This is a genomic window from Nitrospirillum amazonense, assembly GCF_029594735.1.
Lineage (GTDB): Bacteria > Pseudomonadota > Alphaproteobacteria > Azospirillales > Azospirillaceae > Nitrospirillum > Nitrospirillum amazonense.
This window is the reverse complement of sequence record NZ_JARPAF010000002.1, coordinates 2,103,586-2,161,256: the sequence shown is the minus strand read 5'-3', so window position 1 is coordinate 2,161,256 and position 57,671 is coordinate 2,103,586. Positions and strand designations below refer to the sequence as shown.

Annotated in this window: 46 protein-coding genes and 1 tRNA gene (1 of these 47 running past the window's edge); 33 read left to right on the top strand and 14 right to left on the bottom strand. The window is 66.9% G+C overall.

Annotated features, from left to right (window positions below; genetic code table 11):
- The 5 genes from tilS to thiD all read left to right on the top strand — a co-directional run.
- On the top strand, positions 1–4 hold the 3' end of the coding sequence (gene tilS / locus P5F91_RS15895) for a tRNA lysidine(34) synthetase TilS (protein ID WP_277907590.1). 1,442 nt of this gene lie to the left of the window's left edge; 4 of the gene's 1,446 nt are visible here — the last part of the coding sequence; its start codon lies beyond the left edge, outside the window; the stop codon is at positions 2–4.
- 130 nt (positions 5–134) lie between these two features.
- Positions 135–2,075 carry an ATP-dependent zinc metalloprotease FtsH gene (ftsH, locus tag P5F91_RS15890; RefSeq protein WP_088871791.1) on the top strand — a complete coding sequence of 647 codons (1,941 nt, stop codon included), beginning with the start codon at positions 135–137 and terminating at the stop codon, positions 2,073–2,075.
- A 155-nt stretch (positions 2,076–2,230) separates the two neighbouring features.
- Positions 2,231–3,346 (top strand): dihydropteroate synthase, encoded by a 1,116-nt coding sequence (gene folP, locus P5F91_RS15885; RefSeq protein WP_277907589.1) that lies wholly within the window; start codon positions 2,231–2,233, stop codon positions 3,344–3,346.
- A 22-nt stretch (positions 3,347–3,368) separates the two neighbouring features.
- A complete protein-coding gene (gene glmM / locus P5F91_RS15880; protein ID WP_145611643.1) occupies positions 3,369–4,748 on the top strand; it encodes a phosphoglucosamine mutase in 1,380 nt (459 codons plus the stop codon).
- Positions 4,749–4,752: 4 nt separating this feature from the next.
- Entirely contained in the window at positions 4,753–5,565 is an 813-nt protein-coding gene (gene thiD, locus P5F91_RS15875; protein WP_277907588.1) for a bifunctional hydroxymethylpyrimidine kinase/phosphomethylpyrimidine kinase, read from the top strand.
- Here thiD and P5F91_RS15870 read toward each other — a convergent pair.
- Positions 5,562–6,947 carry an aminotransferase-like domain-containing protein gene (locus P5F91_RS15870; protein WP_277907587.1) on the bottom strand — a complete coding sequence of 462 codons (1,386 nt, stop codon included), beginning with the start codon at positions 6,945–6,947 and terminating at the stop codon, positions 5,562–5,564. The genes thiD and P5F91_RS15870 overlap by 4 nt on opposite strands.
- Before the next feature lie 124 nt (positions 6,948–7,071).
- Here P5F91_RS15870 and P5F91_RS15865 point away from each other — a divergent pair, with 124 nt between their 5' ends.
- The 6 genes from P5F91_RS15865 to P5F91_RS15840 all read left to right on the top strand — a co-directional run bounded on the left by P5F91_RS15865 (position 7,072) and on the right by P5F91_RS15840 (position 15,033).
- Positions 7,072–7,878, top strand: a complete 807-nt coding sequence (locus tag P5F91_RS15865) for a PhzF family phenazine biosynthesis protein (RefSeq protein WP_145611649.1) — start codon at positions 7,072–7,074, stop codon at positions 7,876–7,878.
- A 408-nt stretch (positions 7,879–8,286) separates the two neighbouring features.
- A complete protein-coding gene (locus tag P5F91_RS15860) occupies positions 8,287–9,993 on the top strand; it encodes a hypothetical protein (protein WP_277907586.1) in 1,707 nt (568 codons plus the stop codon).
- A gap of 170 nt (positions 9,994–10,163) precedes the next feature.
- Entirely contained in the window at positions 10,164–11,333 is a 1,170-nt protein-coding gene (locus P5F91_RS15855; RefSeq protein WP_145611653.1) for a phosphoserine transaminase, read from the top strand.
- A 112-nt stretch (positions 11,334–11,445) separates the two neighbouring features.
- Positions 11,446–13,029: a phosphoglycerate dehydrogenase gene (serA, locus tag P5F91_RS15850; protein WP_145611655.1), complete on the top strand. Its 1,584-nt coding sequence runs from the start codon at positions 11,446–11,448 to the stop codon at positions 13,027–13,029.
- A gap of 265 nt (positions 13,030–13,294) precedes the next feature.
- A complete protein-coding gene (locus P5F91_RS15845; protein WP_004273812.1) occupies positions 13,295–13,642 on the top strand; it encodes a methyl-accepting chemotaxis protein in 348 nt (115 codons plus the stop codon).
- A 344-nt stretch (positions 13,643–13,986) separates the two neighbouring features.
- Positions 13,987–15,033 carry a GGDEF domain-containing protein gene (locus P5F91_RS15840; protein ID WP_145611656.1) on the top strand — a complete coding sequence of 349 codons (1,047 nt, stop codon included), beginning with the start codon at positions 13,987–13,989 and terminating at the stop codon, positions 15,031–15,033.
- A gap of 183 nt (positions 15,034–15,216) precedes the next feature.
- On the opposite strand, the gene P5F91_RS15835 is transcribed toward P5F91_RS15840, so the two are convergent.
- Positions 15,217–15,573, bottom strand: a complete 357-nt coding sequence (locus P5F91_RS15835) for a hypothetical protein (protein ID WP_050898563.1) — start codon at positions 15,571–15,573, stop codon at positions 15,217–15,219.
- A gap of 221 nt (positions 15,574–15,794) precedes the next feature.
- Here P5F91_RS15835 and P5F91_RS15830 point away from each other — a divergent pair, with 221 nt between their 5' ends.
- Positions 15,795–18,209 carry an ATP-dependent helicase gene (locus P5F91_RS15830; RefSeq protein ID WP_422394468.1) on the top strand — a complete coding sequence of 805 codons (2,415 nt, stop codon included), beginning with the start codon at positions 15,795–15,797 and terminating at the stop codon, positions 18,207–18,209.
- A gap of 1 nt (position 18,210) precedes the next feature.
- Positions 18,211–19,491, top strand: a complete 1,281-nt coding sequence (locus tag P5F91_RS15825; RefSeq protein ID WP_277907585.1) for a hypothetical protein — start codon at positions 18,211–18,213, stop codon at positions 19,489–19,491.
- Positions 19,492–19,493: 2 nt separating this feature from the next.
- Here the strand turns inward: P5F91_RS15825 and P5F91_RS15820 are convergent, their stop codons facing one another.
- Positions 19,494–20,135 (bottom strand): YbhB/YbcL family Raf kinase inhibitor-like protein, encoded by a 642-nt coding sequence (locus tag P5F91_RS15820; protein WP_277907584.1) that lies wholly within the window; start codon positions 20,133–20,135, stop codon positions 19,494–19,496.
- A gap of 106 nt (positions 20,136–20,241) precedes the next feature.
- On the opposite strand from P5F91_RS15820, the gene P5F91_RS15815 reads away from it, so the two are divergent.
- The gene (locus P5F91_RS15815; RefSeq protein ID WP_277907583.1) at positions 20,242–20,886 is read left to right on the top strand and encodes a TetR/AcrR family transcriptional regulator; all 645 of its coding nucleotides are present in this window, start codon (positions 20,242–20,244) and stop codon (positions 20,884–20,886) included.
- Between the two features lie 144 nt (positions 20,887–21,030).
- Positions 21,031–22,131: a 2OG-Fe(II) oxygenase family protein gene (locus P5F91_RS15810; protein ID WP_277907582.1), complete on the top strand. Its 1,101-nt coding sequence runs from the start codon at positions 21,031–21,033 to the stop codon at positions 22,129–22,131.
- On the opposite strand, the gene P5F91_RS15805 is transcribed toward P5F91_RS15810, so the two are convergent.
- Positions 22,128–23,723: a tetratricopeptide repeat-containing glycosyltransferase family protein gene (locus P5F91_RS15805; protein WP_277907581.1), complete on the bottom strand. Its 1,596-nt coding sequence runs from the start codon at positions 23,721–23,723 to the stop codon at positions 22,128–22,130. The genes P5F91_RS15810 and P5F91_RS15805 overlap by 4 nt on opposite strands.
- Positions 23,724–23,934: 211 nt before the next feature.
- Here P5F91_RS15805 and pepF point away from each other — a divergent pair, with 211 nt between their 5' ends.
- From pepF to P5F91_RS15785, 4 genes are all read left to right on the top strand, one after another.
- Positions 23,935–25,824: an oligoendopeptidase F gene (pepF, locus tag P5F91_RS15800; protein ID WP_277907580.1), complete on the top strand. Its 1,890-nt coding sequence runs from the start codon at positions 23,935–23,937 to the stop codon at positions 25,822–25,824.
- Positions 25,825–26,047: 223 nt separating this feature from the next.
- On the top strand, positions 26,048–26,917 hold the full coding sequence (locus P5F91_RS15795) for a 50S ribosomal protein L11 methyltransferase (protein WP_244909247.1): 870 nt from the start codon (positions 26,048–26,050) through the stop codon (positions 26,915–26,917).
- A 507-nt stretch (positions 26,918–27,424) separates the two neighbouring features.
- Positions 27,425–29,470: an aminopeptidase P family protein gene (locus P5F91_RS15790; protein WP_277907579.1), complete on the top strand. Its 2,046-nt coding sequence runs from the start codon at positions 27,425–27,427 to the stop codon at positions 29,468–29,470.
- A gap of 70 nt (positions 29,471–29,540) precedes the next feature.
- Complete coding sequence (locus P5F91_RS15785) at positions 29,541–30,593, top strand: S66 peptidase family protein (RefSeq protein ID WP_277907578.1); 1,053 nt, start codon at positions 29,541–29,543, stop codon at positions 30,591–30,593.
- 65 nt (positions 30,594–30,658) lie between these two features.
- Here the strand turns inward: P5F91_RS15785 and P5F91_RS15780 are convergent, their stop codons facing one another.
- From P5F91_RS15780 to P5F91_RS15770, 3 genes are read right to left on the bottom strand one after another with little or no spacing between them, the layout of a single operon-like run.
- Positions 30,659–32,068, bottom strand: a complete 1,410-nt coding sequence (locus P5F91_RS15780; RefSeq protein WP_088871775.1) for an NAD(P)(+) transhydrogenase (Re/Si-specific) subunit beta — start codon at positions 32,066–32,068, stop codon at positions 30,659–30,661.
- A 15-nt stretch (positions 32,069–32,083) separates the two neighbouring features.
- Positions 32,084–32,512, bottom strand: coding sequence for an NAD(P) transhydrogenase subunit alpha part 2 (locus P5F91_RS15775; RefSeq protein WP_040848625.1), 429 nt, complete (start codon positions 32,510–32,512; stop codon positions 32,084–32,086).
- Between the two features lie 5 nt (positions 32,513–32,517).
- Complete coding sequence (locus tag P5F91_RS15770; RefSeq protein ID WP_277907576.1) at positions 32,518–33,738, bottom strand: Re/Si-specific NAD(P)(+) transhydrogenase subunit alpha; 1,221 nt, start codon at positions 33,736–33,738, stop codon at positions 32,518–32,520.
- A 522-nt stretch (positions 33,739–34,260) separates the two neighbouring features.
- Here P5F91_RS15770 and P5F91_RS15765 point away from each other — a divergent pair.
- From P5F91_RS15765 to P5F91_RS15755, 3 genes are all read left to right on the top strand, one after another.
- Positions 34,261–34,461 (top strand): hypothetical protein, encoded by a 201-nt coding sequence (locus P5F91_RS15765; RefSeq protein WP_244909245.1) that lies wholly within the window; start codon positions 34,261–34,263, stop codon positions 34,459–34,461.
- A 73-nt stretch (positions 34,462–34,534) separates the two neighbouring features.
- Entirely contained in the window at positions 34,535–34,849 is a 315-nt protein-coding gene (locus tag P5F91_RS15760; protein ID WP_246134452.1) for an HNH endonuclease signature motif containing protein, read from the top strand.
- A 252-nt stretch (positions 34,850–35,101) separates the two neighbouring features.
- Positions 35,102–36,766: a methyl-accepting chemotaxis protein gene (locus P5F91_RS15755; RefSeq protein WP_277907575.1), complete on the top strand. Its 1,665-nt coding sequence runs from the start codon at positions 35,102–35,104 to the stop codon at positions 36,764–36,766.
- A gap of 184 nt (positions 36,767–36,950) precedes the next feature.
- Here the strand turns inward: P5F91_RS15755 and rpsU are convergent, their stop codons facing one another.
- On the bottom strand, positions 36,951–37,154 hold the full coding sequence (rpsU, locus tag P5F91_RS15750; protein ID WP_012567245.1) for a 30S ribosomal protein S21: 204 nt from the start codon (positions 37,152–37,154) through the stop codon (positions 36,951–36,953).
- A 355-nt stretch (positions 37,155–37,509) separates the two neighbouring features.
- Here rpsU and def point away from each other — a divergent pair, with 355 nt between their 5' ends.
- On the top strand, positions 37,510–38,049 hold the full coding sequence (gene def / locus P5F91_RS15745) for a peptide deformylase (RefSeq protein ID WP_145611674.1): 540 nt from the start codon (positions 37,510–37,512) through the stop codon (positions 38,047–38,049).
- Positions 38,050–38,158: 109 nt separating this feature from the next.
- Complete coding sequence (locus P5F91_RS15740) at positions 38,159–38,878, top strand: COQ9 family protein (RefSeq protein WP_145611676.1); 720 nt, start codon at positions 38,159–38,161, stop codon at positions 38,876–38,878.
- A 117-nt stretch (positions 38,879–38,995) separates the two neighbouring features.
- On the opposite strand, the gene P5F91_RS15735 is transcribed toward P5F91_RS15740, so the two are convergent.
- A complete protein-coding gene (locus P5F91_RS15735; RefSeq protein WP_145611678.1) occupies positions 38,996–40,666 on the bottom strand; it encodes an MFS transporter in 1,671 nt (556 codons plus the stop codon).
- 544 nt (positions 40,667–41,210) lie between these two features.
- On the opposite strand from P5F91_RS15735, the gene P5F91_RS15730 reads away from it, so the two are divergent.
- A tRNA-Ile gene (locus P5F91_RS15730) sits at positions 41,211–41,286 on the top strand.
- A 9-nt stretch (positions 41,287–41,295) separates the two neighbouring features.
- Here P5F91_RS15730 and P5F91_RS15725 read toward each other — a convergent pair.
- A complete protein-coding gene (locus tag P5F91_RS15725; protein WP_145611680.1) occupies positions 41,296–41,985 on the bottom strand; it encodes a hypothetical protein in 690 nt (229 codons plus the stop codon).
- Positions 41,986–42,263: 278 nt separating this feature from the next.
- On the opposite strand from P5F91_RS15725, the gene P5F91_RS15720 reads away from it, so the two are divergent.
- Positions 42,264–43,490: an FAD-dependent oxidoreductase gene (locus tag P5F91_RS15720; protein WP_277907574.1), complete on the top strand. Its 1,227-nt coding sequence runs from the start codon at positions 42,264–42,266 to the stop codon at positions 43,488–43,490.
- 3 nt (positions 43,491–43,493) lie between these two features.
- On the opposite strand, the gene P5F91_RS15715 is transcribed toward P5F91_RS15720, so the two are convergent.
- Positions 43,494–44,417 (bottom strand): LysR family transcriptional regulator, encoded by a 924-nt coding sequence (locus tag P5F91_RS15715; RefSeq protein ID WP_277907573.1) that lies wholly within the window; start codon positions 44,415–44,417, stop codon positions 43,494–43,496.
- Positions 44,418–44,509: 92 nt separating this feature from the next.
- Between P5F91_RS15715 and P5F91_RS15710 the strand changes: the two genes are divergently transcribed.
- The 4 genes from P5F91_RS15710 to P5F91_RS15695 all read left to right on the top strand — a co-directional run bounded on the left by P5F91_RS15710 (position 44,510) and on the right by P5F91_RS15695 (position 48,834).
- Entirely contained in the window at positions 44,510–45,742 is a 1,233-nt protein-coding gene (locus P5F91_RS15710; RefSeq protein ID WP_277907572.1) for an MFS transporter, read from the top strand.
- Positions 45,743–45,905: 163 nt separating this feature from the next.
- The gene (locus tag P5F91_RS15705; RefSeq protein WP_145611686.1) at positions 45,906–46,670 is read left to right on the top strand and encodes a class I SAM-dependent methyltransferase; all 765 of its coding nucleotides are present in this window, start codon (positions 45,906–45,908) and stop codon (positions 46,668–46,670) included.
- A gap of 105 nt (positions 46,671–46,775) precedes the next feature.
- Positions 46,776–47,708 carry a phosphorylase family protein gene (locus tag P5F91_RS15700; RefSeq protein ID WP_277907571.1) on the top strand — a complete coding sequence of 311 codons (933 nt, stop codon included), beginning with the start codon at positions 46,776–46,778 and terminating at the stop codon, positions 47,706–47,708.
- A 121-nt stretch (positions 47,709–47,829) separates the two neighbouring features.
- Positions 47,830–48,834 carry an LLM class flavin-dependent oxidoreductase gene (locus tag P5F91_RS15695; RefSeq protein WP_277907570.1) on the top strand — a complete coding sequence of 335 codons (1,005 nt, stop codon included), beginning with the start codon at positions 47,830–47,832 and terminating at the stop codon, positions 48,832–48,834.
- An 81-nt stretch (positions 48,835–48,915) separates the two neighbouring features.
- Here the strand turns inward: P5F91_RS15695 and P5F91_RS15690 are convergent, their stop codons facing one another.
- The 3 genes from P5F91_RS15690 to rimO form a co-directional block, all read right to left on the bottom strand.
- Positions 48,916–50,604 (bottom strand): M28 family metallopeptidase, encoded by a 1,689-nt coding sequence (locus tag P5F91_RS15690; protein WP_246134454.1) that lies wholly within the window; start codon positions 50,602–50,604, stop codon positions 48,916–48,918.
- 196 nt (positions 50,605–50,800) lie between these two features.
- Positions 50,801–52,477, bottom strand: coding sequence for a M28 family peptidase (locus P5F91_RS15685; RefSeq protein WP_277907569.1), 1,677 nt, complete (start codon positions 52,475–52,477; stop codon positions 50,801–50,803).
- A gap of 248 nt (positions 52,478–52,725) precedes the next feature.
- Positions 52,726–54,081 carry a 30S ribosomal protein S12 methylthiotransferase RimO gene (gene rimO / locus P5F91_RS15680; protein WP_277907568.1) on the bottom strand — a complete coding sequence of 452 codons (1,356 nt, stop codon included), beginning with the start codon at positions 54,079–54,081 and terminating at the stop codon, positions 52,726–52,728.
- A gap of 541 nt (positions 54,082–54,622) precedes the next feature.
- Between rimO and rpsL the strand changes: the two genes are divergently transcribed.
- From rpsL to fusA, 3 genes are read left to right on the top strand one after another with little or no spacing between them, the layout of a single operon-like run.
- Complete coding sequence (rpsL, locus tag P5F91_RS15675; protein WP_004274236.1) at positions 54,623–54,994, top strand: 30S ribosomal protein S12; 372 nt, start codon at positions 54,623–54,625, stop codon at positions 54,992–54,994.
- An 11-nt stretch (positions 54,995–55,005) separates the two neighbouring features.
- The gene (rpsG, locus tag P5F91_RS15670) at positions 55,006–55,476 is read left to right on the top strand and encodes a 30S ribosomal protein S7 (protein WP_088871760.1); all 471 of its coding nucleotides are present in this window, start codon (positions 55,006–55,008) and stop codon (positions 55,474–55,476) included.
- Positions 55,477–55,506: 30 nt separating this feature from the next.
- Positions 55,507–57,576, top strand: coding sequence for an elongation factor G (fusA, locus tag P5F91_RS15665; RefSeq protein WP_277907567.1), 2,070 nt, complete (start codon positions 55,507–55,509; stop codon positions 57,574–57,576).
- Positions 57,577–57,671: the final 95 nt, after the last annotated feature.

Genomic DNA, 57,671 nt, shown 5'->3' with positions numbered 1-57,671 from the left:
CTAATGGAAACGGTCCCGGTGGATATCCGCATGAAATGCGCGAAATCGGCCGGGCGGGCTGCGACCCCCGCCATTGAAACCGGCCATGCGGGCCGGGTGGCAGGGCGCGGTTGGTCGAGGAAAGGCTGAGAGACGTGAACAACTTCGGTAAAAATTTGGCGCTGTGGGCTTTTATCGGCGTCTTGCTGTTCGTTCTGTTCAACCTTTTCCAGACTTCCACCAATCGGACGACGCAAGCCAGCATCCCCTTCAGCGAACTGCTGGAAGAGGTTGATCGCGGCACCGTCGCCGACGTGACGATCAAGGGCCCGCAGGTCACCGGCCATTACCGCGACAACCGCACCTTCTCGACCTACGTGCCGCCGGAAAGCAATCTGGTGACCCGCCTGGCCGACAAGAACGTGAAGATCACCGCGGTGCCGGACGACAGCGGCAACCCGACCCTGTTCAGCATCATCATCTCGTGGCTGCCCATGCTGGTCCTGATCGGCGTGTGGATCTTCTTCATGCGCCAGATGCAGTCCGGCGGCGGCAAGGCCATGGGCTTCGGCAAGAGCCGGGCCCGCCTGCTGACCGAGAAGGTCGGGCGCGTCACCTTCGACGACGTCGCCGGCATCGACGAGGCCAAGCAGGAACTGGAAGAGATCGTGGAGTTCCTGAAGGACCCGCAGAAGTTCCAGCGCCTGGGCGGCAAGATCCCGAAGGGCGTGCTGCTGGTGGGCCCGCCGGGTACGGGTAAGACGCTGACGGCCCGCGCCGTCGCGGGTGAGGCCAACGTGCCGTTCTTCACCATCTCCGGCTCCGACTTCGTGGAAATGTTCGTTGGCGTGGGCGCGTCCCGTGTGCGCGACATGTTCGAGCAGGGCAAGAAGAACGCCCCCTGCATCATCTTCATCGACGAGATCGACGCCGTCGGCCGCCATCGTGGCGCCGGCTTGGGCGGCGGCAACGACGAGCGAGAGCAGACCCTGAACCAGCTGCTGGTCGAGATGGACGGGTTCGAGGCGAACGAGGGCGTCATCCTCATCGCCGCCACCAACCGCCCCGACGTGCTGGACCCGGCCCTGCTGCGCCCCGGCCGCTTCGACCGTCAGGTGGTGGTGCCCAACCCCGACGTGCAGGGCCGCGAGAAGATCCTGAAGGTCCATATGCGCAAGGTGCCGCTGGCCCCTGACGTGGACGCCCGCACCATCGCCCGCGGCACCCCCGGCTTCTCCGGCGCCGACCTGTCCAACCTGGTGAACGAGGCGGCACTGCTGGCCGCGCGCGCCGGCCGCCGCGTGGTGGGCATGGGTGAATTCGAGGCCGCCAAGGACAAGGTCATGATGGGCGCCGAGCGCCGGTCCATGGTCATGACCGACCGGGAAAAGAAGCTGACCGCCTATCACGAGGCCGGTCACGCCTTGGTCGGCCTGTTCATGCCGGAGAGCGACCCCTTGCATAAGGTCACCATCGTGCCGCGCGGCCGCGCCCTGGGCGTGACCATGAGCCTGCCGGAGCGTGACAAGTACGCCTATTCCAAGATCGAGCTGGAATCCAAGCTGGCCATGATGTTCGGCGGCCGCGTGGCGGAAGAGCTGATCTTCGGGGCGGAGCAGGTGACCACCGGCGCCGGCAACGACATCCAGCAGGCCACCAACATGGCCCGCCGCATGGTGACGGAGTTCGGCATGAGCGCGCGGCTGGGCCGGGTGCGCTACAACGCCAACGAGCAGGAAGTGTTTCTGGGCCATTCCGTGACCCAGCAGCAGAACATCTCCGAGGCCACCTCTCAGCTGATCGATGAGGAAATCCGCCGCATCATTGAGGAGGCCGAGGGCCATGCCCGCCGCATCCTGACGGAGCACATGGACGACCTGCACAACGTCTCCAACGCCCTGCTGGAATACGAGACGCTGTCGGGCGACGAGGTCCGCGCCCTGCTGCGGGGCGAGAGCATCGTGCGTCCGGAATCGACGGAGCCGCCCAAGGTACCGCCGCGCGGCGTCGGCCGACGCACCTCGGTGCCCACCACCAGCGGCACCACCAGTGCCGAACCCGGCCCCTTCACGCCGGAGCCACAGCCCGGGACCTGACCGGCCGCACCCCCTTCCCAGAACCCCCGGTCGCCCTCGCGCCCGGGGGTTTTGTTTTTTCGGTGGCGCTCCGCCGTGGGGCAGGGCTGTCGCCAGGGCGGGTGACGCCGACGCGGGCGGGGGACTAGGATCGCGGCAACGCGTGAGAGGGTTTCATGCCATCCGACCTGCCTTCCGTTTCGTTGGACCCGTGGGCTTCCGGCGCACCCGTTGCCGCCGAAGGCGTGTACCTGACCCCTGTGGGGCTGTTGTCCGGCTTGCATGCCCCCGATGGCCATCCGCTGGCGGGTACGGCCTTGTCCTTCACGCAGGTGGAGGTGGCAGTGCGGCGCCCTGATGCGGTTGCCCGCAAGGTGATGGAGCCGCGCGATTTGGTTGCCTGGGCCGCTACAGCCGGGGTGGGCGAGGCTGTCGGCCGGCGCCTGGCCGCCTTGTCAGCGCCGCGCCCGGCCTTTGCCGGCCTGGACCTTTCCCGGCCCTTGGTGATGGGCATCGTCAACGTCACGCCCGACAGCTTCTCCGATGGAGGGGACTTCGCCGCCGCCGATGCCGCCATCGCGCACGGTCAGGCCTTGATGGCGGCCGGCGCCGACATCCTGGACATTGGCGGTGAAAGCACGCGACCGGGCGCCGCCCCGGTGTCGCCGGAGGAGGAGGCCGCGCGGGTGGTGCCCGTCATCCGCGCGCTGGCGGCGGCGGGGGCGGTCATCTCCGTCGACACCCGCCACGCCCCGGTCATGGCGGCGGCACTGGATGCCGGCGCCCGCATCATCAATGACATCAGCGCGCTGGAGGGTGATCCCGACAGCCTGGCCCTGGTGGCGGCGCGCGGCTGCCCGGTCGTGCTCATGCACATGCAGGGCGACCCCCGCACCATGCAGCTGGAACCGCGCTACGCCGACGCCGCCCTGGATGTCATGGACTATCTGCTGGCGCGGGTGGAGGCGTGCGTGGCCGCCGGTATCCCCCGTGCACGCATCGCCGTCGATCCCGGCATCGGCTTCGGCAAGACGGTGGAGCATAATCTGGACATTCTGCGCCACACGGCGCTCTATCATGGCACCGGCTGCGCCCTGCTGGTGGGCCTGTCGCGCAAGCGATTCCTGGCGGCCCTGTCGCGGGGGGAGGCGCCGAAGGACCGGGTGGCCGGATCGCTGGCCGCCGGCCTTGCCTGCCTGGACCGGGGCGCGCATGTCCTGCGGGTGCATGATGTAGCCGAAACGGTGCAGGCGCGGGCCCTGTGGCAGGCGCTGAACGGCTTCGATATTTAGACTTCTGATGGCGTGAAAGACGATGGCGCGTAAACTCTTTGGTACCGACGGCATCCGGGGCACGGCCAATACCGAGCCCATGACGGCGGAGACGGCCCTGAAGGTGGCCATGGCGGCCGCCCTGCAGTTCCGCCGCGGCAACCACCGCCACCTGGTGGTCATCGGCAAGGACACCCGCCTGTCGGGCTATATGCTGGAACCGGCGCTGGTGGCCGGCTTCGTCTCCATGGGCATGGACGTGACCCTGGTGGGCCCCATGCCCACGCCCGCGGTGGCCATGCTGACGCGGTCGTTGCGCGCCGACATGGGCGTCATGATCTCCGCCTCGCACAATCCCTATTACGATAACGGCATCAAGCTGTTCGGGCCGGATGGCTACAAGCTGTCCGACGAGGTCGAGGCCGCCATCGAGGCGCGCATGGTGGAGGGCTTCGCCGGTGATCTGGCCGGCGCCAAGGATTTGGGCCGCGCCCAGCGCCTGGACGACGCCATCGGCCGCTATATCGAGCAGGCGAAGGCCACTTTCCCGCGCGGCCTTCGCCTGGATGGGCTGAAGATCGTGGTCGATTGCGCCAACGGCGCCGCCTACAAGGTGGCGCCCAAGGTGCTGTGGGAACTGGGGGCCGAGGTCATCCCGGTGGCGGTGGCGCCCGACGGCTTCAACATCAACAAGGAGTGCGGCGCCACGGCGCCCAAGGCCATGCGTGACGCTGTGGTGGCCCATGGCGCCCACTTGGGCATCGCCCTGGACGGCGACGCCGACCGGCTGATCCTGGCGGATGAGACCGGCACCCAGATCGACGGCGACCAGGTCATGGCCTTGATCGGCTGCGCCTGCGCCGATGCCGGCACCCTGCGCGGTGGCGGCGTGGTGGCCACGGTCATGTCCAACCTAGGCCTGGAATTGCACCTGAAGGGCCGGGGCCTGAGCCTGGCCCGCACGCCGGTGGGCGACCGCTATGTCGTGGAGCATATGCGTGAGCATGGCTACAACGTTGGCGGTGAGCAGTCCGGCCACATCGTCCTGTCCGACCACGGCACCACGGGCGACGGCTTGGTGGCGGCCCTGCAGGTGCTGGCCGTCATCCAGCAGTCGGGCAAGCCGGCGTCGGAGGTCTTGCGTGTCTTCCAGGCCCTGCCCCAGGTGCTGAAGAACGTGCGGTTCGAGCCGACGGGCGGCACCACGCCCCTGGCCGCCAGCGCCGTTCAGGACGCCATACGCGCCGGTGAAGCCCGGCTGGGCGGCACCGGTCGCGTCCTGATCCGCAAGTCGGGCACCGAGCCGCTGATCCGGGTCATGGCGGAGGGCGACGACCAGGGCCTGGTGACGGCGGTGGTGGACGACATCGTCGCCGCCATCAAGGACGCCGCCCCGGCGCCCGCCTCCAAGGTCGCGGAATAAGGCCGTGCGCGGCCGTGTCCTGATCGTCGCCGGGTCCGACAGTGGCGGCGGCGCCGGCATCCAGGCGGACATCAAGGCGGTGACGGCGCTGGGCGGCTACGCCATGACGGCGGTGACGGCCCTGACGGCGCAGGACACCCATGGCGTGCAGGCAGTGATGCCCGTTCCGCCGGAGTTCATCGCCCTGCAGATGCGGCTGTGCCTGGCCGATATCGGTGCCGACGCGGTCAAGACCGGCATGCTGGCCTCCGCCGAGGTCATCGAGACGGTAGCCGAGGTGCTGAGCGAGGTGGGCGTGCCCGCCCTGGTGGTCGATCCGGTCATGGCGGCCAAGGGCGGCCAGCGCCTGCTGGAGGACCGCGCCCTGTCGGTGGCGATCACGCGGCTGCTGCCCATCGCCACGCTGCTGACCCCCAACACGGTGGAGGCGGCGGCCCTGACCGGCCTTCCTCTCGAAAGTTTCGAGGGGGACAGCCTGGATGGCATGCGCCGCGCCGCCGACCGACTGCTGGACTTCGGCACCCAGGCCGTGCTGATCAAGGGCGGCCACCGCGCTGGCCCGGTGGTCACCGATCTGCTGGTCACCCGGGGTGGGGAACACAGCTACAGCGCCCCCCGATTCGACAGTGTGCACACCCACGGGACCGGCTGCACCTTGGCGTCGGCCATCGCCTGCGGTTTGGCCCAGGGGCTGGCCGCGCCCCAGGCGGTGGAACGGGCGCACGCCTACGTGCAGGCGGCCATCCGCACCGCGCCCGGCTTCGGCGGCGGCCATGGCCCGCTGAACCACACGCACACGGTCAGACCGTTTCCCTAAACAAAACTATCGCCCATGGCGGCGGGCTCTGAGAGCAGATTGGCCACGGTGCGCAGGCCCTGGTCCAGCACGTCCACCCGCTCCACCCCACCGATGCAGATGCGCACGGCGTGGGGCGTGTCGCCGCGGGCCACGGCGAAGGCGTCGGCCGGCGTGACGCGCACGCCCCGGCTCAGCAGCGCGCGGGCGAAATCCTCGCGCCGCCAGGGCTCGGGCAGGGTCAGCCACAGGTGCGGGCAGGCGGGATCGGAGGGGACGCCAGGCAACAGGCGGCGGGCCTGGGCTTGCCGGTCCGCTACCAGGGCGCGGCGCTGGGTGGCGCTCTCCAGTGCTGCGCCGGACAGGATGAACTCCGCCGACAGCTCCGCCCCCAGCGGGTTGACGCCCAGCAGGGTGGCGCGCAGCAGGGTGCGCACGCGGTCCATCAGGGGCGGCGGGCACAGCAGAAAGCCGGTGCGCAAGCCGGGCATCAGGTTCTTGGACAGGCTGGTCAGGAACAGCACCCGCTCCGGATCCAGCGTCGCCAGGGGCGGCGGGCCTGGGTCGTCGGCCAGGAAGCCGTAGACATCGTCCTCCACCACCCGGATGCCGGCCTGCCGGCAGACGGCCATCACCGCCTGGCGGCGGTCGGCCCCTTGCGTCACCGTGGTGGGGTTGTGCAGGCGCGGCATGCAGTAGAGCGCGTGGGCACCATGGGCGCGGGCCGCCTGCTCCAATGCGTCGGGCAGCAGGCCCCCGTCATCCATGGCCACCGGTACCAACCGCAGGTCCAGCAGTCCGGCCAGGGGCTTCACCGCCGGATAGGACAGCTGCTCCACCAGCAGGCTGTCGCCGGGCCGGGTGATGGCGGCCAGGGCTAGGTGCATGGCGTTCTGCCCCCCGGCGGTGGGCAGCACCAGGGCCGGGTCAACCGTCAGGCCCGTGGTCTGGGCAATCCACGCCGCCCCCGCCTGGCGGTGGCGAGCGCTGCCGTTCACAGGCGGGTAGTGCATGAGGCCCGACAGGTCGTTACGCGACGCCAGGCCCAGCAGCGCCTGGCGCAGCCGTTCCTCGTTGGGGTGCTGCGCCAGGGCGTTGACCGAAAGATCAATGACGCCGGTGTTGTCCACCGGTGCCTCCGCCGGCCGAGGGTCGCGCACGAAGGTGCCGCGCCCGACCTCCCCCCCGATCAGACCGCTGCGCTCGGCTTCCGCGTAGGCGCGGGTGACCGTGCCCACGGTGACGCCCAGGCGCCAGGCCAGGTCCCGATGGGTGGGCAGCTTGGCGCCAATGGGCAGGACGCCGCTACCGATGTCGTCCTGCAGGGCGGCGGCGATGGCGCGATAGCGCGGACCCGGGCGGTGGGAGATGTCGGGCAGCCAATGCGGCTGTTTCTCGGTCATTGTCATGGCGACAATATCGATATTGATGGAGATATATCTCTGTTCTATTCCGGAATTGTCCCCATTGTCATCCGCCTTCATGCGCTGACACAGTCATTACCGCCCTACCGGAGGAGGTTTTCCCATGCGCCTGCCCATCTATCAGATCGACGCCTTCACCAGCGCCGCGTTCGGCGGCAACCCCGCCGCCGTGGTGCCGCTGGACGCCTGGCTGCCGGATGCGACGCTGCAGGCCATCGCCATGGAGAACAACCTGTCGGAGACGGCCTTCTTCGTGCCGCCGGGGCCGCAGGATGACGGCGCCTGGGGCCTGCGCTGGTTCACCCCGGCGGTGGAGGTCGACTTATGCGGCCACGCCACCCTGGCCACCGCCCACCTGATGATGACCATCCTGCACCCAGGCACGGAGCGCGTGGTGTTCCGCACCCAGAAGGCCGGCTTGCTGACCGTGGTGCGGGAGGAGGGAAGGCTCACCCTGGACTTCCCCGCCCGCCCGCCTCAGACACCGGATAGGGTGCATGAAGGCCTGGTCGCGGCCCTGGGCGGGCCGGCGCCCGCCGCCATCCTGGCCGCCCGGGATTACCTGGTGGTCTACGACGATGCCGCCGCTGTGCGCGCCTTGACCCCTGACATGGCCGGGCTGCTGGGCATCGACCGTTTCGCCGTCATCGTCACCGCGCCGGGGGATGAGCCGGGCGTGGATTTCGTTTCCCGCTTCTTTGCGCCGGCCAAGGGCGTGCCGGAAGACCCGGTGACGGGGTCGGCCCACTGCACCCTCATTCCCTATTGGGCGCAGCGCCTGAACACCGACCGGCTGTCCGCCCGCCAGGTGTCGCAGCGGGGCGGGGCGCTCACCTGTCGGCTGGAGGGCGATCGTGTGCGCATCGGCGGCGACGCTGTCCTGTTCCTGGAGGGCTATATCCATATCTGACCCTGCGCCCGCTGGTTCCGAGCGTCGGCCCACTGCTTCTCACTGGAAGGGGGAGCGGTCTATGCCGTTCAGCCGATTGATCCGGCCCCCACCTTTTGGGGAGGATGCCCGAATGCTTCGGAGTCGGAAGGGGTATGGCGTCGGTTGGTCTGCCCCCAATTGACGGTTTGACCCTTCCGCTCCGGGTGACCCCGACCACAGGGTGCGAAATCCCTCCGTTTTCGCTGGCATGCCGGTTACGGAAGGGGTGGTTGCGGACATAGCCGTTTACCCGGCCCTGTGGATGCGGGATGATGCGCGACGCATTCATAAAACCGGGCGTTCAAGCTGTATTAACACTACGGCCGCGCCCAGCTATTCGTTGGAGCCAGGGTCCCGGTGGAAAGGCAACAGCAACTGGTCGGAACGGTGAAAACCGCGTTCGAGCTGCACAGCCTGCACAATGACCAGTGGCTTCTGGTCAAGGAAGGGCCTGACCTGCGGCAGATTGAGCCTGCGGCCGCCCTGCTGATCGACCGCAAGGAGGTCGACGGCGTGCGCATCGTGCGCCGTCGCGATTACCTGGACCACGACTTCAAGAGCCACATCACCGTACGCAAGCGCTTGCGCCCCGGTGTGGCGGAAACCGACCCGTTGCAGATCGCCAACCCAGGTCGCGACGCCTCCTGGTGCGACAAGCCGGAGGATTTCACCGGCGATATCCAGCGGCAGGTCATCCGCGGCCTGTTCGCCCGCTATCTGGACGATGTGCGCGTGACCCCGCTGGAAGTGTTGTATTACGAGGTGGCGGCCCGGGCGCTGGACAATGCCGGCACCCTGGTCCAGGGCGCGCTGCAGCGCCTGGCCAGCCAGCAGGTGCGCGGCAGCCAGCAGAGTGCTGTGTCGCGCATGAAGGAACTGATGGCCATGGTGGACGACGGCCTTAGCCGCCTGTTGGCCAAGGCCAAAGGCAACCCGGTGCCGCCGCTGGCGCCGTGCGGCCTGAAGGCGTTATCGGACAAGCTGGCCGCCGGCGGGGCGGACCCCATCCCCGGCCTCTATCGCGCCACCGCCGCCTATCTCGCCGGCTGCAAGACCTGGATGGAAAAGCTGGATCGGCTGTTCCGCCTGTTCAGCCCCGAGCTGACGGTGCGCGAGATGCGCATCATCGACAGCATCGCCGCCGAGATCATGGGCTCCTCCCTAGCCTTGCGCGAGCTGGTGGGGAAGGAGGCCGACCGCATCGAGCTGGTGCTGAACGCCATCAACCTCTACGTCGGCAAGCTGGGCAAGGTGGAGATGGACGCCGCCGGCAGCCATCTGCCGGGCGTCATAACCCTGTCGGAGCTGCTGGCGCAGGGTGTGCTGCCGCGCACGCTGGCGGAGCTGCGCTTGGGCCTGCTGCGCCATCTGCACGCCCGCCTGCCGTTCCATGGCGAGCGCAACATCCAGGATGAGCTGCGCGCCCTGGTGCGCATCCAGGACCACCTGAAGGTCACGGCGCCTACCCTGGTGAATGACGAGGAAATCCAGGAGGCCATCGCGCTGCGCGCTGACAAGCTGATCCAGCCGGAAGGCATGTCGGATGTCATGGCCCTGGCCCGCGGCACCTATTCCAAGATCAACCTGGTCCTGAGCCTGGTGAACATGGCGCCGGGCAAGCAGGCCAAAGCCAAGCTGGCGCCCTACCTGCGCTCCCTCATCGTGCCGGACGACATCGTTTGGGACATGGGCTGCCAGAATCGGCGCATGGACATCATCCAGCCGCTGAGCGAGCTGTCCGACCGCATCCAGAACGCCGGCCTGCCCGAAACCTCCAAGCGGGAGATGCTGGACATCCTGGACAGCGCCCTGTTCGAGACGGTGCGGACGGAAATCGTCGGCAACCAGGCCATGGGCTTCGCCGATCGCATGCTGGCCCTGATCAACACCTGCGGCGGCTTGCCGGAGGGCAGGGCCCGCACCTTCGCCAGCGAGACGCTGACCACGGCCCTGCGTCGGCCGGAGTTCATCTTGAACTATCTGGAGCGATTCGAGAGCGCGACAGAGCGGCGGGACAACTATTTCAAGCTATGCGAAAATTTGGCCGCGAGCCGCCTGGTCCCCCCAGCCCTTATCCCCCATGCGGCGGCCTGATCACGCTACCCCAGCCTTCATCCGAAAGGATATTTCGCGGCTTGTTCTGGCATGGCAGCAATGTGTCGCCGCCATGCCGTCATGATTGACGTTCTTGCGCGGCGACCATAATGTCCGCGGCGGGACACGCCTCCCCAACGAGGCGCAACTATTCTGCAAGGAATAGCATCATGACCGTACCGCCGAAGCCCGAGAGCCGGCCGTCGAATCCGAATTTCTCCTCTGGTCCTTGCGCCAAGCGTCCGGGTTGGACGCTGGAAGCCTTGAAGGGTGCCCTGGTGGGCCGCTCGCACCGGTCCAAGCCCGGCAAGGCCAAGCTGCAAGAGGTCATCGACCGCAGCCGCGCCCTGCTGAACATTCCGGCCGACTACCGCATCGGTATCGTCCCGGCTTCCGACACCGGTGCCGTGGAAATGGCCCTGTGGTCGCTGCTGGGCGCCCGTGGCGTCGACATGGTCGCCTGGGAAAGCTTCGGCAAGGATTGGGTGACCGACGTTGTGAAGCAGCTGAAGCTAGCCGACGCCCGCACCTTCACCGCCGGCTATGGCAAGCTGCCCGACCTGACGCAGGTCGATTTCAAGAACGACGTGGTCTTCACCTGGAACGGTACCACCTCCGGTGTGCGTGTGCCCGACGGTGAGTGGATCGCCGCCGATCGCGAAGGCCTGACCATCTGCGACGCGACCTCCGCCGCGTTCGCCATGGACCTGCCCTGGGACAAGCTGGATGTCGTCACCTGGTCCTGGCAGAAGGTGCTAGGCGGTGAAGCGGCCCATGGCATGCTGGTGCTGAGCCCCCGCGCCGTCGCCCGCCTGGAAAGCTATAAGCCGGCTTGGCCGCTGCCCAAGATCTTCCGCATGACCAAGGACGGCAAGATCGTCGAAGGCATCTTCAAGGGCGAGACCATCAACACCCCCTCGATGCTGGCGGTGGAAGACGCCCTGGACGGCCTGCGCTGGGCCGAGTCCGTGGGCGGCTTGAAGGGCCTGGTCGAGCGGTCTGAAAGCAACTTGGCCGCCGTGGCCGATTGGGTTGCCGCCGGCACCACCGCCGCCTTCCTGGCCGAGGTGCCCGCCACCCGCTCCTGCACCTCCATCTGCCTGAAGTTCGCCGACCCGAAGCTGGCCGGCCAGACGCCGGAAGTCCAGGCTGAGGTGGCGAAGAAGGTGGCGTCCCTGCTGGAAAAGGAAGGCGTGGCGCTGGACGCCGGCGCCTACCGCGACGCCCCGCCCGGCCTGCGCATTTGGGGCGGCGCCACGGTGGAGCGGTCGGACATCCAGGCGCTGCTGCCCTGGATCGATTGGGCCTACGCCACGGTCGCGGCCGAACTGGTCGCCTGAGCCGCCTTAGCGTCTTACACGCCTTTCCTGACATACGGCCTGGCGCCGCCTTGAATACCCGGAGTCCATCCGGGGGCGGCGCCGGCCCATCCTCCAGAAGGATCGCAGAGCCATGCCCAAGGTTCTCATTTCGGACAGCCTGAGCCCCCGCGCCGTCGAGATTTTCAAGGAGCGCGGCGTCGAGGTTGACGTCATCACCGGCCTGAAGCCCGATGAGCTGAAGGCCATCATCGGCAAATACGATGGCCTGGCCATCCGCTCGTCCACCAAGGTCACCAAGGAAGTGCTGGCCGTCGCCACCAACCTGAAGGTGGTCGGTCGCGCTGGCATTGGCGTCGACAACGTGGACGTGCCTGCCGCCACGGCCAGCGGCGTGGTGGTCATGAACACCCCGTTCGGCAATTCCATCACCACCGCCGAGCACGCCATCGCCATGATGTTCGCGCTGGCCCGTGAAATCCCGGCCGCCAACACCTCCACCCATGCCGGCAAGTGGGAAAAGAACCGCTTCATGGGTGTGGAGCTGTACGGCAAGACCCTGGGCGTCATCGGTTGCGGCAATATCGGCTCCATCGTCGCCGACCGCGCCGTGGGCCTGAAGATGCGCGTCGTCGCTTTCGACCCCTTCCTGTCGGCCGAGCGTGCCCAGGACCTGGGCGTGGAGAAGGTGGAGCTGGACGAACTGCTGCGCCGCGCCGACTTCATCACCCTGCACACGCCGCTGACCGACGCCACCCGCAACGTCCTGGACGCCAAGGCCCTGGCCAAAACCAAGCCGGGCGTGCGTATCATCAACTGCGCCCGCGGCGGCCTGATTGTCGAGGCCGACCTGAAGGCGGCGCTGGACAGCGGCCATGTCGCCGGCGCCGCCCTGGACGTGTTCGCGGAAGAGCCGGCCAAGGAAAGCATCCTGTTCGGCAATGAGAAGATCATCTGCACGCCGCACCTGGGTGCCTCCACCACCGAGGCGCAGGAGAACGTGGCCCTGCAGGTGGCCGAGCAGATGTCCGACTTCCTGGTCACCGGCGCCGTGGTCAACGCGCTGAACATGCCCTCGGTCTCGGCCGAGGACGCGCCCAAGCTGAAGCCCTACATGAAGCTGGCCGAGCAGCTGGGCGGCTTCGCCGGCCAGATCACCGAGACCGGCCTGAAGTCGGTGACGGTGGAGTATGAGGGCCAGGTCGCCGACCTGAACACCCGTCCCCTGACCGCCATCGTCCTCATGGGCCTGCTGTCGCCCCTGCTGGCGTCGGTCAACATGGTCAACGCCCCCGTCATCGCCCGCGAGCGGGACATCAAGGTGGCGGAGACCAAGCGGGATGACGCCGCCGACTATCAGACCCTGATCCGCGTGGTGGTGCAGACCGAGCGGGCGACCCGCACCGTGGCCGGCACCCTGTTCGGCGGTGAGAAGCCCCGCATCGTGCAGATCGAAGAAGTGCCGATCGAGGCGGAGCTGAGTGAGCACATGCTGTTCATCCGCAACGAGGACAAGCCCGGCTTCATCGGCAAGCTGGGCACCACCCTGGGCGACGCCGGCGTCAACATCGCCACCTTCCACCTCGGCCGCACCGAGGCCGGCGCCAACGCCATCGCCCTGGTGTCGGTGGACCAGGAGGTGGGGGACGGGCTGCTGGAACGCATCCAGGGCCTGCCCAGCGTGGTCCGCGCCAAGGCCCTGCGCTTCCAGGCCTGAGGCGCAACCCGCTTCATGATCAGGAAGGCCGCCCCGGGGAGGATCTGGGGCGGCCTTTTCTTATGCCCACGGCTTCGCGTCAAGATTGTTTCGAAACCGAACCAAATAAATCCGGCTATATGCGCAAGGGTTGATTTTGTGCGTCCCGGCCCCTGTTCTTCTGTGGTATTAGAAGGCACCGGGTTGGCCGTCCCGGCAGGGGACACCCGGCCACCATTCCCGGCCACCGATCCAGCGACACCCTAATCAACCTCAGGTGCCATCGATGAGCTCCACGCCCACCAGTCTGTCGAAGACCGAGTTGTCCTCCGCCCTCCAGGAAATCAGCCGGGAACTGGAAGGTCTGCGCGCCGAGATCGAAAAGGTGGGCACCGTCGCCCAGCAGATTGACGCCATCGCCAAGCAGACCAATCTGCTGGCCCTGAACGCCACCATCGAAGCCGCCCGCGCGGGTGAAGCTGGCAAGGGCTTCGCCGTCGTCGCCGGCGAAGTGAAGAACCTGTCGGGCCAGACCGCCGCCGCCACCGCGGAAATCTCCGCCGTTCTGCAGAGCTTGACCAAGCGCACCCAGCATCTGGGCCAGCTGGTCGAACGGGCGATCACCTCCGCCTGATAAGGCGGCGGCGGCTTGTTCAAGAGTCGCCCTTGTATTCGCGGGCCCGCGCGGGGGGTGCACCCTCAGGCGCGGGCCTGTTTCTTTGCGCACGTCACACGCTTTTTTGAGTGCGCCCTTTGATCGCACGGCCTCGGGGGCAACGAACAATTTCGGATATGGCGACTCTTTCCGATTTTCCGCCGTTTCCATCCTCGCCGTTTTGTGACTTATTCTTACGGGGTAGGGGCGGCGGGCGGCCGCCCTGAAAAAGGCTACCCATAGGGGTAGCGAACCGAGAACCGCCCAGCCCGCATGAAGGGGCCGTGGATCGCGCCCCGGACCAGATGGCGTAGGGAGAGCACGTGCTGTTCGCGGAGGGACCACAGGCTGCCGGCCACCTCGCCCAACGGGCGATGGAGCGCATGCGCGCCGAGGCGGTGGCCCCGCACCCGCACAACTTCACCGTCTGGTATGCCTACTGCAGCGGCCGCTATCCCGACCTGACCCGGGCGGTGGACATCATCGCCAGCAACGGCCTGCCCTTCACCGAGGCGCGTTGCGCCGACCTCTATCACAAGTTCTTCGCCGCCGATGACGAGATCCAGGCCATCCAGGAGATCGGCGTGAAATTGACCGAGGCTCTGGCCGGCGTCACCGGCGCCGTCGCGTCCGCCGGGAACGACGTGGGCAATTTCGGCGCGGCCCTGAAGGTATTCCAAGGGCAGGTCGATCTGTCCGAAACGCTGGACCAGTTGCGCGGCGTCATCCGGGCCATGACCGAACAGGCCCAGCGCGTGGCCGTGCGCAACCAATTCCTGCAGACCCAGCTGAGCGACAGCGCGCAACAGCTGGAAACCATGCGCCGCGACCTGGACACCGTGCGGCGCGAGGCCATGACCGACGCCCTGACGGATCTGGCCAACCGCAAGCAGTTCGACCAGGCCCTGCGCGAGGCCGCCGCCACCGCCATGGAGGACGGCCGGCCCTTGTGCCTGCTGATGATCGACATCGATTTCTTCAAGAAATTCAACGATAATCACGGCCATGTCGTGGGCGATCAGGTGCTGAAGCTGGTGGGGCGCACGCTGAAGGACTCCGTGCGCGGCCGCGATACCGCCGCCCGCTTCGGCGGCGAGGAATTCGCCATCATCATGCCGGAATGCACCCTGGACGAGGCGCTGGCTTTCGCGGAGAAGACGCGGGCCACCATCGCCAACCGCCGCATCGTCAAGCGCACCTCGGGCGCCGCCATCGGCAACATCACCCTGTCGGTGGGCGTGGCGCTGTATGAGCCGGGGGAATCGCTGGGCCGTTTCGTCCAGCGTGCGGACGAAGCGCTTTATATGGCCAAGCACGAAGGCCGTAACCAAGTGCGCGCCCACGTGGACACCGAAGCGGCTTTTGTTTGAGTCCCTCAAACGGCGGGCGCGGGCATCCGCCCGCTTGCCTCATCCTCGATTTCCAGTCCGCTGACGCTTCCCGGAAATCTGCCCCTGGAAATCTGTGGCGGCTGCAGTCGCAGCCTTGTCGCGGCGCTCCGTTGAGCTTTAGGGGCTAAAGAGTAGCGATTGGGAGAGAGGCGCTCAGCCCTCTCACCATTTGCGCTCGGTCTTCATGCCGCCGGCGTTGATGGCGTCCAGGAAGGGGCTGCCGGTCGACTTGCGGTCGCGGGTGGCGCGCAGGGTGCCCTGGGCCCGCGTGGCGGCCACCACCTTGATGGCGGCCTCGGTGGCGTCGGTGTGGATCTGGTGCCGCACGTCCGACTCCAGCGACTCGAACGCCTCGCGGGCGAAGACCAGCGCATTCTCCGACCGGGTTTCCAAAACCTGGCGCAGGGCGTTGGCCGCCATCAGGCATTCCAGCCGCTCCGGCCCCGACAGATCGTCCAGGACGTCGGCCAGGATGCCGATCGCTTGCAGCGTCTTGGTGTCGTTCAAGCGCAGGTTCATCGGTTCACTCCCCGCTTCGCCGGCCGCCGCCGGAGGGGCGCGGACCGTACGAACGGCTTTGTCATGGTGACCATCATCTTTCCACCATATGAACCTCTTGTGCAACGGGATAGGTGCCCAGCCTTTAGGGGAGGCCATCCTGGCGGAATGGGGGAGAAGGCAGGGGAAACGCCATCGTGGGGGCAGACGGAAGGGGACCTTGTGCTATATATGTTCCCATCATGACCGATCTGTTTTCCCGTCTGGACCCGCCCGCCCCGCCCAAGAAGGACGAGCCTGAGAAGGTTGTGCCCTTCACCGCCGCGCCCCGCCCCGCGCCGGCCCCGCCGCCGCCCATGCCTTTCCATGGGCCGGCCGGCTGGTCGCCCGCCTATCTCGACGCGCTGAACCCGGCGCAGCGCGAGGCGGTGGAGTCGCTGGACGGCCCCGTCCTGGTGCTGGCGGGCGCCGGCACGGGGAAAACCCGGGCCCTGACCACCCGCCTGGCCCACCTGCTCATGACCCGACGCGTCAGCCCCTGGAACATCCTGGCGGTCACCTTCACCAACAAGGCGGCGCGTGAGATGCGGGAGCGCGTGGGCGCGTTGATGGGCACGGATACCGAGGGCTGGTGGATGGGCACCTTCCACGCCCTGGCCGCCCGCATCCTGCGCCGCCATGCCGAGCTGGTGGGCCTGACCTCCAGCTTCACCATCCTGGACACCGACGACCAGCTGCGCCTGCTGAAGCAGCTGATGGAGGCAGAGGGGGTGGACAGCAAGAAGTGGCCGGCCCGTTTGCTGCTGTCGGTCATCGAGCGGTGGAAGGACCGGGCCCTGCCGCCCGACCGCCTGCGTCCCGAAGACGCGGGCGAGGCCGCCGGCGGCAAGGTGCTGACCCTATACCGCCAATACCAGGACCGCCTGCGCACGCTGAACGCCTGCGACTTCGGCGACCTCCTGATGCACAACATCACCCTGTTCCAGGCGCATCCGGATGTGCTGGCGGATTACCATCGCCGGTTCCGCTACATCCTGGTGGACGAGTACCAGGACACCAACGTGGCACAGTACCTGTGGCTGCGCCTGCTGGCCCAGGGGCACCACAACATCTGCTGCGTCGGCGACGACGACCAGTCCATCTACGGCTGGCGCGGGGCGGAGGTGGGCAACATCCTGCGGTTCGAGCAGGACTTCCCCGGCGCCAAGGTCATCCGCCTGGAACAGAATTACCGTTCCACCGGCCATATCCTGGCTGCCGCTGCCGGCGTCATCGCCCACAACCAGGGCCGCCTGGGCAAGACCCTGTGGACCGAGGCCGAGGGCGGGGAGAAGGTGCGCCTGCGCGGCCTGTGGGACGCCGACAGCGAGGCCCGCTGGGTGGGTGACGAGGTGGAGGCGCTGCAGCGCAAGGGCACCAGCCTGGACCAGATGGCCGTGCTGGTGCGCGCCGGTTTCCAGACCCGCGAGTTCGAAGAGCGTTTCATCACCCTGGGCCTGCCCTATCGCGTGGTGGGCGGCCAGCGCTTCTACGAGCGCCTGGAAATCCGCGATGCCATGGCCTATCTGCGCGTCGTGGCCCAGCCAGCCGATGACCTGGCGTTCGAGCGCATCATCAACACGCCCAAGCGCGGCATCGGCCCCGCCACCATCCAGCAGCTGTACCAGACCAGCCGGGTGCTGGGCGTGCCGCTGCTGGAGGCCACCTGGCGCCTGACGGAGACGGATGAGCTGAAGCCCAAGGTGCGTGGCACCCTGCGCGGCCTGGTGGAGGATTTCGCCCGCTGGCGGGCGCAGATGGACACCGTGCGCCACACCGACCTGGCCCAGTCCATCCTGGATGAGAGCGGCTACACCCGCATGTGGCAGGAGGACAAGACGCCGGAGGCGCCGGGCCGCCTGGAAAACCTGAAGGAACTCGTCAACGCCATGGGCGAGTTCGAGAACCTGCTAGGATTCCTAGAGCATGTCAGCCTGGTGATGGAGAATGCGGAGACGGTCGATTCCGCCCAGGTCTCGCTCATGACCCTGCACGGCGCCAAGGGCCTGGAGTTCGACGTTGTCTTCCTGCCCGGATGGGAGGAGGGCGTGTTCCCCAGCCAGCGCACCCTGGATGAGAACGGCATCGCGGGGTTGGAGGAGGAACGGCGCCTGGCCTATGTCGGCATCACCCGGGGCCGCAAGCGCGTCTACATCAGCCACGCCGCCAACCGCCGCATCCATGGCACCTGGTCCACCAGCCTGCCGTCGCGTTTCATCGGTGAACTGCCCGATGAGCACATCGCGGTGGAGAACGACCCCGGCCTGACTTCAGGCCATTGGGGGCAGGGAATGGCCGGCGGCGATGGCGGCTACAGCCGGGGTGGTTCCTCCTGGGGTGCCCGCAGCGACAGTTTCAGCGACAGCTTCAACCGCATGGGACGCCAGGCGCCTGCGGGCAACCGCACCAGCCGCCTGATCGAGGGCACGGCCCTGGACGTCACCCCGCGCGCCCGCCCCGATGCCCCCTTCCGCCCCGGCGCCCGCGTCTTCCACCAGAAGTTCGGCTACGGCGTGGTGAAGGCGGTTGAGAACGACAAGCTGGAAATCTATTTCGAGCATTCCGGCACGAAGAAGGTCATGGACAGCTTCGTCATGCCGGCGGACCAGGCGGGGTGAGATGATGCCAAGGGGCGATATTTCCAACCTTCTTCGCGGTATTGCTGTGGCCGTAAGGACTAGGGCAGATCGTGTTGCTGCTGGGCACCAAGCCAGAGGTCTGTCTGGATATGTAGATTTTTCTGATGGAATCGGCAGAATATTGTTTCTGATCGATGCCTATGTTGCTGATAGGGAAAGCAAAATTAAGAATAATGAAATTGGTGAGTCGGTGGAGTTTTGGGCGAAATCGTTGATGCGCACTGATTTTTACAGGTCGTTCTTGTCAAGGGAGAGTATCGATATCCCGTCGGCCTGGTCTGATTCACGATATACCAAGAATCTTTCTTATCGGAAGCGTATTCCATTGCACGATGCAATGGAAATTTTTTTGGATATTATTCGAGTCAACATGTTGGGGCAGCCTGCGTCCTTTGTAAAAAGAGAATCGGATGTGGCGCGTGAATTATTAGAAATTATACCGGAGCAGAAAGTCGCTCCTGCGCAATTTGATATAATTAATAATAAGCTAGTTATATTGCAACAGAAGGCGAATCTAGAATCTGGTAATTCTTATAATATTGAATCTGCCAGAAAATCTTTGGCAGAAAGTGGTGTTCGCCTCATTAAAAACCTGAATGATTCGAACTGCGACAGGAGGCTTGTCGAGATTGTTCAGATAATGCATGAAAAAATAGCCGATAATGTTAATATTATTCAAATTGGCATGCTAAATATTGAGATGGAGGCAACCTGCGCTAAATTTGTAGATGAATTGCCCAATGCAATTGCCGGAATGCTTACATCGCAAGCTCTTAATATAAGGCTATATTTAGCACAATTCCCTGAATGGGTCCAATTCACAGAGAATGCACTACAAATAGAATTATCAGATCAAGAAATACAATATGTTTCTGATATTGCTTCTCAGCTTGCCAATAAGCTTTCCCACCAGGAAGATATTGTAGATCCAGATGTTCCAAAGATAATACTATTCTTGCAATCTTTAGTTCGAAATCCGCGTAGCGCAGGAAAGAAAACTGTATTTGCCATAATTAGAACTATTGAGAATTTAATAGCAAGAATATTCAGCTATGGTGCTGAGTTCATGGATCTTTCTATAAAGAAGACAATTGAAGAAGCATCTAAAGTGATATCCAAAACAGCAGTTGTTGGATTGTTGGCGGCAAGTCTCACCGCTGTGGGAATTGTTCCTGTCTTGTCAAAGATAGGAGATGTAACTTGGATGCGAACTGCTGCCGAAGTATTTAAGCATGAACTTGATAAGATAAGTAAAGAGTAACATTATAGCCGCTCGTACGTGCCGGTCAGGGTGCCCCAGGCCAGCACGGTCTGGGGCGTCAGGGCGGCCAGCAGGTCGGCCAGGCTGGGCAGGTCCGGCAGGGCCAGCGGGTGTTCCAGGGCCAGCAGCTGGAAGACGTAACGATGGGGGCCGTGGCCGCGCACCGGACGCGGCCCGGCATAGCCGACGCGGCCGAACAGGCCCCGGCCCAGGATGACGCCGTTGCCGACCTGAGGGCACAGTTCCCCCTCTTCGAAACCTTTGCGCTTGGGGGCGATGGCCGTGGCCAGCAGGTGGGTCACCGGCCGGGGCAAGGGCGCATCCGGGTCCTGCATCACCAGGGCCAAGGCCGCCGTGCCGGCGGGCACGCCCGTCCAGGTAAGCGTCGGGGAGAGGTTCTCGCCCACACCGCTGCCGGCATGGTGGCGGGGAATGGCCGCGCCGTCGGCGAAGGCGGGGCTGCTGAGGCACAGGCTGGCCGGCGCATCCTTCACCAGGGGATGGTTGACGACCAGGCGGGCGTCCCCCGCACGCAGGCCCCGCAGCAAGCGGCCCAGCCAATGGCGTTTGGGCGCGGCGGGGCGCATGCCGTGGCCGCGCTCCAGGATCAAGGGGGGCAGGCCGCTGTCCAGGGTGGTCCTCATGCGGTTCCTCCCGCGTCAGGGTGGTGAGGGGGCGCCCAGGTGAGGAGGTGACGGCGGCGGCGGCCCGTGTTATGCGAGGATGGTCTCGCATAACGGATAGTTGAGGATGTCCTCGCAAAAGTCAACAGCCGCCGCGGATGCCGCCCCCGATGCCGCCCCCAACGCAGCCGGGCGGGCGCCCAAACGGGCGCGCGGGCGGCAGCGCGTGGCCGCCCTGCTGGACACCGCCACCGTGGTGTTCGCGGAAAAAGGCTATGACGCCGCCACCATGACGGAGATCGCGGCGCGGTCCAGCACGGCCATCGGCTCCCTCTACCGCTTTTTCCCGTCCAAGGAGGCTTTGGCCGAGGGGTTGCTGCACCGCTATGGCGAACGGGCGGGGGCGGGCCTGGATGCCATCGCTGCCCGGGCGCCCGCGCTGACGGCGGCCCAGATGGCGGATGCGCTGCTGGATTTGATGATGGCGCTGAAAAGCGAGCGCACCGCCCTGAAGGTGCTGATGGATGCCCGGGTGGACGGTGCCAACCGGCGGCAGTACCTGCGCGGTGTCATCCGTGGCCGTATGGCCGGCGTGCTGTCCGCCCATGCGCCTGGACTGTCGGCGGAACGGGCCGACCTCCTCTCGGTCATGGTGCTGCACCTGATGAAGACCGTTCCCGAATTGGCGGAGGAGGCGGAGGCCGCGGCCCTGTTCCAGGAGATGCGGCTGGTGCTCTCCGCCTATCTCGCGGCGGCGGTGGCCGGAGGCTGACACGCCGCCGGGGCAGCGACCGAACGTCCCTGGTAGAACGCCCCCCTGCTAAAGCGCCCCCCTGCTAAAACGCCCACTGGCGGCCAGGGGCCAGGTTGCTGCTATGGTGGCCATCACGAGGCGCGGTTGGAAGTCAGGTCAGCGATGTCGGCATCAGGTCCTTGGGAACGGTTCGTCTGCGGCGAGCCCGTGCCGTGGTTCAACGGTCCCACCCACAAGCACCCCCGGTTCGCGCTGGATACGGTGGCTGGACGTCATGTGCTGTTGGGCTTCTTCGGGTCGGCCGGAGAGGCGGCGGGTGCCGGCATGCTGCGCGCGGTGGCCGCGAACCGCGCCTTGTTCGATGACGACCGGGTCTGCTTTTTTGGCGTCACCACCAACCCCGGTGACGATGCCGCCGGCCAAGTCACCCCACAGCTGCCCGGTATCCGCTATTTCCTGGATTACGATTTCAGCCTCAGCCGGGGCTATGGCGCCGTCGGGGCGGATGGTGTCCACACGGGCTTCTGGCTGCTGCTGGACCCCACCTTGCGGGTCCTGATGGCGGCACCCGCCGCCGAGGCGGACCGGGTGATGTCAGCGGTGGCGGCCCTGCCGCCCCCGGATCTGCACGCCGGCATGGCGGTGCAGGCGCCCGTGCTGGTGGTGCCCCGGGTGTTCGAGCCCGACTTCTGCCGCCTGCTGATCGCCCTGCATCAGGATCGCGGCGGTTTGGATTCCGGCGTGATGGACGAGGTCGACGGCCGGCTGGTGGGTGTCTACGACTATAGCCGCAAGCGCCGCCGCGACTATTTCATGGAGGAGGAGGCGCTGTGCCAAGCCGCAACCCAGCGCATCGCCCGCCGCCTGCTGCCCCAGGTGCGCCAGGCCTTCGCCTTCGAGGCCACGCGCATGGAGCGCCACGTGGTCGCCTGTTACGACGCGGCGGAGGGCGGCTATTTCCGGCCGCACCGCGACAACACCTCCGCCGGCACCGCCCATCGCCGCTTCGCCGTCACCCTGAACCTGAACACGGAAGATTATGAGGGTGGGGAACTGCGCTTCCCCGAATTCGGCCCCCATACCTACCGCGCGCCCACCGGCGGCGCCGTGGTCTTCTCCTGCAGCCTGCTGCATGAGGCCCTGCCGGTCATCCGGGGCCGCCGCTACGCCTATCTGCCCTTCCTGTTCGATGAGGCAGGGGAGCGGCAGCAGCGCGAATACCGTGAGCGGGTAGCCCAGGCCGCCGCCGAGTCCACCGACTAAAGCCTATCCAGCGCCGTCCCCACCGCCGCCATCACGGCCGGCCAGTCGCCCGGTGCCGGCTGGCGGAACAGGCGCATCGACGGGTACCAGGGACTGTCCGGGCGATCGTCCATCCACCGCCACTCCGCCACGTAAGGCAGAAGCAGCCAGGTGGGCCGCCCCAAAGCACCCGCCAGATGGGCCACGGCGGTGTCCGCGGTGATGACCAGATCCAAGGCGCTGATGGCCGCCGCCGTTTCGGCGAAGTCGGTAAGGTCCGGTCCTAGGGGGATGAGCCCGGTCACCGGCGCCCCGTCCTTCTGCAGGCTGTGCCAGGCGATATCCGCGCGGCGCAGCAGCGGTGCCAGCGTTTCCGGCGGCAGGGACCGGCGGCGGTCGTTCCAGTGGCCGGGATTGCCCTGCCACACCAGCCCGGCGGTCAGGCGTCGGCCGTTCCGGCCCTGCGCGATCCGCGGGGCCCATCGCAGGCGGCTGTCTTCCGGCGCCCGCAGATAGGGGACGGACGCGCCGGGCAGGGTGTCGAGCGTGACGCCCAGGCGGCCGGGCAGGCTCATCATCGGCAGGTGGGCATCGGCCGGGGGCAGGCCGCCGATGCCGGGAAAGTCCGCCGCCAGGGGCAGCAGGGTGGGGCGAACCGCCGCCAGGTCCAACAAATCCCAGCTGGCCTCGATCAGCCGGATCAGTTCCGCCCGCGTTTCCACCACCAGGTGCGCGTTGGCGGCCCGCGTCGCGGGCGCCACGAAGCGCAGCATCTGCAAGGTGTCGCCCCAGCCCTGTTCGGAATGGACCAGTAAGGTGCCGCCGCCCAAATCCTCGCCCATCCACAGGGGTATCGCGAAGGGGCGGCGCTGCGCCGCCAAGCCCGCATTGCCCGTCCAGCGCCATTCGGCTTCGGCCCAGCCCTCGGCCAGACGGCCAAGCTTCAGCAGGACCTGCGACCGGTTCCATCGGATCTTGGCGTCGGTGGGGGTCAGCGCCAGGCCGGCATCATAGGCGGCGAGCGCGCCGATGCTGTCGCCGGTGTGGTCCAGGATCGTGCCCAAATTGATCCAGGCGGGCCGGTGGGCCGCGTCCGCCGCCACCGCACGGCGGTAGGCCTGGATGGCGGCGGGGCTGTCGCCCAGCCCTTCATGCACCTTGCCCAGATTGTGCCAGGAATCGGCGCTGCCCGGGGCCAGCGCCACCGCCCGTTCCAGGCAGCGCCGGGCGCCCTGCAGGTCGCCTTGCTCCGTCAGGCAGACGCCCAGATTGCTGTAGGCGTTGGTATGGCCGGGATTGGCGGCGATGGCCTGGCGGTGGTGGTCCGCCGCCTCGGCCAGCCGGCCCAGGGACTTCAGCGCGATGCCCCGGTTGTCCAGCAGGGCGGCGTCGCGGGGTGCCATGGCCAGGCCTGCCTGGAACAGGCGGTCGGCCTCGGCTACATCCCCTTGGGTCAGGCGCAGGACTCCCAGGTTGCCGAGCGCGTCGCGGTGCTCCTGCCGCTCCGGCCCCGTCAGCTCGATCACCCGCTGATAGGTCGCCGCCGCCCGGGACAGGTCACCTGCGCGGTGCGCGGTCAGCGCTTCTCGGAACAGGGCTGCGGGGGTGCTCATCTCTGGGGCCGGTCCTTGCCGTGGCGTGCCATGATAAGACCGGCTGCCCGGCGGCAATTCAAGGCAATTGGACGGGTGGGCCGCAGGACCCCGCCGTTACGCCCGTGTTACAAACCATCCCGCGCCTTGGCCGCAAGTGCCTGATATAAAGGGCCAACCTGCGGAGCCCGTGTCGCCGGCTTCCGCCCATGAACATCGGGGGCTTTGCTTAATGTCGGGCAAGATCACTCTACGCCGCGCCGTCCTGGCGGCGGCGTCCACCATTTCCCTGCTGGCGCTGACCCTGCCGGCGCGCGCCACGGATGATCCCAAGGTCGATCCCAAATACATCTGGGACCTGAGCGACTACTACAAGTCGCCGGCGGACTGGGATGCGGCGCGGGCCAAGATCAAGGCCGAACTGCCGGGCCTGGCCAAGTACAAGGGCACGCTGGCCAAGGGGCCGGCCGCCACGCTGGCGGCGCTGGAGGCTATCTACAGCGTCTATCATGAGCTGGAGCAGGTGGGCACCTACGCCAGCACCATCGCCAGCACCGACACGCGCGACGCGCCGGCGCAGGAGCGGGACGGCCTGGCCCAGGACCTGTCGGGTGAGGTCTCGGCCGCCACCGCCTGGCTGTCGCCGGAGATCCAGGCGCTGGGCGCCGCCAAGGTCGACGCCTACCTGAAGGCCGAGCCCAAGCTGGCCAAGTTCGGCTTCGCCCTGCATGACGCGCTGCGCCTGAAGCCGCATACCCTGGGGGCGGAGGCCGAGGGGGTGCTGGCGGCGCTGAGCCCGGCGCTGGGCGGTGGCGGCACCACCTACAACCTGCTGTCCAACGCCGACATCGACTGGCCCACCATCACCCTTCCCAATGGGCAGTCGGTGAAGCTGACCCAGGCCAATTACCAGAAGTATCGCGAGGATCCGGACCGCGCCGTGCGCAAGGCCGTGTTCGACGCCTTCTGGACCAAGTTCGGCCAATACTCCAACACCATGGGTTCCACCCTGGGCAACACGGTGCAGGGCGATGTCATCCAGTCCAAGCTGCGCCATTACCCGTCGGCGGTGGCGGCCTCGCTGTCCAACAACGACATCCCCGAGGGCGTCTACCGCACCCTGGTGGCCGAGGCCAACAAGGGCCTGCCCACGCTGTACCGCTATTTCAAGCTGCGGCAGCGCATGCTGAACCTGCCCGACCTGCACTATTACGACATCTATCCGCCCCTGGTGTCGTCCGACGCCAAGTTCCCCGTCGAGGAGGGCGAGAAGCTGGTGCTGGCGGCGGTGAAGCCGCTGGGGGACGACTACCAGAAGGCGCTGGCGGACGGCTTCGCCCATCGCTGGATGCATGCCTACCCGCAAGAGGGCAAGCAGTCCGGCGCCTACCAGACGGGCGTCTACGGGCTGCACCCCGTTGTCTTCCTGAACTATCAGGACAACTACAACTCCGTCTCCACGCTGGCCCATGAATGGGGCCACGCCATGCACACCACCTTCGCCAACCGCACCCAGCCCTATGAGCTGGCGGGCTATTCCCTGTTCATGGCGGAGATTGCGTCCACGGCGAACGAATTCCTGCTGTCCGACTACATGCTGGCCAATGCCAAGACCAAGCAAGAGAAGCTGCTATACCTGGGCAATGAGCTGGAGACCATCCGCGCCACCTTCTTCCGTCAGACCATGTTCGCCGAGTTCGAACTGCAGGTGCATGACGCGGTGGAGAAGGGTGAGCCCATGTCGGGCAAGCGCATGACGGAAATCTACCTGGGTCTGCTGCGCAAGTACCACGGCGCCGACCAGGGCGTGATGCAGATCGATCCGGTGTACGCGGCGGAATGGGCCTTCATTCCCCATTTCTACCGGCCCTTCTATGTCTATCAGTACGCGACATCCATTTCCGCCTCCGCCTATTTCACGGAGAAGATCCGCGACGGTGGGCCGGCGGCGCGTGACACCTACCTGGCGGCGCTGAAGGCCGGCGGGTCGGACTATCCGGTCAACGTGCTGAGGAAGGCCGGCCTAGACATGGCCTCGCCGGCCCCCTACCAGGCGCTGGTGCGCCGCATGGACGCCGTTATCACCGAGATGGAACGGTTGCTGGATCAGAAGGACAACTGAGGCGCCTTCCTGGCGGAAGGCTGCGTTCACACGCCACGCAGGCTCACGGCCCGTTGGGCCGCGGACGCGGTCGCGTCCGATACATATCCCGGCTGTCCGGCCGGGATATGTATGAGGCTTCACAGGCGAATCAGCACCGTCTATAGAGAAACAGCAGGTTCCGGCGGGGCAGCCCGCCGGAACCTTTTGCCATGGGCTTTCATGATTTTGCGGGAGTGTGGTGATGTCGGGCATGTGGCGGGTCGCACTAACGGTGCATGAGGATGTGGTGCAGAACTTCGCCCAGGTGCTGGAGAGCCATGTCGACGCCGTCTCCACCTTCGAGCTGGAAGAGGGCGGCAACTGGCTGATCGAGGGCACCAGCCATGGCGAGCCCGACCAGTCCCGCCTGGTGGCCCGCGTCACCGTACTGGCCATGGCCCTGGGCGTGCCGCAGCCGCAGATCGAGGTGGAACCGCTGGCCCCCATCGATTGGGTGACCCAGACCTACCTCAGCTTTCCGCCCATCCGCGCCGGCCGCTTCTTCGTCCACGGCAGCCATCATAAAAAGCCGGTGCCCGCCGGCGCCATCGGCTTGCTGATCGAGGCCGCCATGGCCTTCGGCTCCGGTGAGCATGCCACCACCCAGGGCTGCCTGCGCGCGCTGAGCGACCTCAACAAGTCCATGCCCGTAACCCGGGCGCTGGACATGGGCTGCGGCTCCGGCATCCTGGCCTTCGCCATCGCCAAGCTGTGGCACGCCCCGGTGGCGGCGGTGGACATCGACGCCCTGTCCATCATGATCGCCGCCGAGAACGCCCGCCTGAACAAGGTGGACAAGCTGGTGACCTGCCGCGGCGGCGATGGCTACCGCACTCCCATTGTGCGGCAGAAGGGCCCCTATGACCTGATCGTTGCCAACATCCTGGCGCGGCCCCTGGCCCGCATGGCGCCGCAACTGCGCCGCAACCTGCGCCCGGGCGGTGTCGCTGTGCTGTCCGGCCTGTTGGCCCGGCAGGAGAAGCTGGTCATCGCCGCTCACCGCCGCCAGGGTCTGAAGCTGGTGCGTCGCTATCAGATCGGCGAGTGGAACACGCTGGTGATGAAGGGCTGAGCCCCCCAGTCCAAAATTTCCAGAAATCCAAAATTTCAGGAGGTTGAACGCCGGTCCCGTCCAGGGCCGGCGTTCGTCATTTCCGGGCGCGTTTTCACGCCTGTAAATTCATGTAACGCGTATGTAAACGCGGCAGACAGGGGTGGGTTGCCAAGCGTATCACGAAGGCCTTGGGCGCTGCCGTCCTGCACGGACGCACAGCCCAACGGATACGGCATCGGGCGACCGGCGCCGGTAAGTCGCGGCGGGGGTCTTCTCCCCGCGTTGGTCCCCGCCGCGACGCTTCCCCCCCTCTCATGGGGGCTTTCCACCAAAAAATTTGATGCTGTCAAAAGCCTCGCCTACACTGGCGGCAAGGGGGCTTTAGGGTGGTCACGGGGCATGGCCCGCGGCATCCGGCATGCCATCGGGGCGCATATTCTTGCGCGCGTGCGTGCCGCGTCCTAGCTTCGTCCCCCAAATCAATCGGCCGCCGATCCTCGCGGCCTTGAGAGAGGCGTCTTATCCGTGGATAGCACCCATCATACCCCGCACCCCGCCGTTGAACCCTACCGCGGCGATGCCGAGCTGGCGCGCCTGCTGAAGGCCGCCGGCATCGACCGTGACGTGGCCGGGGTGCGGGAGTTGCTGCGCGGGGTGCGGGCGGCGCCGGAGGATGTGGACCCGAGCCATTTCCTGTCCCTGTTCGGCCGCGACCTGCCGGAGGAACTGGCGGCCCAGCTGGCCGCCTTGAAGTCCTTGATCGAGGCGCCGCCCCCGCCGCAGGTGGGTGATATCGCCGCCCGTGTGTCGGCGCTGCGTGCCGAACTGTCGCGCATGGATTTGGACGGGTTCGTCATTCCCCGCGCCGATGAATTCCAGGGTGAGTACGTGCCCGCCCGGTCGGAGCGCCTGGCCTGGATCACGGGCTTCACCGGCTCGGCCGGTATCGCCGTGGTGATGCGCGACCGCGCCGCCGTCTTCGTCGACGGCCGCTACACCCTGCAGGCCGAGGCCCAGGTGTCCGCCAGCCTCTATGAGCGCCACCATCTGACCGAGACCTTCCACGGCGACTGGATCGCCGGCATCGTGAAGAAGGGCGGCCGCATCGGCTATGATCCGTGGCTGCACACCGTGGGCTGGATCGACCGCATGAAGACGGCCCTGGGCCGCGCCGGCGCGGAACTGGTGGCGGTCGACACCAATCCGCTGGACGCCATCTGGCACGACCGCCCCTCCGCCCCGCTGGGGCCGGTGGTGGCCCAAGCCCTGGCCCAAGCCGGCCAGTCCTCCGCCGACAAGCGGGCGGAGATCGCGGCAGAGCTGAAGCGCAATGGGGAACTGGCGGCCGTGCTGACCCAGCCGGACGGCATCGCATGGCTGCTGAACATTCGCGGCGGTGACGTGCCCAACACGCCCCTGCCGCTGTCCTACGCCCTGCTGACCAATGACGGCGACATCGACCTGTTCATCGACAGCCGCAAGCTGGTGCCGGGGCTGGAGGTCCACCTGGGCAACCAAGTCTCTGTCCGCAAGCCGGAGGAACTGCGCGGTGCTTTGGAGGCCATCGGCGCCACCGGCGGCAAGGTGCGGGTCGACCCTGTCTGGACGGCGTCCTGGGTGTTCGACCGCCTGACGGAGGCGGGTGCCCGGGTGGTGAAGGAACGCGACCCCACCGTCTTCCGCAAGGCCGCCAAGAACACCGTGGAGATCGCCGGCACCCGCGCCGCCCATGCCCGCGACGGTGTCGCCGTCACCCGTTTCCTGCACTGGCTGAGCGGTGCGGCGGCGGCCGGCACCCTGACGGAAATCGAGGCATCGGACCGCCTGTTCGAGTTCCGCAAGGAACAGCCCATGTTCCGGGGCACCAGCTTCGACAGCATCTCCGGCGCCGGGCCCAATGGCGCCATCGTCCATTATCGCGCAGCACCCGAGACCAACCGCGTGCTGGAGAAGGACAGTGTCTACCTGATCGACAGCGGTGGGCAGTACCTGGACGGCACCACCGACATCACCCGCACGGTGGCCGTCGGCACCCCGCCGGCCGACGCCAAGCGCCACTTCACCCTGGTGCTGAAGGGGCACATCGCGCTGGCCACCCTGCGCTTCCCCAAGGGCACCACCGGCTCGCAGATCGACATCCTGGCCCGCCAGTTCCTGTGGGCCCAGGGCCTGGACTACGACCATGGCACCGGCCACGGCGTGGGCAGCTTCCTGTCGGTGCATGAGGAATCGGCCCGTATCGCCAAGGCTCCCAACACGGTGGCCATGGTGCCCGGCATGATCCTGTCGAACGAGCCCGGCTATTACCGCACGGGCCAGTACGGCATCCGCATCGAGAACCTGGTGCTGGTGCGGCCGGCGGCGGACATTCCCGGCGGCGACCATCCCATGATGGCGTTCGAGACCCTGACCCTGGCGCCCATCGACCGCAATCTGATCGAGCCGGCGCTGCTGACGGAGGCGGAGAAGGCCTGGCTGAACGCCTATCACGCCCGCGTGGCGGAAAAGGTGGGGCCACACCTGGAGGCGGATGCCGCCGCCTGGCTGGCCACCGCCACAGCGCCCATCTGAGATTAAATCCGGCGGGTTTGCGAGCCCGTCGGCATCCTTTAAGCTGCCGTCCTCACGATTGGGGGCGGCAGTGGATCGGCGTTCATTCCTGGCGACGGCGGGTATCGCCGCCGTCATCGCGTCTTCGGCCGATGGCGCCCACGCGGCGTCATCACCATCGCTGAGCAAGCCGCCCATGCTGCGCCCCCCGATGTTGCAGGCAGGCGACAAGGTGGGCGTGCTGGACCTCAGCACCGCCGTCTATGACCCCGCCGTCGCCGACCGGGTGGCGGCGGTCGTCCAGGGCCTGGGCCTGGTGCCGGTGCTCTCGCCGCATCTCTTCGACCGCTCGCGGGCCTTCAAGGCTTCCGTCCAGGAGAGGCTGTCCGACCTGCACGGCTTCATCAACGACCCGGCCATCCGCGGTGTCTTCTGCGCGCGCGGCGGTTACGGCATCAGTGAGATCGTGGATCGGGTGGACTACGACCTCATCCGCCGCAAGCCCAAGGTCTTCCTGGGCTTCAGCGATCCGACGCTGCTGCACCTGGCCGTCGCGCGCAAGGCCGGGCTGGTCACCTTCCATGGCCGCATGCCGGGCCTGGCCAAGTTCACGCCTTTCTCGCTGGAGGCGCTGCGCCGTGCCGTCTGCGCGCCGGAGCCGCTTGGCATCCTCCCCAACCCGGAGGAGGGCAATCCGCTGCGCCCCAACTACCCGCTGCGCACCATTGCGCCCGGCCAGGCCGCCGGCCGGCTGGTGGGTGGCAACCTGTCCATGATCATGGCCGCCATGGGCACGCCGTGGGAGATCGATACGCGCGGCGCCATCCTCATGGTCGAGGACGTGGACGAGGCGCCTTACGCCATCGCCCGCATGCTGTGGACCCTGCGGCATGCCGGCAAGCTCCAGGCCGCGTCCGGCATCGTCGTCGGCGCCTGCGCCGGCTGCGACAAGCCCTCTGACGCCTCACCCTACGGGCTGAACGAGGTGTTCGACCTGGTGCTGGGCGACCTGGGCATCCCCGTCGTCTCAGGATTGGCCCTAGGCCACACCGACGAGACCCTGACCCTGCCGCTGGGCGTTCAGGCCCACCTGGACGCCACGGCGCGTACGCTGACGGTGCTGGAGAGTGGAGTGTCAGGATAGGCAAAGGAAAAGGCCCGACGGATCGCTCCGCCGGGCCTTGTCTTACGCTCTGGGCTCTAAAGGGCTCAATGCCCGCCCGACATGGCCTTCACGATCTCCTCGGTCACCTTCTTGGCGTCGCCGAACAGCATCATGGTGTTGGGGCGGAAGAACAGTTCGTTCTCCACGCCGGCGTAGCCGGCGCCCATGGACCGCTTGATGAACAGCACGGTCTTGGCCTTTTCCACGTCCAGGATGGGCATGCCATAGATGGGGCTGCTGGGGTCGGTCTTGGCGGCGGGGTTGGTGACGTCGTTGGCGCCGATGACGTAGGCCACGTCCGCCTGGCCGAAGTCGCGGTTGATCTCCTCCAGCTCGAACACCTCGTCATAGGGCACGTTGGCCTCGGCCAGCAGCACATTCATGTGCCCGGGCATGCGGCCCGCCACCGGGTGGATGGCGTACTTCACGTCCACGCCTTCCTTCTTCAGGATGTCCGCCATTTCGCGCACGGCGTGCTGGGCCTGGGCCACGGCCATGCCGTAGCCGGGCACGACGATGACGCTGGACGCGTTCTTCATGATGAAGGCGGCGTCGTCGGCCGAGCCGGACTTGAAGCTGCGGTCGCCCGCCGGGCCCGCTGCGGCGCCGGCGGCGGCGTCACCGCCGAAGCCGCCCAGGATGACGTTGAAGATGGACCGGTTCATCCCCTTGCACATGATGTAGCTGAGGATCGCGCCGGAGGAGCCGACCAGCGCACCGGTGATGATCAGCAGCGGGTTCTGCAGGGTGAAACCGATGCCGCAGGCCGCCCAGCCGGAATAGCTGTTCAGCATGGACACGACCACGGGCATGTCGGCGCCGCCAATGGGCAGGATCAGCAGGAAGCCCAGGCCCAGCGACACCAGGATGATCAGCCAGAAGAAGAAGGCGCTCTGCGTCGTGCACAGCAGCAGGATCAGCAGCACCAGGCCCGCCGCCAGCGCCGCGTTCAGCGGGTGCTGCATGGGGAAGACCAGGGGCTTGCCGCTCATGCGGCCGTCCAGCTTCAGGAAGGCGACCAGCGAGCCGGTAAAGGTGATGGCGCCGATGGCGATGCCCAGGCTCATCTCGATGAGGGAGCCGACATGGATGTCGCCATCGGTGCCGATGCGGTATTCCTCTGGCGCGTAGAAGGCGGCGGCCGCGATGAACACGGCGGCCAGGCCCACCAGGCTGTGGAAGGCCGCCACCAGCTGGGGCAGCGAGGTCATCTTGATGGTGCGGGCGATGTGCGCGCCCGCCGCACCGCCGATGGCGATGCCGACAATGATGAGCACGGCCGCCAGGACGGAGAACTGCGGCAGCACGAACAGGCTGGTGATGATGGCGATGGCCATGCCGGCGATGCCGTAGGCGTTGCCGGTGCGGGCCGTTTCAGGACTGGAGAGGCCGCGCAGCGCCATGATGAAACACACGGCGGCCGCGAGATAGGCGAGCGAAGTCGCGATCAGCATGATGGTCCGGCCCCCTTACTTCTTGGCGCCCTGGGCAGGGGCCTTTTTCTTGTACATGGCCAGCATGCGCTGGGTGACCATGAAGCCCCCGAAGATGTTCACCGACGCCAGGATGACGGCCAGGAAGCCCATCACCATGGAGAAGCCGAAGTGGTGCGCGCCCGTGGCGATCAGGGCGCCGACGATGATGACCGACGACACGGCGTTGGTGACGCTCATCAGCGGGCTGTGCAGGGCCGGCGTCACCCGCCAGACCACGTAGTAGCCGACAAACACCGCCAGCACGAAGACCGTCAGGCCGGTGACGATGAAGGGCATGCCCTGCTGGGCCTGGTCGGTGGCGATCTGCGTCGCCTGGTTGGCCACGTTGGCGGCCTGCTCGGCCAGCTTCTGCGCGTTGGTGGCGAGGTCGGCCGCGTTCTTGGCGTAGTTTTGCGCGTCCATGGGGCTTACTCCGCTTTCTCGGGCGCGACGGCCGGTTCGGCGGCCGGGGTGGGGGCAGGCTCGGGCGCCGGGGGCGGCGGCGGCGCTGCCGGTGCCGCTGGGGCGAAGGTCGGGTGGATGACGGCGCCGTCGCGCGTCAGGGCGGTGCCCTTGATGATGTCGTCGTTCCAGTCGATCTTCAGCGCCTTGGCTTCCTTGTCGACCAGGGGGGTGAGGAAGTTCAGCAGGTTCTTGGCGTAGAGCGCGCTGCTGTCCACGGCGATGCGGCTGGGCACGTTGGTGTGGCCCACGATCTTCACGCCGTACTTCTCGACGATCTTTCCGGGCTCGCTGCCCTCGACATTGCCGCCCTGTTCCACCGCCAGGTCCACGACCACGGCGCCCGGCTTCATGGTCCGCAGCATGGCGTCGGTCACCAGCACCGGGGCCTTGCGGCCGGGGATCAGCGCCGTGGTGATGACGATGTCCTGCTTCTTGATGGTCTCGGCCACCAGGGCCGCCTGCTTGGCCCTGTACTCGGCGCTCATCTCCTTGGCGTAGCCGCCGGCGGTCTGCGCCTGCTGGAACTCCTCATCCTCCACCGCGACGAAGGTGGCGCCCAGCGACTGCACCTGTTCCTTGGTGGCCGGACGCACGTCGGTGGCCGAGACGATGGCGCCCAGGCGGCGGGCGGTGGCGATGGCCTGCAGGCCCGCCACGCCCACGCCCATGATGAAGGCGCGGGCCGGCGGCACTGTGCCGGCGGCCGTCATCATCATGGGGAAGGCGCGGCCGAACTCGTACGCCGCGTCCAGCACGGCACGGTACCCGGCCAGGTTGGCCTGGCTGGACAGCACATCCATGCTTTGCGCGCGGGTGATGCGGGGAATGAACTCCATGGCGAAGGCGTCGACGCCGGCGTCGGCGTAGCTCTTCACCCGCTCGGCGTCGCCGTAGGGGCTGAGAATGGCGGCCAGTTTGGCGCCGCGCTTGATCAGCGCCAGCTCTTCCGGTTCCGGCCGCTGCACCTTCAGCACCACATCGGCGTCGGCCAGGGCGCTGGTGGCGTCGGGCGCGATGGTGGCGCCCGCGGCGGCGAACGCGTCATCGGTGATGGCGGCGCCGATACCGGCGCCCGTCTCGATGGTGACGTCGAATCCGAGCCCGACGAATTTCCGTACCGTCTCGGGCGAGGCGGCGACGCGCAGCTCCCCCGGTCGACGTTCTTTAAGTACGCCGATTTTCATTGGTTACGCTCCCCATGATCGCTGGACCCGGTGACGCTGGGTTGGGCCAGCTTGATTCAATTTGGCCGCGAAAAGGTCTCTATCGCGGAAGGGTGATGACGCTGGGCCACCATGACCTATCCGGTAATCTTTGTGAAGAAGCGGAGGGGCGTGCGCATGGAACCGTCACGATACGTGCAAGGCTTCGCAGCAAAAGTGATTAATGCCATCCGTTCATCCCCCTCTCCATTGCCAGGGTGTACAGGCGAAAGTGGAATTGTCCACCGGTTACCATAAGGGCCAGCCATGCGAGACGCCGGGACGGGCCCCCATCGAATTGGGTGCCTCGGGAGGAGATAGGGTGGTCGAGGATGCGCCGCGAGGCCAGGGGCGAAAAAGGCCTATGCAGGACATTGGGGTGGTTTGGTCCAAATCGCGCCGTTAAACTGCGCCCGGTGTTCCCCCGTCCGGCGTTGAACCGTCATCAGACAGCAACGGCCTTACAGGATGCGGGTGACGCCCATGTGGACGAGAGAGTTCGTGATGACCGATTCCCATGCGCTGGCCGCGGCCGGGCGCGCCCTGTTCAAGGAACTGACGGAAGCCGGCCGCCCCGTGGTGGGCGTGGGTATCGGTGAGGGCCTGATCTATCTGCGCGTCACGGCGCCGGACCACGGCGCGCCGGAAAACTACAACGGCTATCCGGTCGTGGTGTTCGGTGAGGACGGCGCGCGCCGCCATTAAGGGCGCTATACTCCCCCCGGGTCCCTGATGGGCAGAGCCGGACGGGGTTGGGATGGGCCGGAAATTCGGAAGATTGGATGGGGCTGCGGCGGTACCGGCGCCCGATTCCCAGCCGGGCCTCTGCGCCCTGTGCGGCCGGCCCCTGGTGCCCGGCCCCTCCGTGGAACAGCATCACCTGGTGCCGCGCAGCCAAGGCGGACGAGTGACGGTGCCGCTGCACCGTGTCTGCCACCGGAAAATCCATGCCGAATTGAGTGAGCGGGACCTGGCCGGGGCTTACGCCACGGTGGACGCCCTGCGCGCCCATCCCGCGATCGCCGCCTTCATCCGCTGGGTCGCCAACAAGCCGCCGGAGTTCGTGACGAGGACGGCGCCCCGGCGACCTTGAGCGTTGTAAGAATGTCTCACGGGCAAGTGGTCGTTGTTGAATAATTTCCCAGCAAAACCAAAAGGGGGCTGACTACATATCTATATATGCGAAAGAATACGGCTGCTTATGTGTTAATTAAAAATTATTCAATCAAAGCGAAAAAATGTCCCGAGAGTGGCTGGTGGCCAGAGACTTGGCCCCGTGTCATCAAAGTCGGGAGGAAGCATGTCCGCGTTCGCGAATCTCAGAATTACCTACAAGATATTGGCGATGCTCGGATTGTTGGGCATGTTCGCCTTGGCCGCCTCCGGCTTCGCCGCCAGCCGCATGTCCGCCATTGATGACAGTTACGGCCGACTGTTGAGCGGTGCGTCCAAGGCCGCCATGGCGCTGGCGCGAGGCAACCGCAGCCTGGTCTTTATCGAACGTTCCATCTACGAAGCCATGACGGTGGCCGATGACGCTGGCAACGCCAAGGCCGAGGCGAACTATCGCAAAGGCGTCGCTGCCTATAACGACTTCATGGAAATGGCGAAAGCGGCCTTGCCCTCCCGGGCGCCGGATATCGCGGCCTTGCAGCAGGAGATGGGGGCTCTGCTGGCCCCGGCCGGCATTTGCGGCCAAACCGTCGATGCCGCGACGAAATCCTCCAACGCTGATGAGAATGTCCGCATCAGCACCACCATGATGGGCCCGAAATGCGATCCGGCCATGTTGGCCCTGCTTGATCGCCAGGCCAAGCTGGCCGATGCCATCCGCGACGATGCCGACTCCATCGCCAACCGGAACCACGAGGGCGCGGTCAGCACGATTTGGCTGGTTTTTGGCGTCGTGGTCGCTGGTCTGGCTCTCGTGGGCGGTCTGGCCTTTTACCTGACGGTGACCGGCATCGGCCGGCCGTTGCAGCGGGTGGCCGGCGGCCTGGCCAGCCTGGGGCAAGGGGACTATGACGTCCATCTCGCCGGATTGGACCGGCGGGACGAGGTCGGCCAAATGGCGCACGCCTTCAATGAATTGAAGGCGGGCCTCATCAAGGCGCGCGCGCTGGAAGCCGCCCAAAAGGCCGAGCAAGAGGAGAAAGCCCGCCGGGCGGAGCGGGTGGCCCGCATCACCCAGGGTTTCGAGGCCAAGATCTCGGAGTTGTCCAACAGTCTGGCCACTGCGGCCAACGAGATGGACGCCACGGCCAAGGCGATGTCCAACAACGCGGAGGAGACCAACCGCCAGGCCATGGTCGTGTCGTCCGCCGCGGAGCAGACGTCCGCCAATGTGCAGACAGTGGCGTCAGCGGCCGAGGAACTGTCAGCCTCCATCCAGGAGATCGGCCGGCAGATGGGTCGCACCATGGATACGGTCAACGACGCGGTCACCGAGGCGCGCAACACTGATCACGTCGTCCAGATCCTGTCCGGTGGCGCGGAGCGCATTGGCGATGTGGTCCGCCTGATCGCCGACATCGCCGCCCAGACCAACCTGCTGGCCTTGAACGCCACCATCGAAGCGGCGCGCGCCGGGGAGGCTGGCAAAGGCTTCGCCGTCGTGGCCAGCGAGGTCAAGAGCCTGGCCACCCAGACGGCGAAGGCGACCGACGAGATTGGCGTGCAGGTTACTGAAATTCGTCAGGCCGCAACCGATGCCGTGGGGGCTATCCAGGCCATCGCCCAGCGCATCAAGGATATCAGCGGCATCGCGTCGGCCATCGCCGCGGCGGTGGAGGAGCAGGAGGCGTCCACCCACGAAATCGCCCGCAACGTTCAGGAAGCGGCGCGGGGGACCGAGGCGGTGACCAGCAACATCGCCGGCGTTTCGGATGCCGCGGCCAGCACGGGCACTGCGGCTGCCCAGGTTCAATCCTCGGCTTCGCTGCTGGCAAGGGACTCCGACACCTTGAAGCGGACGGTCAGTTCCTTCACCGCGGAGATGAGTGCCGCCTGATCCGGCGCTTCCAGCGATGTGATCCAGATGATTTTTACGCAAACGGCCCAGGGAGCATCCTGGGCCGATTCTTTTGGGCCTAGCACCTGGTGCCGGCCACCTTGTCAAAACGCAGGCATGACAAAAGCCGCCCACTGAGCTTCAGGGGCGGCTCCGTCCGTGCGTCTAACAGCGCGTGAAAGGCTTAGTAGCCCTCGCGCTCCAGACGCTTGCGCAGCAGCTTGCGGGCGCGGCGAATGGCCTCGGCCTTCTCACGGGCGCGCTTCTCCGAGGGCTTCTCGTAGTTGCGACGCAGCTTCATCTCGCGGAAAATGCCTTCGCGCTGCATCTTCTTCTTGAGAGCGCGGAGGGCCTGATCGACGTTGTTGTCACGAACCAGCACTTGCACGGGACGTCACCACTCCAAACAGAGTAAAAGGTTAACGGGTAATAGCCAAGACGCACGGTCGCGCAGGCAGCCCGATCGGAGGCCGGTGGTATAACACAGGCCCCCCGCCCTGTGAAGTGAATCCCGCCATGGTCGCGCGGGGCCCCCATGCGTTGCTGGATGGGCGCCTTCGCACTTGGCGTAAGGGGGGCGGCATTCCGCTGGGACGGCCTTATCCAAAGGACAGGCGGCGGCGTCCGGGGTGACAGGGCGCCCCAACCCATGGAAACTAACAGGCTACCCCCTATATCGGGGTAGGGGCGCGCTGGCGCGGGGCCAGGCGGCACTTGATCGAAGATCCAGGGAAGGGGGAACGTTGGCCATCCTGAAGATCGCCCGCATGGGCCATCCGGTGCTGCGCCGTCCGGCCGTGCCGGTAGAGGAGCCGATACCCGCGGTGGTCCGCCAGCTGGCCCAGGACATGGTTGAAACCATGGTCGACTCCTCGGGCGTGGGCTTGGCGGCCCCCCAGGTGCATGTCGGGTGGCGCGTCATCGTCTTCCGCGTCCCGGCGGAGCGGGCGGGCGGGGAGACCGTCGATGTCCAGGTGCTGGTCAACCCGGTGGTGGAGCCTTTGTCGGAGGAAATGCAGTTCGGCTGGGAGGGGTGCTTGTCCATCCCCGGCCTGCGCGGCGCCGTGCCCCGCTACAATCACATCCGGTATCGCGGCCTGGCCCTGGACGGGTCGGTGGTGGAACGCGAGGCGCGGGGTTTTCATGCCCGCGTGGTGCAGCATGAGTGCGACCACCTGGACGGCGTGCTGTACCTGGACCGCATGGACGACCTCCGCTTCCTCAGCTTCACGGAAGAAATGAAGTATTTCGGCACCGAGTCGGTACCCAAGCTGCCCGGTTGAGCCGGTTCACCGTTTCCCTTTGAGGGGGTAGAGGCGGATGGCGGTGCGCGCCTATACTGGCGCAAACCCCGCGGCCGCCGGCCGCCCGTCCGTTGCAAGGGACAGCCCCATGGTCACCCCTGACACCCCCACCCCGTTCGCCTCCCGCCCCGCCGATGACGTGGTGGATGAGCGCCTGGTTTTGCGCGACCGGCTGATGCTGGCCGTCCTGCCGCACGTGGCCTTCGACGGCTGGTCGGCCGCGGCGCTGCGCCAGGGCGCGGCCGACGCGGACATGGGGGCGGCCCAGCTGGCGGCCCTGTTCCCCGGCGGTGTGGCCGACGTGGTGGCGCAGTTCAGCGACTGGGCCGACCGCGCCATGCTGGCGCAGCTGGCGGGCCGGGACCTGACCACGATGAAGGTGCGGGCGCGGGTCACCCTGGCGGTGCGCGTGCGCCTGGAACTGCTGGCGCCGTGGGCGGAGGCGGTGCAGCGCGCCAGCTCTTTCCTGGCGCTGCCCACCCACGCCGGCTTGGCCGCCCGCCTGCTGTACCGCACCGTGGATGCCGCGTGGTACGCCGCCGGTGACCAGTCGACCGACTTCAACTATTACACCAAGCGGGCCCTGCTGGCCGCGGTGCAGACCGCCACCGTGTTGTATTGGCTGAGCGACCGGTCGCCCGACCATGCCGACACCTGGGCCTTCCTCGACCGCCGGATCGAGAACGTCATGGCGGTCGGCAAGGGCATCGCCACCCTGTCGCTTCCGAAGCTGTCGTCGCTGAAAGGCTGGGGCGGCCTGGTGCCCTCACCCCTGCGCTTCTCCCGCCATCTGCGCCAGCGGGCGTGATGGGGCGGGCGTGATGAGTGTGTACGACGGGCGGATGATCGCGTCGGCCGTACCATGAAGAAAGGGCCCGGACGGGGATGTCCGGGCCCTTCGCCATTCAGCGCCGCAAAGCCGCGCTTACTTGTCGTGGCTGATTTCCGTGTCCTTGGTTTCCCGCACGAACAACAGGCCGATCACGAAGGTGATGGCGGCCACGATGATCGGGTACCACAGGCCGGCGTACATCTGGCCGGTGGTGACCACGATGGCCAACGAGATGGCGGGCAGGAAGCCGCCGAACCAGCCGTTGCCGATGTGGTAGGGCAGGGACATGGAGGTGTAGCGGATGCGCGACGGGAACATCTCCACCAGCATGGCGGCGATGGGGCCGTAGACCAGGGTCACGTAGATGACCAGGACCCACAGCAGGAAGGTCAGCGCCGGCTTGTTGATGGCGGCGTCATCGGCCTTGGCGGGATATCCTGCGGCCTTCACCGCGTCCGCCACCGCCGCGTCAAACGCCGCCTTCTTCTCCTTAGCGTCCGGCGCCTTGGCGTCGTAGCTGTCGATGACCGTGTCGCCGATCTTGATCTGCGCCACGGAACCGGCGCCGCCGTCGATCGCGCTGTAGGGCACGCTCTTGCCCACCAGCGCCGCCTTGGCCACGTCGCAGCTGGACGTGAACTTGGACGTACCGGCCACGTTCAGCTGCCAGGTGCATTCAGCCGGGTCGGCCGTCACCGTGGCCGGGCTGGCGGCCATGGCGGCCTCCAGCGCCGGATTGCCGAAGTGGGTGATGCCACGGAAGATGGGGAAGTAGGTCAGGATGGCCAGGGCCAGGCCGGCCAGGATGACCTTCTTGCGGCCGATGCGGTCCGACAGGCTGCCGAACACCACGAAGAAGGGGGTGGCGAACAGCAGGGCGACGGCCGCCAGGGTGTCGGCGGTGTTGGGGTCGATCTTCAGCGTATTCTTCAGGAAGATCTGGGCATAGAACTGGCCGCAGTACCAGACGACGGCCTGGCCGGCGACGACGCCGAACAGGGCCAGCAGCACGAACTTCAGGTTATAGAGGTTGCCGAAGCTTTCCAGGATGGGTGAGGACGAGGTCTTGCCCTCGGCCTTCATCTTCTTGAACAGCGGCGATTCGTCCAGCTGCAGGCGGATCCAAAGGGACACGGCCAGCAGCAGCAGCGACACCAGGAAGGGGATGCGCCAGCCCCAGGCCTCGAAGTCCGCCTTCGGCAGGCTCGTGCGGCAGGCCAGGATGACCAGCAGGGACAGGAACAGGCCGCCGGTGGCGGTGATCTGGATCCAGGCGGTGTAAGCGCCGCGCTTGCCGTGCGGCGCGTGCTCCGCCACATAAGTGGCCGCACCGCCGTACTCGCCGCCCAGGGCCAGGCCCTGCAGCAGGCGCAAGCTGATCAGCAGGATGGGCGACAGCACACCCACCGAGTCATAGCTGGGCAGGAAGCCGATGACGGCCGTCGACAGGCCCATGATGACGATGGTGACGAGGAAGGTGTACTTGCGACCCACCAGGTCGCCCAGCCGGCCGAAGACCAGGGCGCCGAAGGGGCGGACGAAGAAGCCGGCCGCGAAGCCCAGCAGCGTGAACACGTCCTTGGCGCCCTGCGTCGGCAGGCCCGAGAAGAAGCGGGCGCTGATGATGGAGGCCAAGGCGCCATACAGATAGAAATCATACCACTCGAACACGGTGCCAAGGGACGAGGCGAAGATGACCTTGCGCTCCTCCCCCGTCATGCTGGTCGAGGCCCCATTGGTACTGCTGCTGGCGATGTTCGCCATCGTGACTTCCTCCCATGGATGTTCTGGTATTGGCTGGCGGCGGGGCTGGTGCTGGCGTTCACGCTCCTGGCCCGGGACGATCCCGGCCCGGTGGCGGCGCCGTGCCGCTGGTGGCCCCGCGGGGCCCGGTAACGGGCGTCCGGTTGGACGTCTTAAGTCGGATTGCTGCCGCTGGCCCCCCTTCGCGTATATGTCCCCCCGGCCCTGGACGCGCATGCCCCTGGGCCTGACACTCAACCGCTTTGGCGGACCCCGTTGGCCGGAGCCTCATGCGGGTCGCCCTGCCGGGGCCCACGTTCGCCGGGTGTTACCGCTACCCCAGGTGCCACCGCGGCCATTTGCCGCCTGGACAAAGGATGCAGTCACCGCCCCAAGCCTTGCAAAGGTAGCACCTCAGTCTTGAGGCGGCAACATGGCATTCACCTGGCAACGCACGTCAAATCAAAAGGATAGCGGCGCGTTTCCAACGGTTTGGGCGGTGTCGCAAAAAATTTATGAAGGGTGTTGCAAGCCGCCTTCCTACCCGGCAAAGTGCCGCCCGCGTGGGCCTGTAGCTCAACGGTTAGAGCCGGCCGCTCATAACGGTCTGGTTGCAGGTTCGAATCCTGCCGGGCCCACCACGCCTTCCCTCAGTCGAAATCGAAGACGTTGGTTTTGGCCAATGCCGTGCCCAATGCCAGAATATTGTCCGGCGTAGGGTCGATGCGGCCATCCGGCGCGAATGTGATTTTCCGCTCCTGCGACCGCATTGCGTTGAAAAAGACGGCCCGGTAGCGAAGGCTCATCATGAGGTAGCCAACCTGCGGCACCGTCAGGGCTTTGCCGCCATTGGCCATTTGTGCCGCCTCCACCACATCGTTCCAGCCCTGCAGGTCGGCGGTCGCTTCGTCCGTCATCTTGAGCATGATGAAGGTCGGCAGATCCCGCGCCGTGCCGTCCGGGGCGCGCGGTTCCGGCGACGGGGTTTTGGCGTGGGCCGCCAGGTGTCCAAGGACGAACGTCGTGTTGTTGGGCCGGATGGAGTCCGCCTCGACCACGTCGAACGGCCGTGTGTTCGCGACATCGCCCAAGAAGGTCGGGGTGAAAAGGATCTTCCCGTCCCGGGCACCGGCCCCGAACTGGTTCAATCGGCCCGCCGTATCGATCTCGAATCCCTTCAGCAGGCCGTTGGCGGCCAAAGCCGACAGTTCCGCCGCCAATGAGGGTGAGGCGGTGATGGCGTCCGTCACCTGGGCCGCCTGCTGAGGCGGCGCCTGCTTGGTGAATTCATCCAGGAGGGCTTGCAAGGGGACGCTTAAGGAAACGGCCAGCACGGCCATACCTGCCAGTGTGCTCACGGAACGGCCCCATCGCTTTTCGATTTCTGACTTATGCCGGCTTGAAAGCCACCACTCTCATGGGGCCCGCCGCCTGCCCTAAATTGCCACCAATCCGTGTCATGGCAAAGCGCCGCCGATGGGGACGGGCCGGAACCACCCTCCGGCCCCGTATTTCGACCGTCGCGGACAAAGTCCTGGTTTCTCAGGATAATCTTTTATCCTATCGTTTCTGGATGGCGGCGTCCCGGAGAGCGCCCACAATCAATAAGGGGGATGGCATGGCGGTTGAGCGCTTGGACGGCGTGGCCAGGGGGATGGGCCGGCGCGATGTGTTGGCCGGCGTTGGCGCGGCTGCCGCCCTCGCGTTGGCGGGCTGTGCGGTCAACGTGGAGGGGGGCCGGCACGGCGGCGTGACCGAGGCGGCGCGGTCACCCTTGATGCTCACGCCCATCCGGGCCACGCCCGACCGCATCACCCGCGTGACCGTCTGCACGCGCCCCTTCCGCGCCCAGGGCCCCCGGCTGGAGGTGGAGCGCATCGGCCAGAAGCTGGTGGTCCACCATTACGGCCATGGCGGCAGCGGCTGGTCCCTGTCCTGGGGGACGGGCCTGGTCGCCACGGAGAAGGCCATGGCCTTGGGCGAGCGCGATATCGCCGTCATCGGCTGCGGGGCTATCGGCCTGACGACGGCGCTGCAGCTTCAGCGCGCCGGCGCCAAGGTCACCATCTATGCCAAGGACCTGCCGCCTGACACCCGGTCCAGCTTCGCCACCGGCGTCTGGTCGCCGGATTCGCGCATCTGCCTGGAACAATACGCCACGCCGGCGTTCAAGGCGCTGTGGGCGCGCATGTGCCTGACCTCGTTCCAGGCCTACCAGAGCCTGCTGGGCCTGCCCGGCACCCCCATCGAGTGGGTGGACAACTACAACGTCTCCGACCAGGCCAACCGGGAGCGCCACGAACCGGTGACCGACGGCCGGCCCCCCTTCGCCGACGCCTTGCAGCACGAGCTGTTGCCAACCTTGACACCCCATTCCGTCGATGTGCCGGCGGGTCTGCATCCCTTCGGCGCGCGCTTTGTTCGGCGCAACACCAACATGGTGTTCAACATTTCCAGCTACGCCCGCCTGCTGCTGGATGAGTTCCACGCCAACGGCGGCCGCATCGAGGTGCGGGAATTCCGCACCCCGGCGGATTTCGCCGGCGTGGCTCAGAAGGTGCTGGTGAACTGCACCGGCTACGGCGCCCGCGCCCTGATGGGCGACGACTCCATCATCCCGGTGCGGGGCCAGCTGGCGCGCATGATACCGCAGGACGATGTGCACTACGGCCTATTCTACAACGGCGTGTCCTTCGTGCCCCGGCGCGACGGCTTCGTCTTCCAGGCGGTGGGGCCGGACGATTATTACGGCTACAACGACGACAGCATTGAGCCCGACCGGCCACTGGCGGAGCAGTCGGTGCGCATCATCGCCAGCCTGTTCCCGCCGCCGGTGTTCGGGTGACCCTCAACACCCCATCCCCTCCGCCACCGCCGCCACCTGCTGGCGCAGCCAGACATGGCCGGGGTCGGCCTGGTGGCGGGGATGCCAGGCGGCCATGAAGTCATAGCTGCGCCGGTTGGGCAGGGGCAGGTCGAACAGGTCCAGCTTCTCGGCATAGCGGCGGGCCAGACGGCTGGGCAGGACGCAGAGATAGTCCGTGGCCAGCAGGATGGGCACGGCCAGCATGAACTGGTGGATGGACAGGGCCACCCGCCGCCGCCGTCCCAGCCGCTCCAGATCCTCATCCACAAAACCGACGAAGCCGCCGCCGTTGGTAGACACCAGGATGTGCTCCTGAGCGCAATAGCCGTCCAGGTCCAGGGGCCCGGCACCCCGCGGATGGCCCTTGCGCTGGGCCACCAGATACCGCTCCCCCGCCAGGCGGCGCACCGTCATGCCGGTCTGGACCATGTTCTGCGAGCCGATCAGCAAATCGACCTCGCCCCGCTGCATCTGGCCCAGGACGCGTTCGGCGTTGGGCGCGCGGAAGGACAGGCGGATGCCCGGGCCCGCCACGGCGCGCAAGCGCTCCATCAAGCCCAGCCCCACCGCCACCGTGCTGTTGTCACTGGCGGCGATGGCGAAATCGCGGGTGGCCGTCAGGGGGTCGAAGGCCGGCGGCCGGCGCACCACCGTCTCCAGCTCCTGCAAGGCGGCGCGCAAGGGCGCCTGCAGTTCCAGCGCGCGGGTGGTGGGCACCATGCCCCGGCCGGTTTCCGAGGGCACGAATAGGGGATCGTGGAACAGGTCGCGCAGGCGGGCCAATTGCGCCGACAGGGCCGGCTGGCTGATGCCCAGGCGGGCGGCCGCCCGGGTGACGTTGGCCTGGTCCAGCAACGCGTCCAGCGAGACCAGCAGGTTCAGGTCCACACCCCTGAGATCGATCATGATTATGGGTCCGATATTGATGATCGATTTCAATTATAGCCAGGCGAGCACTATCTCACCAGGGCATCGCCAATCCTGAGGAGGCCTGCCTCATGTCCCCTGCTCTGATGTCCCGCTCGGCCGACCATCCGGAACCCGCTTGGCCTGCCTGGCCCCTGCGCCTGCTGGCGCTGGCTTATTTCACCATGGGTACAGGCACCCTGGCGGTGGTCGGGGCCTTGCCCCCCATCGCCGCCTCACTGTCTTTGCCACCCAGCGCGGTGGCGCTGATGGTGTCCGCCTTCGCCGCCACCTTCGCCGTCGCCGCGCCGGTGGTGCAGATGGTGGCGGGGCACCTGCCGCGCCGCACCCTGTTGCTGGCCGGCCTGGGCATCCTCGGCGCCAGCACCCTGCTGTCGGCCGGGGTGGGCAGCTATCCCCTGCTGCTGATCTTGCGCATCCTCTCGGGCGTGGGGGCCGCCTGCGTCGGGCCGGTGGTGTCGGCCCTTGGCAGCACCCTGGTGCCGCCCCAGCGCCAGGGCCGGGCCCTGGCTATCGTCTTCAGCGGCATGACCATGGCGTCGGTCGTCGGCCTGCCGCTGTCCGCCTGGCTGGGGGAACAGATCGGCTGGCGCCCCATGTTCGTCGGGCTGGGCGTGTGGACCTGGGGCGTGGCGCTGGCCATCGCGCTGGGCATCAAGGACCGTGGGCGGGGGCATGCCCTGGGCCTGGGGCAGCTGGCGGCCGTCCTGCGGCGCCCGGGGGTGGCGGGGGGCGTCGCCCTCATGGTCTGCCAGATGGCGGGACTGTTCACCACCATCACCCTGATCAATCCGCTGCTGCGCGACCGCTTCGGCGCCGATACGGCGCAGACGTCGCTGGCCCTCATGGTGCTGGGGCTGTCGGGTCTGGCCGGCAATTATCTTGCCCGCTGGCTGGCCGACCTGTGGACCGCCGACCGGCTGGTGGCCGTCAGCCTGGGCGGCCTGACCGCCATGTTCCTGGCCATGGCCGCTGCCCCGGCCCGGCTGTGGGCCGTCCTGGCCCTGTTGGTGCTGTGGGCGCTGGCCAACGACCTGTTCATGCCCTCGCAGCAGCGGCGCATGGTGGAACTGGCGCCGGAGGTGCGCGGCCTGGTGCTGGCCCTGAATTCGTCGGCCCTCTATGTCGGCATGGCCGCCGGCTCCTTCACCGCCGGCGCGGTCTATCCCGTGGCCGGGGTGGGTGCCCTGCCGCTGGTCTCCGCCGGTTTCATGGCCGCAGGCCTGGCGCTGCTGGCCGCCACGCGGCGCCGGGCTATTGCGGATACGGAACCAGGCGCGGCCGTCTGCCCTGCGGCGCGATGACCCGTTGCTTGCAATTCCACAGCTTTTTCTGACGCGCGGGATTGATTTATGGCGCCGGCTCCGCACTTTCTAGCGGCAGCCGGCCGCAATGGACTTGATCGGGGGAACCTGATCGGGGGCCCATCCTTGGCCAAAGGCTGACATCCAGGGAGGGAAGGGAACAATGTCTCGCGTCTCCGTCATCGTGCTGGCCCTGGGGCTGGCCGCGTCCAGCCTGGCGCTCACCGCCAGCGCCGCCACCGCACCGTCACCCGCGATCACCGCCGCCGTCGCCGACAGCAACCGGCCGCAGGCCGACAAGGATCGCGACGCCGACCGCAAGCCGGCCGAGATGCTGGCCTTCGCCGGCGTGAAGGCGGGCGACAAGGTGGTGGATTTCATGCCGGGCGCCGGCTACTTCACCCGCCTGTTCGCCAAGGCGGTCGGCCCCAAGGGCAGGGTCTATTCCCTGCTGCCCAATGAGATCGCCACCCGCTCGCAAAAAGCGGTGGACGGACAGAAGGCGCTGGCGGGGGACAAGGCCTATGGCAACATCGTGCCGCTGGTCGAGCCCGTGAACGCGCTGACCTTCCCTGAGAAGGTGGACGTGGTCTGGACCTCGCAGAATTACCACGATGTCCACGCCTTCATGGGCGCCGAGGCGGCGGCGGCTGTGAACAAGGCCATCTTCAACGCGCTGAAGCCCGGCGGCGTCTACATCGTTCTGGACCATGTGGCCGAGGCCGGCTCCGGCGTGCGCGACACCAACACCCTGCATCGTATCGATCCCGAAACGGTGAAGAAGGAGGTGGAGGCCGCGGGCTTCGTGCTGGAGGGCCAGGACGATGCCCTGCACAACACGGCGGACAACCACACGCTCAAGGTCTTCGACCCCGCGCTGCGCGGCCACACCGACCAGTTCGTCTTCAAGTTCCGCAAGCCGAAGTAAAAAGAGTTCTTCATGACCGGGGCTGCGCCAGGGCCGCTTTGGCCATTGCGCAGCCCTTTGTTTTTGCGGACCCTTTAGCCGTTAAGACCAAGAAGGGGACGGGGCATGGCGAAGGGGATCGCGGCGTTGGTGGCGGGCCTGGTGATGGCCGTCGCGGGTGCGGCCACGGGAGAGATGACGGGTGTCGCGCTGGCCGGCACGGCCGAGGCCCCCTACCGGGTGCTGGACGGCTATGCCCGCCACGGCCACCAGGAACGGCTGAACACCCCGGCCGATGAGGTGGACTGGCTGCGCAAGAACCGCTTCGTGCATGGCGAGCTGGACGACTTCCCCGCCGACGCCATCGTGCTGCACCGGGTGGATGTGGAGACTTACCTGGACCAGGCGGGATTCCAGGGCAGCTACACCCATTTGTCCTACGGCTTCACCGATCCCACCGACCTGTGGGTGGTGCGCAAGGCCGGCACGGCCCCCTTCGTCGTGGCGCGCGGCCTGCCCGGGGCCGGCGGCATCACCACCCAGGTGGCGGAGTTGCAGGCCCTGGGGGCGCGCCGGGTCATCCATGTCGGCACGGCGGGCCTGCTGTCGCCGGACGTGCCCTATAGCCAGATCATCGTATCGGATGGCTCCTACCGTGATGGCGGCGCCTTCCTGCTGGCGCCCGACGCCAAGCAGCAGGTGGCGCGGCCGGATCAGGAGTTCACCGCCCGGGTGCGCGCCGCCGCCGCCCGCTCCGGCCTGCCCAGCGCCCGGGGCATCGGCTACACCATGCCCATCTACTATTTCCAGCCAGGCAGCATCCTGCGCGACCTGCTGGCCATCAAGGGCCCGGACAAGCCCACCTTCGTGGAGATGGAGGAGGGGCCGTTCTTCACCCTGGCCACCCTGATGGGCCTGAAGGCGGCCAGCGTGGTCGTGGGGTCCGACCGCCTGGTCAACGACGGCGGGCGCCTGCACCAGTCGCTGTGGGACGGCGACCTGGACGCCCTGGAACTGGCGGCGTTCAAGGTGGCGGTGGATGCGGTGACCAGCCCTTGAGCGGCGGCGGGCGCTCGTGAACGGGGCGATCTGTGACCGGCCTCACCTCGAAAAGCCGCGCGGGCATGCTTAGGTAACCCTAGGCAGTTTAGTCGCGGTTCGAAGAAAGGCCGGTTCCCCCGTGTCGCTTCCCATTCCCCTGTCCGTCCTGGACCTTTCCCCCATCGTCGAGGGTGGCACCGCCGCCCAGGCCCTGCGCAACACGCTGGATCTCGCCCGTCATGCCGAGGCCCTGGGCTACCGCCGCTTCTGGGTGGCGGAGCATCACAACATGACGGGCATCGCCAGCGCCGCCACCGCGGTGGTCATCGGCTACATCGCTGGCGGCACCAAGAGCATCCGCGTGGGCGCCGGCGGCATCATGCTGCCCAATCATGCCCCGCTGGTGATTGCGGAGCAGTTCGGAACGCTGGAATCCCTCTACCCCGGCCGCATCGACCTGGGCCTGGGCCGCGCGCCGGGCAGCGACCAGCGCACCGCCTGGGCGCTGCGGCGCGACCGCTCGGACAATGGCGACAACTTCCCCCGCGATGTGCAGGAACTGCAGACCTATTTCCGCCCGGCCCAGCCGGGCCAGGCGGTGCGGGCCGTGCCCGGCGCCGGCCTGGACGTGCCGATCTGGATCCTGGGGTCCAGCACCTTCGGCGCCCGGTTGGCGGCGGAGCTGGGGTTGCCCTACGCCTTCGCCTCCCACTTCGCGCCCGATCAGCTGCTGGAGGCGCTGCACGTGTACCGCCAGTACTATAAGCCCACCGCCGCCAATCCCAAGCCCCACGCCATGGTGGGCGTCAACGTCTTCGCCGCCGACACGGATCGGGAGGCGGAGGTGCTGTTCACCTCCCTGCAGGATCGGTTCGTGGCTTTGGCCCGCGGCAACCCCGGCCCCTTGCGCCCACCGCAGCCCGGCGTGCAGTGGAGCCCGGAGGAGCGCGCCTGGGCCGACCGGGCGCTGCGCTACTCCGTCGTGGGGGGGCCGGAGACGGTGCGCCATGGCCTGTCCGCCATCCTGCAGCAGACCGGGGCGGATGAGATCATGGTGACCGCCGCCATCCACGACCATGCCGCCCGGCGGCGGTCGTTCGAGATCACTGCCCAGGTGGCCGGGCTGGCGCTCCGCCTGGATTGAAGCCGGGGAAGCTTGGGCCCGCACCCCGCACGGATCAGCGGGTAGAGAAAAAGGCCGCCCGGCGAGGGGCGGCCTTTTGTCTTACTTGCCCATGGACTTGTCGCGGGCGGCCTTGAACTCGGCCTTGTCGTACCATTTCGGCCAGTCGGTGCCGAAGGCCAGCGGGCGGCTGAGGTCATAGATCATGTTGACCTCCATGGCCCCGCCGCTGAGGTCCAGGTCCGGCGACCATTTGTCGGAGGGCTGGTGGTAGTGGAGGCGGGTGAACTCGTCCTCCTTGGTCTTGCCCCACTCGGCGCCGTTGGCCACGCTGTCGATGCCGCTGTGGGCGTAGATCACGGGGATGCCGATCTTGGCCAGGTTGAAGTGGTCGGAGCGGTAGTAGTACCCGCGCTCGGGAAAGGGCTCCTGGTTCAGCGCCATCATGTGGGCGTCGGTCCAGGCCTTGAGCCTGTCCTCCAGGTCGGACTTGCGCCCGCCCACCAGCACGATGTCGCGGGTCAGGCCCACGCTGCTCAGCATGTCCATGTTGAAGCCCGCGACCGTCTTGTTGGGCGCGAACAGGGGATGCTGGGCATAGTACTCGGAGCCCAGCAGGCCCTGCTCTTCCGCCGTGTAGGCGATGAACAGCAGGGTGCGGTCGGGCTTGGGGCCCTTGGTATAGCGCTTGGCGAGCTCGATCAGGCCGGCGACGCCGGAGGCGTTGTCCATGGCGCCGTGGTAGATTGTGTCGCCGTTGATGGCCGGACCGATGCCCAGGTGATCCCAGTGCGCGCCGACCAGGACCATTTCGTCCGGATGCTTGGCGCCCGGGATGGTGCCGATGACGTTGTGGGAGATGACGTCGCGCTCCGTCGGCGTGATGCCGACCGACATCTTCAGCGGCAGGGGCACGGCCTTGAAGCCGCGGCGGGCGGCGCTGTCCTTCAGGGTGTTGAAGTCCAGCCCGGCGGCCTGGAACACGGCCTTGGCCTGGTCCAGCTGCATCCAGCCTTCCACGGCGGACCGGGTCTTCAGCCCGCCGTCGGCCGGCATCAGGCTCAGCTTGGGGATGCTGCCGCCGTTGGCGACGACGCCCCAGGGATAGCCCGCGGCGCGCGTCTCATGCACGATGATGGCGGCGGTGGCGCCGTGGCGGGCCGCCTCCTCGAACTTGTAGACCCAGCGGCCGTACCAGGTCATGGCGCCGCCGCCGAACAGCGCAGGATCGCCGGTGGCATAGCCGGGGTCGTTCACCAGGATGACCACCGTCTTGCCGCGCACATCGACGCCGGCATAGTCGTCCCAGCCGAATTCCGGCGCCGTGATGCCATAGCCCACGAACACCATGTCGTTGTCCTTGACCTGGACATGGGGGGTGCGCTGGCGGGTCCAGACGATCATGTCGCTGAAATACTCCAGCGACAGCGGCGCGGCCTTGGGGCCGGTGATGACCATGGGGCCGTCGGCCTTGCTGACAATCTCCGTCAGGGGGACGTTCTGCAGATAGCTGCCGTCCACGGCGGGCTTCAGGCCGATCTTCTTGAACTGGTCCTGGATGTAGGCGATGGCCTTATCCTCGCCCGCCGTGCCGGGCTTGCGGCCTTGGAATTCATCGGAGGCCAGGATGCGGATGTGCTCGGACAGGGCCTGGGCCGTCACCGGGGCCACGTCCTTGGTGACCTTGTCGGCCGCCAGCGCCGGTAGGGCCACGGCCGCCGCCAAAACGCCCATCAGGGCCAGCGCCGCCGTGCCTTTCAGCAGGCCGGCGCGTTTGTTGTGGGTTCGCATGGATGTTTGCGTTCCTTGTCGTTGCTCGGGGGCGCGTCCATTGACGCCCCTCAACCGCCCCCGTCCCCTGCCTGGGATACCCCTACTTTGGATACCCTTACCTGGAGATCGGGGGCGTGGGGGATGCGACCCAGCGGTCGCAACCCGACTGAAAAAGGCCGCCTTATCCTCTGCCGGGGTCCGGCGGCCCTCACGCTCATTTGCCCTGGGACTTGTCCCGGGCGGCCTTGAACTCGGCCTTGTCGTACCACTTGGGCCAGGCATCGCTGGACGCCAGGTCGCGGCTGATGTCGTACCACATGTTGACCTGGACGGCGCCGCCGCGCAGGTCCATCGCCGGCGACCATTCGTCGGAGGGCTGGTGGTAGTGCAGGCGGGTGTATTCCTCCTCCTTCGCCTTGCCCCACTCCGCGCCGTGCTCCACGCTGTCGATGCCCATGCCGGCGTCGATGACGGGGATGCCGACCTTGGCCAGGTTGAAGTGGTCGGAGCGGTAGTAATAGCCGCGCTCGGGGAAGGGCTCCGGATTCACGACCATGCCGTGGGCATCGGTCCAGGCCTTCAGCCGTTCCTCCAGGTCGGACTTCTTGCCGCCGACCAGGACCACGTCATGCACGGGACCCAGCACGCCCAGGCCGTCCATGTTGAAGCCGGCCACCGTCTTGCCCGCCGGGTACAGCGGGTGCTGGGCATAGTATTCCGAGCCCAGCAGGCCTTGTTCCTCGGCCGTGTAGGCGATGAACATCAGGGTGCGGTCCGGCCTGGGGCTGTGGGTGTAGCGCTTGGCCATCTCGATCAGGCCGGCGACGCCCGTGGCGTTGTCCAGCGCACCGTTATAGATGGTGTCGCCGTTGACCGCCGGCCCCACACCCAGGTGGTCCCAGTGCGCACCGACCAGCACCACCTCGTCCGGCCGCTTGGCGCCGGGGACGATGCCGACCACGTTGTGCGAGACGACGTCGCGCACCACGGGGGTGATGCCCACCGACATCCTGGCGTTCATCGGCACGGCCTTGAAGCCGTGCCGGGCGGCGCTGTCCTTGAGGGTGGAATAGTCCAGGCCAGCCGCCGCGAACAGCTCCTTGGCCACGTCCAGCTGCACCCAGCCTTCCACGGCCGACCGGCTCTGCAGCCCGCCGTCGGCGGGCATCAGGGTCAGCTTGGGCACGCTGTTGCTGTTGGCGACCACGCCCCAGGGGTAACCGGCGGCGCGGGTCTCGTGGACGATGATGGCTGCGGCCGCACCATGGCGGGCCGCTTCCTCATACTTGTAGGGCCAGCGGCCATACCAGGTCATGGCGCCGCCGCCGAACAGGGCGGGGTCGCCGGTGGCGAAGCCGGGGTCGTTCACCAGGATGACGACCGTCTTGCCCTTCACGTCCACGCTGGCATAGTCGTCCCAGCCGAACTCCGGCGCCGTGATGCCGTAGCCGACGAAGACCAGGTCGCTGTCCTTCACCTCGGCATGGGTGGTGCGCTGTCGGTTCCAGACGATCATCTGGCTGAAGTATTCGTACGACAGGCTCTTGGCCTGGCCGTCCTTGCCCGTGGCCGTGAACACCATGGGGCCGTCGGCCTTGCTGGTGACCTCGGTCATGGGCACGTCCTGAAGGTAGCCCTTCGCGCCGGCTGCGGGCTTCAGTCCGATCTTTTTGAACTGGTCCTGGATGTAGGCGATGGTCTTCTCCTCGCCCACGGTTCCCGGTTTGCGGCCCTGGAAATCGTCGGAGGCGAGGATTTTGACGTGGGCCGACAAGGCCTCGGGCGTCACCGGGGCGGCGTCCTTGGCCTGCCCCATCGCCGTGGCCCCGACATCGAGCGCGAGGGCCGCGGCGAAGAGCGCCGTGGCCCCTGTGCGTAGTCTGGCTCCCATAAGTGCGAATCCCCATTGTCTTGGTCGTGTCGCCGGCGGTTACCCCGCGATAGCGCCGCTTGGGGCGAGAGCATACGGGGGTACCGGCCGGGAATCCAAGACCCTGGGCGGGCCTGCTGACGAAAGTTGGATATTGGATATAGCGGGACAATCACCCAGTCACCACGCCCGTACGGAAAAGGCCGGCCATCCCTGGCCGGCCCCGTCGCTTCAATAAGGACTGGTGGGATAGGGGGAAGGGCGGGGACTTAGGCGTCCACGCGGGTGCCCCACAGGTCGTATTCCTCGGCGTGCTCTACCGTCACCTGGACGATGTCGCCCACCGCGACGCTGGTGTCGCCGTTCAGGAAGACGCTGCCGTCGATTTCCGGCGCATCCGCCGCGGAGCGGCCGATGGCGCCTTCCTCGTCCACCTCGTCGATGATGACGTCGATGGTGCGGCCCACCTTGGCCTGCATGCGCTCCTCGCTGATGGCCTGCTGGTGGGCCATCAGGCGATTCCAGCGCTCTTCCTTCACCTCTTCCGGCACGGCGCCCTCGATGGCGTTGGCGGGGGCGCCCTCCACCGCCTCATACTTGAAGCAGCCCAGCCGGTCGATCTTGGCCTCCGACAGCCAATCCAACAGGAACTGGAAGTCCTGCTCCGTTTCCCCGGGGAAACCGACGATGAAGGTGGAGCGAATGGTCAGGTCGGGACAGACGTCGCGCCAGCCGCGAATCCGGTCCAGCACCTTCTCCTGGTTGGCCGGCCGCTTCATGGCCTTCAGCACACTGGGGCTGGCGTGCTGAAAGGGGATGTCCAGATAGGGCAACACCAGGCCTTCCGCCATCAGGGGGATGACCTCGTCCACATGCGGGTAGGGGTAGACGTAGTGCAGGCGCACCCAGGCGCCCAGCCCGCCCAATTCACGGGCCAGGTCGGTCATGTGGGCGCGGACCTTGCGGCCCCTGAACTCGCTTTCGGCATGGCGCAGGTCCAGGCCGTAGGCGCTGGTGTCCTGCGAGATGACCATCAGTTCGCGCACGCCGGCGTTCACCAGGCGCTCCGCCTCGCGCAGCACGTTGCCGGCCGGCCGGCTGGCCAGGTCGCCGCGCAGCGAGGGGATGATGCAGAAGCTGCAGCGGTGGTTGCAGCCTTCGGAAATCTTCAGATAGGCGTAGTGGCGGGGCGTCAGGCGCAGGCCCTCGGGCGGCACCAGGTCGGTGTAGGGGTTGTGCACCGGGGGCAGGTGGTCGTGCACCGCCGACACCACCTGCTCATACTGGTGGGGGCCGGTGACGGCCAGCACGTTGGGGTACATCTCGCGGATGCGGCCCTCTTCCACGCCCATGCAGCCGGTGACGATGACACGGCCGTTCTCGCGCATGGCCTCGCCGATGGCGTCCAGGCTTTCCTGCTTGGCGCTGTCCAGGAAGCCGCAGGTGTTGACCAGCACCACGTCGGCGTCGTCGTAGCTGGGCGACACCTCATACCCTTCCGAGCGCAGCTTGGTCAGGATGCGCTCGCTGTCGACCAGGGCCTTGGGGCAGCCCAGGCTGACGATGCCGACCTTGGGGGCGCCAGCGGGGGACGTGGTGGAGGTGATGAGGGTGGGCTTGCTCATGGGCGGCGCTCGGGAATCCAAAAGGGCGCCAACAAGGCCAACCCCATGCCGCCTGCGGTCGGCGGAGGTCCCCTCGAAAGCGCGCTTACACTATACTATAAGGTGAGCGTCCGACCTTGGTGGTGCCGCCGCCCGTCTGGTCCGGGTATATAGCGGCACCGGGGCCGTTTGCCCATCCCCCGCGCTGTCCGGAGCGCGTGCCAGGCGCGCAGGGGAGGGGCCCGCAATTGTGGGGCCGCCCCCTGTTCTGGACGCACGGCTTACCCTGGATTTTTGAGTCCAGAGCGCTTGACGGGCGGGGCCGACCTCCATATAGTCCGCCCACATTTTTCGAGGGGCAGGCTGTAGGCCGCCCTTGCGGGCTAGACGCTGTCTCTCAAAAAGACCCCCTCGAAAATCTGTATAGCCGCACCCGAGTCCTTGTTCGGACGGCGTTTGCAAGGCCCGCGCGGAGCCAGTCAGTGCTTCGTGACGGGACTTTCGTCGTTCTGGGCATGTGTTTGGGTGCCTTGTTGTTGGAACTGTGAACCGAGAGCGGTAGATGCCGACGATCAACCAGTTGATCCGCAAGTCCCGTGAGGGCGTGCCGGAGCGGGACAAGGTCCCGGCGTTGCAGGAATGCCCCCAGAAGCGCGGTGTCTGCACGCGCGTCTACACGACCACCCCGAAGAAGCCGAACTCGGCGCTGCGTAAGGTCGCCCGCGTGCGGCTGACCAACGGCCACGAGGTCATCAGCTACATCCCCGGCGAGGGTCACAACCTGCAGGAACACTCCGTGGTGATGATCCGCGGCGGCCGTGTGAAGGACCTTCCCGGCGTGCGCTATCACATCATCCGCGGTTCGTTGGATACCCAGGGCGTGAAGGACCGTCGCCAGCGTCGGTCCAAGTACGGCGCCAAGCGTCCGAAGTAAGGAGTTAGTCTATGTCCCGTCGTCGTCGCGCCGAAAAGCGTGAAGTCCTGCCGGATGCCAAGTATGGCGATACCGTGCTGACGAAGTTCATGAACTGCCTGATGTACGACGGTAAGAAGTCCGTCGCCGAGCAGATCGTTTACGGCGCTTTGGAGCGTATCGAGGGCAAGGTGAAGGCTGATCCCATTCAGCTGTTCCACGATGCCCTGAACAACGTCCGTCCCTACCTGGAAGTGCGTTCCCGCCGCGTCGGTGGTGCGACCTACCAGGTGCCGGTTGAGGTCCGTCAGGACCGCGCCCAGGCCCTGGCCATCCGTTGGCTGATCGCCGCCGCCCGCGGCCGGTCGGAGAACACGATGACCGAGCGCCTGTCGGGTGAGCTGCTGGACGCGGCCAACCAGCGCGGCGTTGCCGTGAAGAAGCGTGAAGACACCCACCGTATGGCGGAGGCCAACAAGGCCTTCTCGCACTACCGGTGGTAAGGTTGGGACCAGCTTAGGCCTTAAGGAATCATGGCGCGCTCCCATCCTCTCGATCGTTACCGGAACATCGGCATCTGTGCCCACATTGATGCCGGCAAGACGACGACGACCGAGCGGATCCTGTACTACACCGGCAAATCCTATCGCATGGGCGAGGTCCACGAGGGCACCGCCGCGATGGACTGGATGGAGCAGGAGCAGGAGCGCGGCATCACCATCACGTCGGCGGCCACGACCTGTTTCTGGCGTGACCACCGGGTGAACATCATCGACACCCCCGGGCATGTCGACTTCACCATTGAGGTCGAGCGGTCCTTGCGGGTGCTGGATGGTGCGGTGGCGCTGTTCGACGCTGTGGCCGGGGTCGAGCCCCAGTCGGAAACCGTGTGGCGGCAGGCGGATAAGTACCGCGTGCCGCGCATGTGTTTCGTGAACAAGATGGACCGGGTCGGCGCCGACTTCTTCGGCACCGTCCAGATGATCCGGGAGCGGCTGGGCGCCAATGCGGCGGTCCTGCAGCTTCCCATCAAGACGGAAGCCGGCTTCTCCGGCGTCGTCGACCTGGTGAAGAACAAGGCCATCGTCTGGAAAGAAGAGACGCTGGGCGCCGAGTTCTTCGAGACGGAAATTCCGGCCGCCCTGGCCGCGCAGGCGAGCGAATACCGCGCTCGCCTGGTCGAGCAGGCGGTGGAAATGGATGAGGACGCCACGGAGCGCTACCTCGAGGGTGAGGAACCCGACGAGGCGGCGCTCAAGGCGCTGATCCGCAAGGGGACGATCGCGCTGCGCCTGGTTCCGGTGTTGTGCGGCTCGGCCTTCAAGAACAAGGGCGTTCAGCCGATGCTGGACGCCGTTGTCGACTTTCTGCCCTCGCCGCTCGACATCGCCGATGTCGCCGGCGTAACGCTGGACGGAGAACCGGCCAGCCGGCGGACGGACGACGCGGCGCCCTTCGCCGGCTTGGCGTTCAAGGTGATGAACGATCCTTTCGTCGGCGCGCTCACCTTCGTCCGGATTTATTCGGGGCGGATGGCGGTCGGCGATCGCGTGCTGAACGCGAGCAAGGGTGAGAAGGAGAGCGTCGGCAAGATGTTGCTGATGCACGCCAACACCCGGGAAGAGATCGAGGCGGCATGCGCGGGCGACATCGTCGCCCTGGCGGGGCTGCGGAACACGACGACGGGTGAAACCCTGTGCGATCCGGAAGCGCCGCTGGTGCTGGAACGCATGGAGTTCCCGGAGCCGGTGATCGAGGTGGTGGTCGAGCCTAAGACCCAGGTGGACCACGACCGGATGGCGATGGCGTTGCAGCGACTGGCGTCGGAGGATCCGTCCTTCCGCGTCGGCCGTGACTCCGAGACGGGGCAAACCGTCATCGGCGGCATGGGCGAGCTGCACCTGGAGATCATCGTCGATCGCATGCGCCGGGAATACCGGGTGGAAGCCGATGTCGGCGCGCCGCAGGTGGCGTACCGGGAGACCATCGCCCAGAAGGCGGAGGCGGCCCACACGCTGAAGCGGCAGGTCGGCGCCATGGGGCAATACGCCCAGGTGACGCTGTCCTTCGAGCCGTCCGAGCCCGGCAGCGGGTTCCGGTTCGAGAACAAGGCGGGCAGCCAACTGCCCAAGGAATTCGCCCACGGGGTCCAGAACGGCGTCGATGCCGCCAAGGACAGTGGGGTGATCGCCGGGTTTCCGGTGATCGACCTGAAGGTAGAGCTGGTCGGCGGTGGCTTCCACGACGTCGACAGCTCCGTCGAGGTGTTCGAGCAGGCCGCTCGCGCCGCGTTCAAGGAAGGGATGGCGAAAGCCAAGCCCGTTCTCCTGGAGCCGGTGATGGCGGTCGAGGTGGTCACCCCCGACGACTACATGGGTGATGTCATCGGCGACCTGAACAGCCGCCGGGGACAGGTGACAGGAATGGATCAGCGGGGCAATGCGCGCGTCATCATTGCCAGGGTCCCGCTGGCCAACATGTTTGGGTATGTGAACAACCTGCGCTCGATGAGCCAGGGCCGGGCGCAGTACTCGATGCAATTTGACCACTATGAGCCGGTGCCGGCTGCCATCGCGGATGTCGTTCGCGCCAAGATGGCCTGATCTGGCAGAAGTCAAGAGAAGGAAGAGTAACCATGGCGAAGGCGAAATTCGAGCGCACCAAGCCGCACTGCAACATCGGCACCATCGGTCACGTC

Bases quoted from the DNA above. Each gene is read 5' to 3' on its own strand.
- folP (WP_277907589.1), top strand. From the start codon at position 2,231: ATGCCATCCGACCTGCCTTCCGTTTCGTTGGACCCGTGGGCTTCCGGC.
- glmM (WP_145611643.1), top strand. From the start codon at position 3,369: ATGGCGCGTAAACTCTTTGGTACCGACGGCATCCGGGGCACGGCCAAT.
- P5F91_RS15870 (WP_277907587.1), bottom strand. From the start codon at position 6,947: ATGACCGAGAAACAGCCGCATTGGCTGCCCGACATCTCCCACCGCCCG.
- P5F91_RS15865 (WP_145611649.1), top strand. From the start codon at position 7,072: ATGCGCCTGCCCATCTATCAGATCGACGCCTTCACCAGCGCCGCGTTC.
- P5F91_RS15855 (WP_145611653.1), top strand. From the start codon at position 10,164: ATGACCGTACCGCCGAAGCCCGAGAGCCGGCCGTCGAATCCGAATTTC.
- serA (WP_145611655.1), top strand. From the start codon at position 11,446: ATGCCCAAGGTTCTCATTTCGGACAGCCTGAGCCCCCGCGCCGTCGAG.
- P5F91_RS15845 (WP_004273812.1), top strand. From the start codon at position 13,295: ATGAGCTCCACGCCCACCAGTCTGTCGAAGACCGAGTTGTCCTCCGCC.
- P5F91_RS15835 (WP_050898563.1), bottom strand. From the start codon at position 15,573: ATGAACCTGCGCTTGAACGACACCAAGACGCTGCAAGCGATCGGCATC.
- P5F91_RS15830 (WP_422394468.1), top strand. From the start codon at position 15,795: ATGACCGATCTGTTTTCCCGTCTGGACCCGCCCGCCCCGCCCAAGAAG.
- P5F91_RS15825 (WP_277907585.1), top strand. From the start codon at position 18,211: ATGATGCCAAGGGGCGATATTTCCAACCTTCTTCGCGGTATTGCTGTG.
- P5F91_RS15820 (WP_277907584.1), bottom strand. From the start codon at position 20,135: ATGAGGACCACCCTGGACAGCGGCCTGCCCCCCTTGATCCTGGAGCGC.
- P5F91_RS15815 (WP_277907583.1), top strand. From the start codon at position 20,242: ATGTCCTCGCAAAAGTCAACAGCCGCCGCGGATGCCGCCCCCGATGCC.
- P5F91_RS15810 (WP_277907582.1), top strand. From the start codon at position 21,031: ATGTCGGCATCAGGTCCTTGGGAACGGTTCGTCTGCGGCGAGCCCGTG.
- P5F91_RS15805 (WP_277907581.1), bottom strand. From the start codon at position 23,723: ATGAGCACCCCCGCAGCCCTGTTCCGAGAAGCGCTGACCGCGCACCGC.
- pepF (WP_277907580.1), top strand. From the start codon at position 23,935: ATGTCGGGCAAGATCACTCTACGCCGCGCCGTCCTGGCGGCGGCGTCC.
- P5F91_RS15795 (WP_244909247.1), top strand. From the start codon at position 26,048: ATGTCGGGCATGTGGCGGGTCGCACTAACGGTGCATGAGGATGTGGTG.
- P5F91_RS15780 (WP_088871775.1), bottom strand. From the start codon at position 32,068: ATGCTGATCGCGACTTCGCTCGCCTATCTCGCGGCCGCCGTGTGTTTC.
- P5F91_RS15775 (WP_040848625.1), bottom strand. From the start codon at position 32,512: ATGGACGCGCAAAACTACGCCAAGAACGCGGCCGACCTCGCCACCAAC.
- P5F91_RS15770 (WP_277907576.1), bottom strand. From the start codon at position 33,738: ATGAAAATCGGCGTACTTAAAGAACGTCGACCGGGGGAGCTGCGCGTC.
- P5F91_RS15765 (WP_244909245.1), top strand. From the start codon at position 34,261: ATGACCGATTCCCATGCGCTGGCCGCGGCCGGGCGCGCCCTGTTCAAG.
- P5F91_RS15755 (WP_277907575.1), top strand. From the start codon at position 35,102: ATGCTCGGATTGTTGGGCATGTTCGCCTTGGCCGCCTCCGGCTTCGCC.
- P5F91_RS15740 (WP_145611676.1), top strand. From the start codon at position 38,159: ATGGTCACCCCTGACACCCCCACCCCGTTCGCCTCCCGCCCCGCCGAT.
- P5F91_RS15735 (WP_145611678.1), bottom strand. From the start codon at position 40,666: ATGGCGAACATCGCCAGCAGCAGTACCAATGGGGCCTCGACCAGCATG.
- P5F91_RS15725 (WP_145611680.1), bottom strand. From the start codon at position 41,985: ATGGCCGTGCTGGCCGTTTCCTTAAGCGTCCCCTTGCAAGCCCTCCTG.
- P5F91_RS15720 (WP_277907574.1), top strand. From the start codon at position 42,264: ATGGCGGTTGAGCGCTTGGACGGCGTGGCCAGGGGGATGGGCCGGCGC.
- P5F91_RS15715 (WP_277907573.1), bottom strand. From the start codon at position 44,417: ATGATCGATCTCAGGGGTGTGGACCTGAACCTGCTGGTCTCGCTGGAC.
- P5F91_RS15710 (WP_277907572.1), top strand. From the start codon at position 44,510: ATGTCCCCTGCTCTGATGTCCCGCTCGGCCGACCATCCGGAACCCGCT.
- P5F91_RS15705 (WP_145611686.1), top strand. From the start codon at position 45,906: ATGTCTCGCGTCTCCGTCATCGTGCTGGCCCTGGGGCTGGCCGCGTCC.
- P5F91_RS15700 (WP_277907571.1), top strand. From the start codon at position 46,776: ATGGCGAAGGGGATCGCGGCGTTGGTGGCGGGCCTGGTGATGGCCGTC.
- P5F91_RS15690 (WP_246134454.1), bottom strand. From the start codon at position 50,604: ATGCGAACCCACAACAAACGCGCCGGCCTGCTGAAAGGCACGGCGGCG.
- P5F91_RS15685 (WP_277907569.1), bottom strand. From the start codon at position 52,477: ATGGGAGCCAGACTACGCACAGGGGCCACGGCGCTCTTCGCCGCGGCC.
- rimO (WP_277907568.1), bottom strand. From the start codon at position 54,081: ATGAGCAAGCCCACCCTCATCACCTCCACCACGTCCCCCGCTGGCGCC.
- rpsL (WP_004274236.1), top strand. From the start codon at position 54,623: ATGCCGACGATCAACCAGTTGATCCGCAAGTCCCGTGAGGGCGTGCCG.
- rpsG (WP_088871760.1), top strand. From the start codon at position 55,006: ATGTCCCGTCGTCGTCGCGCCGAAAAGCGTGAAGTCCTGCCGGATGCC.
- fusA (WP_277907567.1), top strand. From the start codon at position 55,507: ATGGCGCGCTCCCATCCTCTCGATCGTTACCGGAACATCGGCATCTGT.